Origin of the sequence: Methylocapsa palsarum (assembly GCF_900114285.1) — a bacterium.
Lineage (GTDB): Bacteria > Pseudomonadota > Alphaproteobacteria > Rhizobiales > Beijerinckiaceae > Methylocapsa > Methylocapsa palsarum.
On the sequence record NZ_FOSN01000020.1, the window covers coordinates 1 to 46,206 of the forward strand.

General features: G+C 62.7%; 39 protein-coding genes. 11 read left to right on the forward strand and 28 right to left on the reverse strand.

What is annotated here, in order from left to right; translation table 11 throughout:
• From BM177_RS20175 to BM177_RS16600, 10 genes are all read right to left on the reverse strand, one after another.
• A partial coding sequence (locus tag BM177_RS20175; RefSeq protein WP_175492661.1) for a hypothetical protein occupies positions 1-698 on the reverse strand: 698 nt, incomplete at its 3' end.
• 491 nt (positions 699-1,189) lie between these two features.
• Positions 1,190-1,762, reverse strand: a complete 573-nt coding sequence (gspM, locus tag BM177_RS16560) for a type II secretion system protein GspM (protein WP_091685823.1) — start codon at positions 1,760-1,762, stop codon at positions 1,190-1,192.
• 6 nt (positions 1,763-1,768) lie between these two features.
• Positions 1,769-2,857 (reverse strand): PilN domain-containing protein, encoded by a 1,089-nt coding sequence (locus tag BM177_RS16565; protein WP_091685826.1) that lies wholly within the window; start codon positions 2,855-2,857, stop codon positions 1,769-1,771.
• Between the two features lie 46 nt (positions 2,858-2,903).
• Entirely contained in the window at positions 2,904-3,401 is a 498-nt protein-coding gene (locus BM177_RS16570) for a type IV pilus modification PilV family protein (RefSeq protein ID WP_139223687.1), read from the reverse strand.
• 40 nt (positions 3,402-3,441) lie between these two features.
• Positions 3,442-3,900 carry a prepilin-type N-terminal cleavage/methylation domain-containing protein gene (locus BM177_RS16575; protein ID WP_091685832.1) on the reverse strand — a complete coding sequence of 153 codons (459 nt, stop codon included), beginning with the start codon at positions 3,898-3,900 and terminating at the stop codon, positions 3,442-3,444.
• Positions 3,897-4,400 carry a type II secretion system major pseudopilin GspG gene (gene gspG / locus BM177_RS16580; RefSeq protein WP_091685834.1) on the reverse strand — a complete coding sequence of 168 codons (504 nt, stop codon included), beginning with the start codon at positions 4,398-4,400 and terminating at the stop codon, positions 3,897-3,899. The genes BM177_RS16575 and gspG overlap by 4 nt, the downstream gene beginning before the upstream one ends.
• Before the next feature lie 184 nt (positions 4,401-4,584).
• Positions 4,585-5,799 (reverse strand): type II secretion system F family protein, encoded by a 1,215-nt coding sequence (locus BM177_RS16585; protein ID WP_091685837.1) that lies wholly within the window; start codon positions 5,797-5,799, stop codon positions 4,585-4,587.
• A gap of 3 nt (positions 5,800-5,802) precedes the next feature.
• Positions 5,803-7,470, reverse strand: a complete 1,668-nt coding sequence (locus BM177_RS16590) for a GspE/PulE family protein (protein WP_091685840.1) — start codon at positions 7,468-7,470, stop codon at positions 5,803-5,805.
• Positions 7,471-7,859: 389 nt separating this feature from the next.
• Positions 7,860-8,159, reverse strand: coding sequence for an HdeA/HdeB family chaperone (locus tag BM177_RS16595; RefSeq protein ID WP_091685843.1), 300 nt, complete (start codon positions 8,157-8,159; stop codon positions 7,860-7,862).
• A gap of 29 nt (positions 8,160-8,188) precedes the next feature.
• Positions 8,189-8,488, reverse strand: a complete 300-nt coding sequence (locus tag BM177_RS16600) for an HdeA/HdeB family chaperone (protein ID WP_091685846.1) — start codon at positions 8,486-8,488, stop codon at positions 8,189-8,191.
• A gap of 288 nt (positions 8,489-8,776) precedes the next feature.
• On the opposite strand from BM177_RS16600, the gene BM177_RS16605 reads away from it, so the two are divergent.
• Positions 8,777-10,087, forward strand: coding sequence for a replication-associated recombination protein A (locus BM177_RS16605; protein ID WP_091685900.1), 1,311 nt, complete (start codon positions 8,777-8,779; stop codon positions 10,085-10,087).
• A gap of 13 nt (positions 10,088-10,100) precedes the next feature.
• Here the strand turns inward: BM177_RS16605 and BM177_RS16610 are convergent, their stop codons facing one another.
• Positions 10,101-12,527, reverse strand: coding sequence for an autotransporter domain-containing protein (locus tag BM177_RS16610; protein WP_175492662.1), 2,427 nt, complete (start codon positions 12,525-12,527; stop codon positions 10,101-10,103).
• 375 nt (positions 12,528-12,902) lie between these two features.
• On the reverse strand, positions 12,903-14,525 hold the full coding sequence (locus tag BM177_RS16615) for a B12-binding domain-containing radical SAM protein (protein WP_244532399.1): 1,623 nt from the start codon (positions 14,523-14,525) through the stop codon (positions 12,903-12,905).
• A 308-nt stretch (positions 14,526-14,833) separates the two neighbouring features.
• Between BM177_RS16615 and BM177_RS16620 the strand changes: the two genes are divergently transcribed.
• The 3 genes from BM177_RS16620 to BM177_RS16630 all read left to right on the forward strand — a co-directional run bounded on the left by BM177_RS16620 (position 14,834) and on the right by BM177_RS16630 (position 20,708).
• The gene (locus tag BM177_RS16620; protein ID WP_175492663.1) at positions 14,834-16,429 is read left to right on the forward strand and encodes an SUMF1/EgtB/PvdO family nonheme iron enzyme; all 1,596 of its coding nucleotides are present in this window, start codon (positions 14,834-14,836) and stop codon (positions 16,427-16,429) included.
• Between the two features lie 167 nt (positions 16,430-16,596).
• The gene (locus BM177_RS16625) at positions 16,597-17,580 is read left to right on the forward strand and encodes an efflux RND transporter periplasmic adaptor subunit (protein ID WP_091685853.1); all 984 of its coding nucleotides are present in this window, start codon (positions 16,597-16,599) and stop codon (positions 17,578-17,580) included.
• Positions 17,580-20,708 carry an efflux RND transporter permease subunit gene (locus tag BM177_RS16630; RefSeq protein WP_091685855.1) on the forward strand — a complete coding sequence of 1,043 codons (3,129 nt, stop codon included), beginning with the start codon at positions 17,580-17,582 and terminating at the stop codon, positions 20,706-20,708. The genes BM177_RS16625 and BM177_RS16630 overlap by 1 nt, the downstream gene beginning before the upstream one ends.
• Positions 20,709-20,778: 70 nt before the next feature.
• Here the strand turns inward: BM177_RS16630 and BM177_RS16635 are convergent, their stop codons facing one another.
• Positions 20,779-21,216, reverse strand: coding sequence for a hypothetical protein (locus BM177_RS16635; RefSeq protein WP_091685857.1), 438 nt, complete (start codon positions 21,214-21,216; stop codon positions 20,779-20,781).
• Positions 21,217-21,400: 184 nt separating this feature from the next.
• Here BM177_RS16635 and BM177_RS16640 point away from each other — a divergent pair, with 184 nt between their 5' ends.
• Positions 21,401-21,640, forward strand: coding sequence for an HP1242/YdcH family protein (locus BM177_RS16640; protein ID WP_091685859.1), 240 nt, complete (start codon positions 21,401-21,403; stop codon positions 21,638-21,640).
• 146 nt (positions 21,641-21,786) lie between these two features.
• Here the strand turns inward: BM177_RS16640 and BM177_RS16645 are convergent, their stop codons facing one another.
• Genes BM177_RS16645 through BM177_RS16655 form a run of 3 tightly spaced genes read right to left on the reverse strand, consistent with a single transcriptional unit; the run spans position 21,787 to position 25,786 of the window.
• On the reverse strand, positions 21,787-22,941 hold the full coding sequence (locus BM177_RS16645) for a response regulator (protein ID WP_091685861.1): 1,155 nt from the start codon (positions 22,939-22,941) through the stop codon (positions 21,787-21,789).
• Positions 22,942-22,946: 5 nt separating this feature from the next.
• Positions 22,947-23,321 carry a response regulator gene (locus BM177_RS16650; RefSeq protein WP_091685863.1) on the reverse strand — a complete coding sequence of 125 codons (375 nt, stop codon included), beginning with the start codon at positions 23,319-23,321 and terminating at the stop codon, positions 22,947-22,949.
• Positions 23,318-25,786: a sensor histidine kinase gene (locus tag BM177_RS16655; RefSeq protein ID WP_244532397.1), complete on the reverse strand. Its 2,469-nt coding sequence runs from the start codon at positions 25,784-25,786 to the stop codon at positions 23,318-23,320. The genes BM177_RS16650 and BM177_RS16655 overlap by 4 nt, the downstream gene beginning before the upstream one ends.
• Positions 25,787-25,933: 147 nt before the next feature.
• On the opposite strand from BM177_RS16655, the gene rocD reads away from it, so the two are divergent.
• The gene (gene rocD / locus BM177_RS16660) at positions 25,934-27,196 is read left to right on the forward strand and encodes an ornithine--oxo-acid transaminase (RefSeq protein ID WP_091685865.1); all 1,263 of its coding nucleotides are present in this window, start codon (positions 25,934-25,936) and stop codon (positions 27,194-27,196) included.
• A 35-nt stretch (positions 27,197-27,231) separates the two neighbouring features.
• A complete protein-coding gene (gene putA / locus BM177_RS16665; RefSeq protein ID WP_091685905.1) occupies positions 27,232-30,333 on the forward strand; it encodes a bifunctional proline dehydrogenase/L-glutamate gamma-semialdehyde dehydrogenase PutA in 3,102 nt (1,033 codons plus the stop codon).
• A gap of 64 nt (positions 30,334-30,397) precedes the next feature.
• Here the strand turns inward: putA and fliI are convergent, their stop codons facing one another.
• From fliI to BM177_RS16680, 3 genes are read right to left on the reverse strand one after another with little or no spacing between them, the layout of a single operon-like run.
• Complete coding sequence (fliI, locus tag BM177_RS16670) at positions 30,398-31,729, reverse strand: flagellar protein export ATPase FliI (protein ID WP_091685867.1); 1,332 nt, start codon at positions 31,727-31,729, stop codon at positions 30,398-30,400.
• The gene (flgF, locus tag BM177_RS16675; protein WP_091685870.1) at positions 31,726-32,451 is read right to left on the reverse strand and encodes a flagellar basal-body rod protein FlgF; all 726 of its coding nucleotides are present in this window, start codon (positions 32,449-32,451) and stop codon (positions 31,726-31,728) included. Before flgF ends, fliI begins: the two co-directional genes overlap by 4 nt.
• Positions 32,452-33,231, reverse strand: coding sequence for a DUF1217 domain-containing protein (locus BM177_RS16680; protein ID WP_091685873.1), 780 nt, complete (start codon positions 33,229-33,231; stop codon positions 32,452-32,454).
• Between the two features lie 366 nt (positions 33,232-33,597).
• Between BM177_RS16680 and BM177_RS16685 the strand changes: the two genes are divergently transcribed.
• Positions 33,598-36,327, forward strand: a complete 2,730-nt coding sequence (locus BM177_RS16685; protein WP_175492664.1) for an amino acid adenylation domain-containing protein — start codon at positions 33,598-33,600, stop codon at positions 36,325-36,327.
• A gap of 191 nt (positions 36,328-36,518) precedes the next feature.
• Here BM177_RS16685 and ruvB read toward each other — a convergent pair whose 3' ends face one another.
• From ruvB to BM177_RS16700, 3 genes are all read right to left on the reverse strand, one after another.
• On the reverse strand, positions 36,519-37,511 hold the full coding sequence (gene ruvB / locus BM177_RS16690; RefSeq protein WP_425284426.1) for a Holliday junction branch migration DNA helicase RuvB: 993 nt from the start codon (positions 37,509-37,511) through the stop codon (positions 36,519-36,521).
• A gap of 272 nt (positions 37,512-37,783) precedes the next feature.
• A complete protein-coding gene (locus BM177_RS16695; RefSeq protein WP_091685878.1) occupies positions 37,784-38,464 on the reverse strand; it encodes a 2OG-Fe(II) oxygenase in 681 nt (226 codons plus the stop codon).
• Positions 38,464-38,703, reverse strand: a complete 240-nt coding sequence (locus tag BM177_RS16700) for a hypothetical protein (protein WP_091685879.1) — start codon at positions 38,701-38,703, stop codon at positions 38,464-38,466. The genes BM177_RS16695 and BM177_RS16700 overlap by 1 nt, the downstream gene beginning before the upstream one ends.
• A gap of 67 nt (positions 38,704-38,770) precedes the next feature.
• On the opposite strand from BM177_RS16700, the gene BM177_RS16705 reads away from it, so the two are divergent.
• On the forward strand, positions 38,771-38,959 hold the full coding sequence (locus BM177_RS16705) for a hypothetical protein (RefSeq protein WP_091685882.1): 189 nt from the start codon (positions 38,771-38,773) through the stop codon (positions 38,957-38,959).
• Positions 38,960-38,986: 27 nt separating this feature from the next.
• Here BM177_RS16705 and BM177_RS16710 read toward each other — a convergent pair whose 3' ends face one another.
• Together BM177_RS16710 and BM177_RS16715 are read right to left on the reverse strand one after the other, a co-directional pair.
• Positions 38,987-39,214 carry a hypothetical protein gene (locus BM177_RS16710; protein WP_091685884.1) on the reverse strand — a complete coding sequence of 76 codons (228 nt, stop codon included), beginning with the start codon at positions 39,212-39,214 and terminating at the stop codon, positions 38,987-38,989.
• A 42-nt stretch (positions 39,215-39,256) separates the two neighbouring features.
• Positions 39,257-41,065, reverse strand: a complete 1,809-nt coding sequence (locus BM177_RS16715) for a chloride channel protein (RefSeq protein ID WP_244532398.1) — start codon at positions 41,063-41,065, stop codon at positions 39,257-39,259.
• A gap of 216 nt (positions 41,066-41,281) precedes the next feature.
• On the opposite strand from BM177_RS16715, the gene BM177_RS16720 reads away from it, so the two are divergent.
• The gene (locus BM177_RS16720; RefSeq protein ID WP_091685887.1) at positions 41,282-41,968 is read left to right on the forward strand and encodes a 50S ribosomal protein L25/general stress protein Ctc; all 687 of its coding nucleotides are present in this window, start codon (positions 41,282-41,284) and stop codon (positions 41,966-41,968) included.
• An 83-nt stretch (positions 41,969-42,051) separates the two neighbouring features.
• Positions 42,052-42,645, forward strand: a complete 594-nt coding sequence (gene pth / locus BM177_RS16725) for an aminoacyl-tRNA hydrolase (protein WP_091685890.1) — start codon at positions 42,052-42,054, stop codon at positions 42,643-42,645.
• Between the two features lie 81 nt (positions 42,646-42,726).
• On the opposite strand, the gene BM177_RS16730 is transcribed toward pth, so the two are convergent.
• The 4 genes from BM177_RS16730 to BM177_RS16745 all read right to left on the reverse strand — a co-directional run bounded on the left by BM177_RS16730 (position 42,727) and on the right by BM177_RS16745 (position 46,110).
• Complete coding sequence (locus tag BM177_RS16730) at positions 42,727-43,137, reverse strand: hypothetical protein (RefSeq protein ID WP_091685892.1); 411 nt, start codon at positions 43,135-43,137, stop codon at positions 42,727-42,729.
• A 589-nt stretch (positions 43,138-43,726) separates the two neighbouring features.
• Entirely contained in the window at positions 43,727-44,017 is a 291-nt protein-coding gene (locus tag BM177_RS16735) for a hypothetical protein (protein WP_139223688.1), read from the reverse strand.
• 171 nt (positions 44,018-44,188) lie between these two features.
• The gene (locus tag BM177_RS16740) at positions 44,189-44,950 is read right to left on the reverse strand and encodes an amino acid ABC transporter ATP-binding protein (RefSeq protein WP_091685896.1); all 762 of its coding nucleotides are present in this window, start codon (positions 44,948-44,950) and stop codon (positions 44,189-44,191) included.
• Between the two features lie 2 nt (positions 44,951-44,952).
• Positions 44,953-46,110 (reverse strand): amino acid ABC transporter permease, encoded by a 1,158-nt coding sequence (locus tag BM177_RS16745; RefSeq protein ID WP_091685898.1) that lies wholly within the window; start codon positions 46,108-46,110, stop codon positions 44,953-44,955.
• Between the last annotated feature and the right edge of the window lie 96 nt (positions 46,111-46,206).

Below are 46,206 nucleotides of genomic sequence, written 5' to 3' on the forward strand. Positions count from 1 at the left end.
TCGCCCTTGGCGCGGAGCGTCAGGGCCGTGCTGGTCTTGACGTCGTATTTGTTTGCGGAGAGCGGCGCGAAATCGGCGGCCCAGGGCGCGCCAAGGCCGAAGGGATCGGCGCCGCCGGCGCGGGCGGTGATGGTCTGTTCGGCGACGGCGGAGCCAAATCCGTTGGAAACGACGACATTGTAGCTTTTGCCGGCGACGAGGCCGGCAGGCGCGCTGATGCTCAGGCAATAGGCGCTGCTCCCGCTCACATTGACCTTGGCCGAGAGCGAGGCCTTGGTCTGCGGATCGACAAAGGACACGGTCGGGGTTCCGAGGCCGAGAGAGAGATTGCGGGCGAAAATGCGCAGCGGGCCAGAACTTGCGACCTGCGGAAAATCGAAATGCATGGCGCGGGGCGCGTTGATATACACATGTGGGGACGATGAGGTCTGGTCGCTGGACACCCAAATTTCATATTGAGCGAAAGGCGTCGTCTTCGGCAGTTGGAAGTCGATGGTCTTGTCCTTGCCGTTGACTCCCTTGATTTCAATCGCCGCCTGCGTCGACGTCTTCAGGAACACGCGTGGAGCAGGACCAAAGCCGGTTCCGGTCAGACTGACGAAATCGCCGGGTAGCGCGCTGAACGGCTGGTTGAATATAACCGGGCTCGCCATCGCGGCCTGCGCAAGCATCGCTCCCAGCAAAGCGGTGCATGTCAATAAAGGGACGCGCCGCGCCTTTGAAAGCGCGAAGGGTCGCGATCGTGGGTACGGGCAAAAGGGCGCACGCATGGCATTGATCCTCTTCGATTAATTTGATGTATTACTTGGCGCCTTGCCTTCTCAATACGCCGGCCTGAGCCATATATGTGTTTTTACTCAAATGTATAATACATCACGGAGCTTACTATATTTGCTATAGCGCCCATGTAGTTTGATTTATATGGTTGCGTCAAACGCTCGTAAACACATATTAAAGCTTTATGTTTATACTTGTTCAGTAATTTTATTGATTTCGCCAGCAGACAATCATTTATATTTACGCCGCTCTGTGAGAAGGCGATTGTCTGGAGAGTTTGATACAAAATATCCAGTTTGCGCGACGCAAAAGCTGAACTGCGGCGCAACTCAAGCCAAGACTTCTCGTCTCGACCGTAGTGTTGAATGATCTTTGATGGCGACCGAAAGCGGCGCGACGTTGAAGGGCGCCGCTATTTCACGGCCTGCCATTGCCCGGACACGTCGATCTGGACTTTCAGACGCGCGCCTTGTTGATCGGCGCCCGAGCCTTCGGTGACCGAAGGCGCCTGAACCTGAACCTGATCGATGAACAGATAGGGCATGCCCGATTCGAGATCATAGAGGAGCTGTTGCAACATGGCTTGATCCACCTCGCAACTGGCCGTCAAGCTGATGTAGCCAGGTTTGGCGTCCGGAGCCTGCAATTCGATCTGCGACGACAACACGCTCCCGCCGACTTCTTTCACCGCGGCCGCGACTCTTTGTTGAAGCGCCGCGCCGGCGACTGTCAGCGTTGGGCCTTCGAGAAACGGCGAACCAGACGAACCGGAGGCGGCGCCGGATTCGTTGAGCTTCCTGTGACTCTCGATACGTTCGAGCATATCCGCTGTCGCCACATAATCCCTGTAGTCATTTACAAGACCAGCCAGCGCCAGCCACGCAATAATCATGAGGCCGACGAACGCTGCGACGTAGGCCAGGACAGGGAGGGCCTGCGCTCTGGTCAGAAGCTTTGTGATCGGATGGCCGGCAAGGATTTTCATGGCGGGCTAAAAGTTGGAAGGGGGACGCGGCTCAGCCGGCGTATCGACGTTGGGCTGGATGTGCGCCTCGATGAAAAAATGTTCGAGCGATTCATTGGGCGAGCGCGTCGTCGGCGCGAAAAAGGTCGCCTTCGTGAAGCGCGGCGACTTCTCGATGAGGCGCACCAATGAAGGAGCGTCGGTGGTGACGCCGATCAATTGCACCTTGTCGCCGACGATCCTCATTTCCGTGAGATACGTGTCGTCAGGCAAAATTTGTGAGACGTTTTCGTAGACGATCACGCTCGACGGGGTTTCATGTTTGCGGCGCTCCAGTTCCACAGCGGCGGCGCTCGTCCGGTCACGCCCCGGCATCTGCGCGCGGGCGGCCGCTATACTGCTTGTCAGGCTATCGCGCCTGTTCTGCAGGTCGCCGCCAACGACCCCGCTCACCGCGACAGCTACGCCGCAGAGCGCCCCGGCCCCGGCGAGCGCGCCCACCAGAACGCGGCGCACCCGATGCGTTTCAAGCGCCTTCATGGCGCTGTGTTCGAACACCTTGATCATCGAGCCGTCGTCAGGCGAGGGCGCAAATACGATCACGGATTTCGCCCCAAGGCCCAAGAGCGCGTCGACAAAAGGCGTGATCACGGATTTCGCGGTCGCCGCGATCGTGACGACCATGCGGTCGTTGCCCGCCTCGGCCGATGGACGCCAGCCGAAGGCCGCATCCCTGCCGCTCCATGGCGTCAAACGATCAATCTGCGCTCGCACAATTCCTTCGATGAAATCAGAGGCGCGGCTTGGCAAGGCGAGCGGCCGGAACATGAACCGGTCGGAGCGCAGACAAAGGTCAACCCGGGTGCCGCGAAATTTTTCAGCCAGCTCGGAAGTAAGAGGCGCGGCGAGCTGCTCGGGGAGGATGCTAATCGGCTCTGGAGCGGCGGCGGCCGCTTCTCCCGCCGCGCTCCATTCGCAATCGAAGGCGCCGTCAGGCCGCTCGGTCAGCCGGGCGACCCGCTCGGCGCGAAACAATGCTAGGCCGTTCAGGTATGTCGCCGCGACGCCGTCGATCCAGCGGTCGAAGATTTCAAGACCCTTTTGATAGACGTTCATGCCATTTCCGGTTTTCTGCGGAACGCAGAATCATGATCGGATCGCTTCATGGCTCGTTCCTCCGGCGCAGGCGCACGGTCTCCAGTTCGACGACGGCCCCGGACGGCGACCGCACATTGATGACCACTTTCTGAGGCGTCCAGATTTCCCCGGGACGCGGGTTGCCGAAGCGAGCGTCGAAAGACGAAACGTCAATGGACCAAAGGCGGCCCGCTTTCTCGCCCGAGAGGCTTCCATTCGCAAGCTTGGCGCGATCCGGCAGTTCAGCATGTATTTCCCGCAGGGCCTCGATAAGTTCGAGGTGCTGGCCGATGCGTCCGGAGCCACGAATGTTCGTCGCCATCAGCGATGCGATCGAGGTCAGGACGACCGCCGTGATCGCAAGCGCCATCAACGCTTCGATCAAGGTAAATCCGCCACACTCGCGGGCGTTCGCGGCGCTGTAGGACATGCGGGCGGACCCGAACCGGCCCGCAGACAGACAGGAGCGTGCGAACCAGCGCCTGGCGGCCTCGACTGCACCCCAGTCGTCAGGTCTCGCCAAATCTTCAGATCTTGCTAAATTTTCTGGTCTTGCGAAATCGTCAGGTCTTGGCGGGAACAACGTCGATGCCTCCGGTCAGCCAGTTGACGTGGATCTCGAAGGTCGCGCCAAGGCGTGAAAGCGAGATTGATCCCCCGCAAGACATTCCCGTCGGAAAAAAGTCGATCGTCGTTCCGGCGGCGTACCTCCCGCATCGCTCCGCAAGCGTCGCCTTGAAGCCCACATCGTTGGGAAATCGCAGCACGCGTCCGCCCGCGCCCGAGCGGATCGTCTTGCCGGCCGCGTCGAGTTCGGTCGCGACGTGGGCGCCTCTGCGCAGCGCGGCGTTGCGGTCGCCCTTGAGCAAGGCCGCCGTTTCAATCGCGAATCCCTCGAGTCTCGCGCGCGACGACGCGCGCGGAAACGCGGGAAAGGCGATGGCGGCGAGCATCGCGACGATCGACAGCACGCAAACGATTTCGAGCAATGTGAAACCGTCTTCGCGCTCCGGCGCCGTCATCGTCGCTCCCAACTCTTGATGTCAGCCGCGGTCCCGCTCCCGCCAGGCTGCCCATCCGAACCGAGCGACATGATTTCGTAAGGTCCATGTTCGCTCGGAGAATGATAGATATAGGCGTTCCCCCAGGGATCGTTGGGAACGGCGCCGCCTTTCAAATAAGGCCCGTTCCAGGCCGCCGCGCCGCCGGGCTTCTGGATCAAGGCCGCGAGACCCTGCGCACTTGTCGGATACCGTCCGAGATCGAGGTAATAGAGGTCAAGCGCGCCGGAAAGGCTCTGCATCTGGATGGTCGCCGCCTTCACGCGGGACTCGCTCAGATAATTCAGAACCCTCGGACCGACGAGACCCATGATCAGGCCGATGATCGTGATCACGACAAGCATTTCAACGAGCGTGAACCCGCCTTCGCCCCGCCGGCCGGCCGGCGTCGCATCGCGCGTTTCGTCAAAAGCTTTGGTCGACCTCCGGCGCGGGGTCTCGCAATAGTCATCCGCATTCATTCCGCATCGCAACCAGTTCATACCGTCCACCAAGGTTGTATCGCCATGTTCATTGCCGCATGTCTTCGCCCTAGAGCATATTCCGATCGGATTGAATCACTCCAATCGACAAGAATATGCTCAATCCCTTGATTCTGGAGCGATTTCTGATCGATCGCATGACTGCATGCGATCGGAAAGCACTCTAGCCGACCACCTGACTGACCGACATCAGCGCAGTCATCACCGAGACGATCAAGCCGCCGACGACAACGCTGATGCCGATGATCGCGACCGGCCCGACGAGTCCTACGACGCGATCGAGGCTGCGCTGCAGCTTCGCCTCGTAGAACTCGGCGACCCGTTCGGCCAACATCGGCAATTGACCCGATTCCTCTCCAAGCCGGAGCGTACGAATCGCCATTGAAGGCAAAGCCTTGTTTTCGGCCAGCGCGTCGGACAGCCGGCCGCCGCGGCGGACGAAATCGACCACCTTGCTCCAGACATCCGAACGGCCCGTCGTCGACATCATGTCGGCAAGGACGCGCAGCGTCGTCGCGAGGGGAACGCCGCTCGCTAGCAGCACGCCAAGATTGCGGCAAAACACCGACGCCCGGTGAAAATTCAGGACCCGCGCGACAAACGGAAGATGCGCGAGAGCGTCGAGAATGGCGCCGCGAACCTCGGGACGGCGCAGAAAATACCAGCCCGCGCCCGCGATCGTGACAAGTGTTACGGCGAGCGCTGTCACATGCGCGCTCAAGAAATCCGACGCCCCTAAAAACCCGACCAGCACGGGATCAAGTTTCGCATTGAAATCCCGTAGAACTGCGCCAAACTGCGGCAGCACGAATGTGAGAAAGAAAAGAAGCACCGCGCAAGCGGCGCCGAGCACGAAGACCGGATATCGCAAGGCGTCGGCGACGCGGGAGCGCAGCGCCTCGGAGCGCACCCGCTCCGCTCCGAGCATCTCCAGAATATTGACGAGGTTGCCCGAGGCCTCGCCGACCCGCGCGAGCGCGACATACATCGGCGAAAACAATGTCGGATGGCGCGCCAGCGCATCCGCGAAACTCTCGCCCGCGACGATAGCGGCCCTGATTTCGGCGACGACCGGGCGCAGTCGATCAAGGTCCGAGTCCGATGAAAAAAGCTCCAGCGCGTCGTTGATGCGGGCGCCCGTCTTGAGGAGAAGCGCAAGATCGCCGGTAAATATGGTCACGTCGGCAGGCCGGGGCCGCGCGGCGAATGAAAAATTCCAGCTGGAGCCGGACTGTTGGCCCCGATCGCGGACGGTCTCGATGGGAATGAGGCCAAGATATTCGATGCGCTCGATGACCTCGCTCTCGGTCAGCCCTGCGATCAGTCCGCTGACTACCTCTCCGTTCGCGGTCAAGGCGCGATAGTGAAAGTTAGTCATGACTCATCGCACCGTCGTGACGCGAAGGACTTCGGCGGGAGACGTCAGGCCTGCGCGGACCTTGCGGACCGCATCCTCGATCATGGTCGTCATCCCGCCGCGCCGCGCCGCGGCGTCGATGGCGCGCGCGTCGGCGTGAGGTCCGACGAGTTCATACACCTCGTCTGTGCTCTCGAGCAGCTCGAAAATTCCCTGCCGCCCGCGGTACCCGGCGCCGCCGCAACGCTCGCAGCCGACCGGCTCGCAGATGAATTCGCCGGCCTTGAGGCCGACCGCGGCGTAGCGGTGGTCGGCGGAAAGATCGGCGGGTTCGAGAAGGCGCCGGCGCTTGCAACGGTCGCAAAGGATCCGCACCAGCCGTTGAGCGATGACCGCGCGCAAGGTCGATTTCAAAAGAAACCCCTCGACGCCAAGGTCGAGCAGGCGCGGGACCGCGGCGGCCGCCGTTTCGGTATGCAGCGTCGTCAGCACAAGATGGCCGGTCAGAGCGGCGTGGATGGCGATGCTGGCGGTTTCGGCGTCGCGCACCTCGCCGACCATGATGACGTCCGGATCCTGACGCACGAAGGCCCTGAGCGCGCTGGCGAAAGTCAGACCGATCGAGGCCTTGACCTGGGATTGATTGACGCCCTGGATTTCATATTCGACCGGGTCTTCGATGGTCAGAATTTTTCTCGACGGCTCGTTGAGGATCGAAAGCATTGTCGCGAGCGTCGTCGTCTTGCCGCTGCCGGTCGGGCCGGTGACGGCGATCAGTCCGTGCGGCATCGCCAGCAGACGGCTGAGGAGTTTATCGTCCGCCGGCGATAATCCCAGCTTGGCGACGTCGAGAAGACCGCGGTCGCGCGGCAAAATCCGGATCACCGCCGATTCGCCGTGCTGGGTCGGCATCGTCGCGACGCGAATGTCGATTTCGGTATGCCCGACGCGCTGCCGCGCGGCGCCATCCTGCGGAAGACGCCGTTCCGCGATATTGAGGCCGGCGAGAATTTTAATCCTCGAGATCAGAGCCTGGGGCGGAGCGTCGGAGGGCGCGGCGACGGCGCGAAGCAGGCCGTCGACCCGCATGCGCAAGGTCAGCCCCTCACGAAACGGCTCGATATGGATATCGCTCGCCCGCAGCTCCATGGCTTTTTCGAGCATGTCGTTGACCGCCCGCACGACCGGGGCGCCGCTCGCCAGATCCCGCAGGCTCTCGATGTCGTCCTCGAGGCGCGCGAAATTGGCTTCGGACTCCCTGGCCGTTTCCTCGGCGCCGATCCTCTCGCCAAGAATTGTCGCAATATCTTCGAACGAAGCGATCTCGACGCGGACCGGTCCGCCGAGCACGATTTCCGCGGCGCGAACGCAGGCGCCCGCGGTCGGATCGGCGACCGCAAGCTTGAACCCTTCGGGCGATTCGAACGGAAAGACCGCCGACTCTCGCAGGAAACGGGGCGTGAATTTCGCGGTCAGCGCGGGCGCGGCGACGAGCTGAGGCAAACTAAGCCGGTCCAGCTCATAGAACTGGGCGACCTCGTCGGCGAAGCCGTGGGCGGAAAGTTCGGTCGATTCCCAAAGCTTGCGGAAAGATTTCTCGGTCCCCGCGAGCGCCGGCGCGTCGAGCGGCGACTCGGAAAGCAAATGGTTCCTCGCCGACAAATGGTCGACGAATTCCTCGAATGTTTTCATTCGGCTCGTTTCGTCTCCTCGCGACAAGGTCCTCGCGCTCCGGTTTGCCGCGATCAGCCGCGCTGATCTTCATACCTCAAGGTAGTCCAATCCCTAAGTTACGGCAAAATTTTGCGCCTTTTGACCGCGCGGTCCTGCGTTGAAAGCGGATTTCGAGGATGCGCGGAGTCCCTGGGCCAATTCGGGGCGAAGCCGGCCTCACACAAAGAAGCGTCCGAAGATCCCTCGCCGGCTCCCGCAGCAGCCCTTGCTTCCACGAGAACGGGCGGGACGGCGACCTTCCCGTGCGGCCAGAAGATAGATTTGGCCTGGTCCGAGGCTTGGTCTAGTCAGAGATTTGGCCTGGTCCGAGGCCGGTAAATCTGGCGCCCGAAGGCGCCAGTTTCAATTCAGCGCGCGTTTTTCTGGATCGCGCTCATCAGCGTTTCATCGCGATGAGAACTGCAATATTTGGTCACTTTTTCAGTGTTCCGCTTGGTGTAGCGCAGGTCGATGGTCGAAAGGTTCTTGCTGGCGCTGAAATATCCGGCCATCCAGGAGGCGACCAGGAGCGCCTTGTCCGGATCGCTCTTCAAAAAGCTCTGGTATTGCTGGCACGTGATCAGCGACATATCGACCACGACCTGCGCCTGCGCGGGCATGGCCGCGCCGGACATCGCCAGCGCTGCGAATAGTGCGAGTTTACGCATATCGATTATTCCCTCTCTCCGGCTTAGGTTTACTGCGGCTTGGCGACGGCGCGCGTCAGGCCGGCCATCACGGTTTCCTTGGGGTTCGACTGGCACCAGGATTTCACGTTCGCGACGTTTTGGGCGTAGCGGTCGAGATCAACGGCCGTCGAGCCCGTCTTCTGGTTGAACCAGCCGCTCAACCATGCCGAAAAGACCTTCGAGTCTTCCGGCGGCATCGCCAGATAATCGGCGCAGGTGATGCGGGTCGTGTCGATCATGACCTGCGCATGGCTGGTCGCCGGCAGGAGCAGCCCCGCCAAAACGAAACCAACTGCGAATTTCTTCACGGCGTATCCTCCTCTAGTGTTCGAGCGTTATGCAGCGTGACGCCGCATCAGCCGATTCCCCATAAGCCGAAGCCGAGGTTCGGGCAAGCGCCGCCCGCGGGAGATTCTTGGTATGACGAAATGTGGGCGGACCGCGCAAACGACATTGGGAGAGACTCGGCCGCTCCCGGCTCGAAAATTGAAGCGCTTTGAAATGAATGACTTACAAAGATCGGCCCCACTTTGTTCTCACTCGCGCCTGGCGATGATATATCCTGGCGTATCCATGGACGAACCGTTGATCGCGCAATGACCGACCTTTTCGCCGCCGCCGGTCTTGAAAAAGACGCGCCGCGCCCGCTCGCCGACAGGCTGCGGCCGCATAACCTCGCCGACGTGGCGGGCCAGGATCATCTCACCGGACCCGAGGGCGCGCTGACCCGCCGGCTCGCCTCGGGCTCGCTGGGCAGCTTGATTTTCTGGGGACCGCCCGGAACCGGCAAGACGACGGTCGCGCGGCTGCTTGCGCACGAAACCAAATTCACGTTCGTGCAGATTTCGGCGATTTTCTCCGGCGTCGCCGACCTCAAGAAGATTTTCGAGGAGGCGAGGGCGCGGCGCGCGACCGGCCAGGGCACGCTGCTCTTCGTCGATGAGGTCCACCGCTTCAACCGGGCGCAGCAGGACGGTTTCCTGCCCGTCATGGAAGACGGATCCATCACCTTGATCGGCGCGACGACCGAAAATCCGAGCTTCGAACTGAACGCTGCGCTGCTGTCGCGGGCGAGCGTGTTGATTTTCCGCGCCCTCGACGCGCCTGCGCTCGAACAAATGCTCGCGCGCGCCGAGGCGACGGAACATAAACCGCTGCCGCTCGATCCTGACGCACGCGCCGCGCTGGTGCGGATGGCCGACGGGGACGGACGCGCGGCGCTCACTCTCGCCGAAGAAGTCTGGCGCGCCGCCAAACCCGGCGAGGTCTTCGACGCCGCGGCGCTGAGTGATATCGTGCAGCGCCGCGCGCCCCTCTACGACAAGGCGCAGGAGGGCCATTACAATCTCATCAGCGCATTGCACAAGACCGTGCGAGGCTCCGATCCCGACGCCGCTCTTTACTATCTCGCGCGGATGCTCGACGCGGGCGAGGATCCTTTGTTCATCGCCCGGCGCGTGGTGCGGATGGCGGTCGAGGATATCGGGCTCGCCGACCCGCAGGCGCTGGTGGTCGCCAATGCGGCGAAGGACGCCTACGATTTCCTCGGCTCGCCAGAGGGCGAACTCGCGCTCGCCAACGCCGTGATCTATGTCGCGACCGCGCCCAAGTCCAACGCGGCCTATACCGCCTACAAAGCGGCGATGCGGCTCGCCAGGGAACATGGCTCGCTGATGCCGCCCAAGGTCATCCTGAACGCGCCGACCAAGCTGATGAAATCCGAGGGCTACGGCGCGGCCTACGCTTACGACCACGACCAGCCCGACGCGTTTTCAGGCCAGGATTACTGGCCGTCCGCCTTGGGCCGGCAAAAGCTCTACTCGCCAACAGGCCGCGGGTTCGAGCAAAAACTCGCAGAGCGGCTCGAACATTGGGCGCGTCTGAGGGCGGACAAGGACCGCCGGTAACGCAACGCGTAGGTCAGAACTGGTAGCGCAATCCGCCGACGACCGCGTAACCGCTGAGGTTTTCGCCAAAGCGCCAATCGCCGCGGACGAAGCCAAGGAATCCGGTCTGGAGAACCTGACCGGAGACGCCAAGCCCGAGCTGGCCGAAGGTTCCGATCCGGGTCACGGCCAAAGGCACAATCGTCGATCCCGAGACGAAATTCGTGTGGGTGTCGCCCTCGAATTCATGCCAGACGCTCGCCGTTCCGAACGGCTGCAGCGCGAGTTCGAACTTGTCGAGCACATAGGTCGTCCCGACCCGGAATCCCAGCCGGCCGAGCAGGCTGTTGAACGGCGTGAAATTCAAAGACCCCGTCGAGTCCCCCGAAGGGTCTAGCTTAACTGTGAGCGTATCCGTGTGAAGCTGCGAATACAGCAGCGCTCCGGAGGGTTCGATGAACCATGACTGCGGCAATTCCCAGCGGTACCCGGCCGAGACATTGGCGGCGAACGCCTTGCCGTTGAGGTTTTCGTCACTGAGATTGGCCGCCGGATTGGTCAGCTTCAGGTCATAAAAGTCCTCGCGCACCTGAAAGTCGGCGAAAAATCCGTGCCCCGTGAGGGCTCCGTAGATTCCGATAAACGGCACCTGCGAGGCGCTGTTGACGCCGCCCAAAAGAAGATCGTTTGTGTTCAACAGAACCTGACCGGCGGTGACGCCAAGATGGGTGTTCCAGCCGGTATTTTCGACGTTGGCGACGCCAAGATCGATTCCGGTCTGAAAGCCGTTGAAATTGGTGCGGACCTTCGAGGGCGCGAAGGCCGTCCCGCCTGGATTTTGCGCCGACGTCGTCGCGCTGACGTCGTTCTGGCCGCCGGAAAACCTGACCCAGGGGCCGCCGTTCCACTGGTTGGGCGCGGGATGCGGCGGTTCGGCGATGAAGGCGCTGGCGTTTTGGAAAAACCCTGTGTTCAGCGAGGTCAGGATCGCGTCGATCCCCGCGGGCGTCGCCGATGCTGTGCTTGTGTTGACCGACGAGGTGAGGCTGAAGGTGTTGCCGGACTGTTGGACGCTGTAGTTGATCAAGCTTGGGCCATTGTCCGCGGTCACGGTCGCCCCCGAGGAAGCCGTGGCCACCAGCACCGGAATCGGCGAGGAAATGAGTCCGCCGCCGATATTATGCGCCTGGATCACCGTATTGCCGCTCAGCGTCGTCACGGTGAGCCGGTCGGCAGTTCCGCCAGCGGCGTTGACGTCGATAGCCAGTCTTCCGCCAAGTCCGTTAAGCGTCGTGGTGTTCCACACGGTGTTCGACGTTGCGCCGTTGATGAAATTCAATGTGCCGGCGTTGTTGACGATGGACGTTCCGTTCAGGCTCAACGGGCCCGACGAGCCGGAAATGACGCTGGCCGCGCCCACGTTGATCGTTGCATTTCCGATGGTGGCGATGCCGAAACCGCTCGTTCCGGTCACATTGCCTGTTGTGTTGATCAGGATCCCTCCGGGACCTGTCGCGGCGATGCCCGTACTGCCTATTACCGAGCCTGCCGGGGCAATCGTAATCGGACCGCTTGCAGCGTCCGCTTCAATCGCGATGGCGCCCGCCGTGACATTGCCGACCCCTGTGATCGCTATCGATCCGCCGCCTAAATTGCTCGCCTTTATCCCGTTCTGACCTGATCCGCCGTTAACGGCGCCTGTTCGGTTGATCGTTATCGAGCCCAAGCTCGCAGGATTTGAGATCATCGCGTGAATGAGGCCATTGGAGACGACGCCTTGTTCATCGAAATTGGTCGAACCGCTTCCGCCGATGGCGATTGATCCCGTTCCGGACGCGTCGGCGGCGACGCCGCTCGAAAAATTCCCGGACCCTCCGATCACTATATTGCCCGTGCCGGTGGACAGAGCCTGGACGCTATATTTATTAGCGAAAAGCGGAAGGACAGAGGTTGTGCCGTTCACGATGATGGTCGCATTGCCGTTTTGCACTTGCGCGTCGATCGCCTGGGCTCCCGTGCCGGTTACAGTCGTTCCCGCCGCCGTCATGATCGAGATGTTTCCGCCCAAAAGCGCGCTGGCGAAAATACCGCGGCCGTTCTGGCCGATCACGTTCGCGTTGAGGCCCGCCCCGCCGATGGAATGTTGCCCGATTTCAATATCTGCGCCGCCGGTGGTCTGAAAGCTGGCGCCGTTGGTGAAGCCTGTTATGGAGCTGGGCGCTCCGGCATTTCCTGTATCAAGGCGAATAAAATTCGGCGCCCCGCCGGTCGCTGTCAGATCGACCGCGTTCGAGGTCGTGTTCGTGATGGAGGCGGCATTGCCGTCGCTCCCCAAGATGAGCGCGCCGCTGGTTTGGGGGACAGGCGGGGCGACGCTGGGCAAAGTGGTGATCGGCAGCGCGCCAGTTGTGGCGCCGGTGCAGCCGATCGTAATGAGCGTCGGCGTCGTGCCGATAGTCAAGCATGCGGCATGTGCGTCGGATCCGGGGAAGACAACGGTCAAGGCGGTCCCGCCCAGCAGCGCCGCCGCAAATAACTTTTGACCGGACAACGACCTGTGACCGGAAAACGACCTGCCCATAGCACCCCCCATCCACGGACCTACTGACAACGTGTAGCTTAACGGGCCGGAGCGAGGCAATGCCGCGGGCGGTCGATTCGGCGTCGTTCGAAGCGCGGGCGCCGCTCGAAGCAACACAATTTAAGCGTTGTTTTGAAACAATAATATCTTGCAAACGACACGCGAACATGGGTGTTCGCCATCACCGTTCAGCGCGCCGGAAATGCCGGATTTTGGCGCTCTGTTGCGCCGCAGCCACAGGCGCGGCCGCGCCGGTCACTCCGCCGGAGCTTCCAATTGCAGCTTCCGGGTCTTGGCCGAATAATGCGATGCGTTGCCGTTCCCTGAACAGGCGTCGCGGGCGAACATGATGAGGTGATGAGCGACGAGGCCGACGCTCAGGATCGGCTCGATCTGGCCGCGGACCAGCCGGGGCAGGACGAAAGCCCAGAAAACGCGCCTGTAATCGCCCCGGACGCCGACTTTCCAGAACAGCTTGCCGACGATCGTGGCGGCCTTTTTGATGTTGCTCGGCGAAAGACGCTGGCGGCTCCTTGGCCGCGGCGCCCTGTTGGGCCGCGTCTCCCGCATCTGGTATTCGTAACGGGCGAACAACGCTTCGGGCTGGTAGGCCTTGCTCATGCAGGCTTTCCACATCGCGAGAACGTCGTCGTAAGGAAGAATAAAATCAACGTTCGATTCCCTTTCGGGGTCGTCGTCGCGCAACCGATTTTCCAGCGCGAGCCGATCCCAAAGCGGCGTGCGCGGAAGCGCCTGCAAAAGGTTGATCGTCGCCATCGGAATGTTGGACTGATCGAGAAAATCGAGGATGCGGCCGCCTGTGTCGATGGAATCGGTGTCAAGTCCCAGGATGACGCCGGACACCACCTCCATGCCGTGACGGTTGATGAGGCGGACCGCGTCGAGAATCGGCAAGGTGATATTCTGCGATTTGCCCATGGCTTTCAGGGCGTCGTGCTCGGGCGTTTCAATGCCGCAGAAGATCGTGTCGAACGCCGCCTCGCGCATAAGCTCCAGGATGTCCGGCCAACGCGCGATATTGAGCGTCGCCTCGCAGGACAGGCTGACGGCGTAGCCGTTGCGTTTCTGCCATTCGACAAGATGGGGCAGGAGTTCGCGCAACGCGCGGCGGTTGCCGACGAAATTGTCGTCGACGAAATAGACCGAGCCGTTGACCCCGCAGGCGAGCAGCTTGTCGAGTTCCGCGACGACCTGGGCCGGACTCTTCAGCCGGGGGACCCGCCCATAAAGTCCGGGAATGTCGCAGAACTCGCACGTGTAGGGACAGCCGCTCGAAAACTGCACGCTGCCAAGAAAATAGCGGTCGATCTGGGCGAGTTCGTAGGCGGGCACCGGAAAATCGGACAGCGCCCGGCGCTCCTTCGTCGCCAGAACGACCTGACCAGGCGGCCGCGAGACGTCGCGCGCGAGGATCGCGATCAGCGCGTCAGTCGCATCGCCAAGTTCGCCGATGTGCAGATAATCGAAATGAGGATAATGTTCCGGACAAGCAGACACCGACGGGCCGCCGAGGGCGACCACTTTGCCGAGCGCGTGGGCGCGTGCGCGAATGTCGTCCATCTGCCGCCGCTGGATATGCATTCCGCTGACGAAAACCGCGTCCGCCCAGGCGAAATCCTCCGCGCTCGCGGGATTCATGTTTTCGTCGATGAAGCGGACGTCCCAGGACTTCGGCAAAACCGAGGCGATGACGAGCAGCCCCTGCGGCGGCATGAACGCGCGCACGCCTCCGGTAAGCGGATAGGCGTATTCGAACGTGCCGAACGAGGGAACATAGCGGGGAAAGACGCAGAGAATGCGGCGCGTCCGCGCGCCGGCGGCGGCCGGGGACTGTCCGACGCTGGGGGAAGGTTCGATTACGGCCGGAGCCAATGCAGGACCTCCCATTCGATCTTCAGGTCCAAAATACGGACCAGCCATTCGCACGTTCGGGCGATTCACCCTCAAGTTAAAATGGAGCCTCGACAAAGGAAAGTGGAAGATTGAGCCGTTTGTTGGACGAGGCCGGACGGCGGCGTTTTTATAATATCGGCTGCCGAAAAGTCGTTATGGACTAACGTTCGACGGCGATGTTAAGCATCGATGAAAGGCGGCTCGAACCGCGACCGTCTGCCGTGTTCCGCGATCCAGCGGAATATCTTACTGGACCAGCGGGATCTGCGGTCATGCGCGTCGTCCTCCTTCGCCTTCTGGGCGGTGTCGCCAGCCTCATCTTGAGCCTGAACATCGCCGGCGCCCAGCACACCGAAGGATCGCCCGATTCGGGACCGCGGCTGGCGCTTGTCATCGGAAACTCCGCCTACGCCGCGGCCGGGGCGCCTTTGGCGACGCCCATAAAGAACGCGCGCATGATCGCGGAGGAGCTCCGCCACGACGGATTTTCCGTGGATCTGCGGGAAAACCTTGGCGAGGAGGCGATGCGCAACGCCATTGCTTCGCTTTCGGCGAAAATCAAACCCGCCGCAACGGCGCTGTTCTTTTTCAGCGGCTATGGCGTCGCGGTGAAGGGAAGATCCTACCTCATTCCCGTCGACGCGGAAATCTGGAATGAGGCCGATGTGGAGACCCGCGGCGTCGGCGTTGAGCAAATTCTGGGCGGAATGGAGAGCGCTGGCGCGAAGGTCGAGATCCTGGTGCTCGACGCCTCGAGGCGCAATCCGTTCGAACGCCGTTTCCGCACTTTCTCCTCCGGCCTCGGAGGCCTCGCAGGCCCACCCGGCAGCCTGATCATCGCCGCGGCCGAAACAGGCAAGGTCATCAAAGACCCCGAAGGCGACGGCGGCGTCTTTATCGGCGAGCTCGTCAAAGAAATGCGAACGCCGGGTTTGAGCGCGGAAGACGTCTTCCGGCAGACCCGGATCGGCGTTTTGCGGGCGACCAGGAACGAACAGGCGCCCTACGTGTGGTCATCGTTGAAGGCAGACTTTTCCTTCGACGCGCCGAACGGGAAATCCGCCAAGGCGGGCCAGGCGACCGGAATGATTTCGCCGCAGAGAGCCGAAGTCCCGGTCGGCCCTCCTCCGGACGACCTGAAGCCCGGAAGCGTTTTTCGCGACTGCGCCGCCTGCCCCGAAGTCGTCATCGCGCCGGCGGGCGAATTCAACATGGGTTCGGAGGAATTCGGGGCCGAACAGCCGGTCCATTTGGTCGTCATTCCAAAACCTTTCGCGATTGGCCGCGAGGAGGTCACTTACGCGCAATGGGACGCTTGCGTCGACGACGGCGGCTGCGGCGGTTGGCGGCCGGACGACCACGGCCGCGACAGGACGAACTTGCAAACGAACTTGCCAGTGAGCGAAGTGAGCTGGACCGACGCGCGCGCGTATCTCGAGTGGCTCAGCGGAAAGTCCGGGCGCGCCTACCGGCTGCCGAGCGAGGCGGAATGGGAATACGCCGCACGCGCCGGATCCGCGACCGCCTATTGGTGGGGCGACGCGACGGGAACGGGCCACGCCAATTGCCGGGGATGCGGCGGCGACGGGCGCGTCTCGCCGGTCGATTCTTATCAGCCGAACGGCTTTGGCCTTTATGACGTCGCGGGAAACGTGGCCGAATGGGTCGAGGATTGCTGGAACGACTCCTACGCGGACGCCCCGCGCGACGGCGCCGCCTATGAGACGGGTTCTTGCAAGCAACGGGTCGTGCGCGGAGGCTCGTTCGATACGGGTCCGCGTTATGTCCGTTCCGCGTCGCGCTTTCTCACAGAGGCGGGACTTCGCTATTACACAAATGGCTTTCGCGTCGTGCGCGATCTTCCTTGAGCCCCCGCGAAAAGCCGCTAGGCTGACGCATCAGCGATGTTCCATCGAGGCTTGCGCGATCCTCTCTCAGGGTCTGTGCAATCCTCTCTCCAGGGCTTCAATGGCAAGAATTTCCGTCCGAGACGTCAAATGACCGACCCGCAAGCCCGGAGCCCAGAAGCCTCCCCATGACCCCCTCGCCTCCTTTCAACAGCCGTCTGATTTTGATTTTCATGAGCGCCGCGATCTCGATGTCCGCCATCGCCGCCCGCGGCGACGCGGCCGAGGAGCCGGAGCCGGAGGGGACGCAAGCCGGCGCCGGAAAGACGGCCGGCACACCGGTCATTGTCTTTCAAGCGGGATCATTTTGTTTTTCCGACGCCGTCCGGGTGACGGGATTTCTCGCCCCGCGGGCCGATGCGGTCGTGACGCTGACGCTCGACAATTATCAGGTTGCGGACGTTCTCGCCGCCGATAACGACGTCGTCGCCGAAGGTCAGGCGCTCGCGCGGCTCGCGCGAATCGGAGCCGAGCCGGGTCGCCCGGGCCAGGCCAGCGCGGCCGCAGCCTTGCCCGCCTCGATCGTCCTTCGCGCGCCTGCGGCCGGCAAGATCATTCAGTCCACAGCCATTGCGGGCGCTGTCAGTTCGTCGCGTGGCGAACCCCTGTTCCGGCTGGCGATCGACGGCCTGATCGAGGTCGACGCCGAAGTCTCCAGCATCTACCTATCCGAAATCAAGCCGGAGCAATCCGCACGGGTCGAGATCGAACCGGGCCGGGAGGTCGACGGCCGGGTGCGCAAGGTCGCCGCGCAAGTCGATCCGGTCACGCAAATGGGGCATGTCCGGATCGCGATCGATCGCGACGCCGCCGAGCGCCCCGGGCGGTTCGTGCGCGCGACGATCAACGCCCGCCAGAGTTGCGGCGTCGCCGTGCCGCGATCGGCGGTCCTCTACACGAAGGACGGCACCAGCGTCCAGGTCGTGCGCGGCCACCATATCGAGACGCTCCGCGTCCGGGTCGGCTTGCGTTCCGATCATGACGCGGAAATCAAGGAAGGCCTGCGCGTCGGCGAGCTTGTCGTCGCGCACGCCGGCGGCTCGCTCCGGGACGGCGATCAGGTCTCTCCCGTTTTCTCCGATGATCCCGCCCAACGTCTGGAGCGTCCCTGATGGCGATCAATGTCTCCGCCTGGTCGATCCGGCGCCCGCTTCCCGCCATCGTCTTCGCCCTCGTGATCCTCGCGCTCGGCGCGGCAAGTTTCAAGAGGCTTCCGATCACGCTGCTCCCCAACGTGGACCAGCCCATCATCACCGTGGTGATCACCCAGTTCGGCGCGTCTCCGGCCGAGCTCGAAACCCAGGTGACGAAACCGGTCGAGGACGCCGTTTCCGGCGTCGAAGGCGTGCGCCACATCATGTCGCAGGTGACGGACGGCGTCTCGGCGACGACGATCACGCTCGCCCTCGACGCCTCCGTCGACCGCGGCCTCAACGACGTCAAGGACGCCATCACGCGCATTCGCGGCACGCTCTCGCGCAGCATCAACGAGCCGCTGATCCGGCAGGTCGGAGTCGTCGGCTCCAGCATTGTGACCTACGCCGCGATCGCGCCCGGCAAGACTCCGGAACAGCTTTCCAATTTCGTCGATGACGTCGTCAAACGCGATCTGCTCGAGATTCGCGGCGTCGGCAATGTCGAACGCGTCGGCGGCGTCGACCGCGAAATCCTGGTGTCGCTCGACCCATCCCGCCTCGACGCCTTCGGCCTCACCGCCGCTGATGTGAGCCGGCGGCTTCGCGGCACCAATCTCGACCTGACCGGCGGCCGCGCCGAACTCGGCGGCCAGGATCAGTCGATCCGCACCCTTGCGGGAGCCCGCACGCTCGACGAGCTCGCCGGAACCATGATTGCGCTCGCGCGCGGCGGTGAAGTTCGCCTCGACGATCTCGGCGTCGTCACCGACACGATCGCCGAACCAAGGACGTTCGCGAGGCTCGACGGCGAGCCGATCGTGGCGTTCAGCATTCAACGCTCGAAGGGCGCGAGCGACGTCGCCGTCGCCGCCGAAGTCGCCAACCGCGTCGAGGCCCTGGAAAAGCGTCATCCCGACGTTTCCCTCAAGCTGATCGACACCTCGGTCGCCTACACGCTCGGCAATTATCATTCGGCGATGAGCACCCTATTCGAGGGCGCGGCTCTCGCGGTGATCGTCGTTTTCGTGTTTCTGCGCGACTTCCGGGCGACGGTGATCGCGGCGATCGCGCTGCCCCTGTCGATCCTGCCCGCGTTTTTCGTCATGGACGCGCTCGGCTTCTCGCTCAACCTCGTCAGCCTCCTGGCGATTACCCTCGCGACCGGCATCCTCGTCGACGACGCCATCGTCGAGATCGAGAATATCGTGCGCCACATCCGGATGGGGAAATCCGCCTATCAGGCCGCCATCGACGCGGCCGACGAAATCGGCCTGGCGGTGATCGCGATCAGCCTCACGATCGTCGCCGTTTTCGTCCCCGTGAGCTTCATGAACAACATCGCGGGACAATATTTCAAGCAATTCGGTTTGACCGTGTCCGCCGAAGTTCTGTTCTCGCTGCTCGCCGCCCGCCTCATCACGCCGATGCTCGCCGCCTATTTCCTGCGCGCCGAAGGGCACGAAGAGGCCGTCGAGGGACCGCTCACGCAACGCTACGGGCGGCTCGTCGGATGGTCCGTCGAGCACCGCTACCGCACCGTCGCGATCGGACTCGTTCTTTTTGTCCTCTCGATCTTGAGCACAAGGCTGCTCGGCACCGATTTCCAGCCGACGCAGGACGCCGCGCGCTCGCATCTCGCGATCGAACTGCCGTCGGGCGCGGAACTCGCCGAGACCCAGAAAGTGACGGAAGCGATTTCGCAGCGGCTGCGCAAGCGCCCGGAAATCACTCATGTCTTCATCGACGGCGGCCACATTCCTCCCTCGACCAGCGATGTCCGCAAGGCGTCGCTCATTCTGAACTACGCGCCGCGCTCGGAGCGCAAGGCGAGCGTGCATGAACTCGAACTCGCAATCGGCGAGGAACTCGCCGACGTTCCTGACATCCATGCCTGGTTCGTCGACGATTACGGTCAGCGGCCGGTGTCCTATGTCGTGACCGGCCCCGATTCGCTCACCGTTTCGAATTTCGCGGCGGAGCTCGCGAACCAGATGAAAAAAATCCCGCTGCTCGTGAACGTGGTCGCGTCGACCTCGCTCGAGCGGCCTGAGCTTCTGGTCAAGCCCCATCGCGATCTCGCCGCCCGGCTTGGCGTCTCGACCGAGGGCCTCTCTGAGACCCTGCGCATCGCGACGATCGGCGACGTCGGTCCAGCGCTGGCGAAATTCGACACCGGCGGGCGCCTCGTGCCGATCCGGGCGCAGCTCGACGCCAAGGCGCGCACCAACAGGCAGGTGCTCGAGAACATCAAGGTGCCGACCGGCGCCGGGGGCGCGGTCACCCTGCGCACCATCGCCGACATCGAGCTTGGTCAGGGGATCGCCAGCATCAACCGCTTCGATCGCGAGCGCGAGGCGACCTTGCAGGCGGCGCTGTCCTCGGGCGCGACGCTGAGCGAGGCGGAGACGGCGATCTATGATCTGCCGCTGATGAAATCGCCGCCGAAGGGGATCAAGGTCGGGAAGTCCGGCGACGCCGAGGCCATGGCGGAACTGTTCGGAGGTTTCGCCGAGGCGATGCGCAGCGGTCTGATGATGGTCTACGCCGTGCTCGTCATCCTGTTCGCCAGTTTCCTGCAGCCGGTCACGATCCTGTTTTCCCTCCCGCTCTCGATCGGCGGCGCGATCCTTGGCCTTCTCTTGACCGGGCGGCCAATGAGCATGCCGGTCATTATCGGCATCCTGATGCTGATGGGCATCGTGACCAAAAACGCGATCATGCTGGTCGATTTTTCGATCGAGGCGATGGCGAGCGGCATGGACCGGACGCTGGCCATCGTCGAGGCCGGCAAGAAACGCGCAAGACCTATCGTCATGACGACGGTGGCGATGGTCGCCGGCATGCTGCCGAGCGCCTTCGCGATCGGCGCCGGCGGCGAGTTCCGCTCCCCGATGGCGATCGCCGTGATCGGCGGCCTCATCGTCTCGACGCTCCTGTCGCTTTTGTTCGTCCCGGCCTTCTTCGCCATGATGGACGACGCGGGCGGCGGCATCGGCGGCCTCTGGCGGCGCTTCACCGCGGGCGCGCTGCGCGCCGCTCCGGCCGCGCAGCAGAAGAAGAAGGCTGCGTCCGGCTCCGGCGCCGCTGAGCGCCCGGCGGAGTGATCATTTGGCGCCGATGGCGGTTTGGCCGAAGCCGTTCAGCGTCGCTTTGAATTCACACCGCAGGCGCGGCCTACTTGAACCCGATGAGGACGCCGTCCGCGCCAAGCGAGAGCTGCAGGCCCTCGCGCCGCGTCTTCAGGAGCATGGTGACGCCCTTCTCGTTGCGCAGCCAGAGCGTGCCCTTGCCCTGATCGCCGAGCGCCCACCCCGAGCGGATCTGCACATAGGCGCCGGCGAAATCCTCGCGCCTCGACAGACCGTAAACCGACCCCTGCGCCGTCAGGCGGGATGCGCCGAACCCGCCGACGCCCAAGCCGCCGACGGTGATGGGGTAGGACCGGCCATTGAACTTCAGGGTTCCACCGCCGATCGCTCCCGAGCCGATGAAGGCGACCTGGACCTGATTGATGACGACGCTCGCGGCCGGAGGGCCGCTGGGTTTTTCCTGGGCCAGCGCGGGCGTGGCGGCGGACAGGCATATTGCGGCGACGGCGGCTTTCAAATTCATGGAAATATCCCGAAACAAAACGAGGCCACGTACGATCGAAGCCGACTTATCCCGAGGGGTTCAATCTTGGCAATATCGCGAGCCCAAAGTCGAGCGAAAACCTCGGCCGGGCGCGCTTATACATTGATCCCCGCGTCAAAGGGATTAGGGTCCGCGGACGCTGTAACCGTCACGGGAGAAACAGGTGAGCCACGTTCCGCATGAGTTGCATGAAGAATTTCCGCAGCAGATCGAGACGATCCATTCCCTCAAGGGGTCGAACGCCCATTTCGCGCGGATCGCGGACGCCTACCACGAGCTCAATCGCGCCATTCACAGGATCGAGACCGACGTCGAGCCGGCCGACGACGAGACGCTTGAAACCATGAAGAAGAAGCGCCTCTCGCTCAAGGACGAGATCGCTCAATTCCTGGCTGCGGCTTAGAGCGCTTTCCGATCGCATGAAGTCATGCGATCGATCAGAAATCGCTCCAGCATCAAAGGCTTGAGCATAGTCTTGTCGATTGATTCAATCCGATCGGAATATGCTCGAGCCGTCAGGCCAAATATCCCGCCAGCGGAAGCCTGTTTTCACGCCGTCTCAATCGCCGCGCTGGCCCGAATGATCTCGTACGCGTCGACCGGGCGGCGAAATCCTTTCAGGGTCATCGGCGGCAGCGCGCGCGTCTCGAATTTGTCTTCCACCGCGTTCAGCACGCGGGTCTCGACAAGGATCTGCCCCGATCTGGCTTCGTCGCACAGGCGCGACGCCAGATTGGTCACGCTGCCGACGGCGGAATAGTCGAACCTGCGTTCGAAGCCGATCCGGCCAAGGGTCGCATAGCCGAGCGCGACGCCGATCCCGAAGCCGAGTTCGTGCCCCCGTTTGCGCCAGATGACCGCGAGTTCGCCGACGCTGGCCCGCATGTCAAGCGCCATGCGGACCGCCCGTTCGGCATGGTCTGGACACGGCAAAGGGTCGTTGAACAGGGTGAGCATTCCATCGCCGGCGAACCGCTCAAGCGTTCCTTCATAGCGGTCGATGTGACTGCCAAGAGCGCGATGATATTCGTTCAGGACCTTCATCACCTCCTCGGGCTCGGCGAGTTCGGTGAAGGCCGTAAAGCCGCGCAGATCGCAAAACAGGACCGTCACCTCGCGGCGGTGACTTTCCAGAAGGCTTTGCGCTTCGCCGCTGGCGGCGACGACATCGGCGATCTGCGGAGAAAGGAACCGCTTCAGGCGACTGATCCGCTCGATCTCGCCGACCTGCCGCGCGACCCTCTCTTCGAGCGTCGAATTCCAGGCCGCCAGCTCCTTGGTCTGCTTTTCCAGCTGGCGCGCCTGATCCTGAACGAGATCATGCAGCGCCTTGATGCGCAGCATCGAGCGCACGCGCGCGACGAGCGCTCCCTGATCGAAAGGTTTTGTCAGATAATCGTCGCCGCCGGCGTCGAGACCCGCGACGATGTCGGTCCGGTCAGACTTGGCGGTCAGGAGAATCACCGGAATAAAGTCGAGGCTCTTGTCGCCCTTCAGCTCTTTCAGGACGGCGATCCCGTCAAGCTTCGGCATCATGATGTCGAGCAGGATCAGATCGGGCTTCAGGGCCCGCGCCTTTTCGAGCCCTTCCTCGCCGTCGGCCGCTGTGACGACCTCATAGCCATGCGCCGAAAGACGCATCGAGACGATCTCCAGATTTTCCGGAACATCGTCGACGGCGAGGATTCGCGGCGGATCGCGCACTCGTTCTATCCTTCGTTCGAGAGCAATTCGCGAACCCGCGCAAGCAGCGCGCGCGGGCTGAACGGCTTCGTCACATAGGCGGAAAAGCCCGCCTGAAGCGCTTTCGCGGCGTCGTCGGAGTTGGCGTGGGAACTGACGCCGATGACGGGAATGTCCTTTAGCTCCAGATCGCCTTTGATCTTGCCGATCGCGGCGAAGCCGTCGAGCCCCGGAAGCTGAATATCCATGAGAATGAGGTCCGGCCGGCATGTCGCCGCCATCTGAACCCCCTTTTCGCCGTCGACGGCTTCGAGAAACTCGAATCCGGCGCTGGTCAGGAGATCGCGCAGGATCTGACGATTGTCATAGGTGTCCTCGACGACGAGAATCCGCTGGGTCATGCCGCCGCCTTCTGACGCTCGACCCGGATCGGAACGAGGATCGTGAAGGTTGATCCTTGCCCGGGAATCGAAGCCACGGTGAGCGCGCCGCCGTGCATGTCGACGAACCGCTTGCTGATCGAGAGGCCGAGCCCCGTGCCCCCTTTCAGCCTCGTGCTCGTATTATCGCCCTGCTGAAACGCTTCAAAAATCCGCGCCTGATCTTCGGGAGCGATGCCGGGTCCCGTGTCTTCGACGAGGATTTCATAATTCTCGCCGCGCGCGCCGGCGCGGATCGCGACGCCGCCGGAGTCGGTGAATTTGATCGCGTTGCCGACGATGTTCAACAGCACCTGCGTCAGCCGCCGCTCGTCGCCGCGCCCGAGCGGCAGGGTTTCGGAAATCTCCTGTGAAATCGTCAGGCCTTTGGAGCGGGCAAGCGAATAAGCGGTGCTGACGACCTGCTCGATGACGTTGCGCATGGAATAATCGTCGAGCGAGAGCGAAAGCTCCCCCGCCTCGAGTTTCGAGAGATCGAGCACGTCGTTGATCAGCGCCAGAAGATGCGCGCCGTTGTTCTGAACGCTTTCGAGGACCTGTTTCGCGCGTTCGGGCAATTCTCCGTAAAGCCCATCCTGCAAAAGCTCGGTGTAGCCCAGAACCGCATTGAGCGGCGTTCGCAATTCGTGGCTCATATTGGCGAAAAATCTGGATTTATGCTCGCTTGCGAGAGCGAGCAGCTGACCTTTTTCCTCGACCTGCCGGAACAGCCGCGCGTTATGCATGGCGAGGACGGATTGATGCGCGAAGGTTTGCATCAGCCCGATCTTGCTCGCGGCGAACCGGCCGGGTTCGCGGCTCTCGACCAGCAGCGCGCCCAATACGCCGTCCGGCCCGACGAGAGGAACGACGAGGGCCGACCGGAAGCCCGCCGCCAGCGTCGCCGCCTTCAAGGGGAAGCCCTCGGCCTCGGCGATTTCCGGGATTTGCACCGCCCGTCCGTGTCTCGCCACCTCTCCCAGCAAACCGTCGAGGCGGGTCAGCTTGACCTCCCGCAGGGCGGCGACGAACGCGGGTTGAAGTCCATGCGCCCCGGCCAGATGAAAAGCCCGCCCCTCTCGATCGAACGCGTAGATGGCGCCGCCATCGGCTTTCGCGAGCTCCACGGCGCGGAGAAGAATCGTCGCGAGCACTTCCTTGAGTTCGAGCGAGGACGCCAGCGCCCGGCCGATCTCCTCCAGAGCCTTGAGTTCGCGCACCGATTGCGCGAGATCACGGGTGCGATCCTGGACCTTTTGTTCGAGGCGGGCGTAGAACTCGCGCAATTGCCCGGCCATTCTATTGAACTCGCTGGCGAGCATCTCGATCTCGTCGCCGGTATGGACGTCGATCTCCTGATTGAAATCGCCGGCGGCGAGCCGTGCGGCCCCGGCCTGGACCGCCTTGATCGGCACGGTCATGCGGCGGGCGAGGAGCATGCCGGCCCCGATGGAGAGCATCACTCCGAGGCCGAAGAGCCAGCCGAGCCGGACAAGGAGCGCATAAACAGGCGCGAGCGCCTGAGACAGGGGCTGCTCGACGAAAAGGCCCCAGTTCATGAGCGGGATCGTCGCCACCGCCGTGAGCACGGCCTGACCGTCGAGATTTTTTCCGACCTCGACTTCAGCCGCGGATTTCCTGAACGCCGCGACCTGCGGCAGGATCGACAGGTCGAGATCGCGCGACAAAAGACTGGTGTCCGTGTCGGCGATCAGCTTGCCCTCGATCGTCGTGATGAAAGCGGCGGAGGGGCCAGGACCCGCCTGCATCCCGTTCAGGATGTCCGACAGGAATTTCAATTCGACCTCGGCGACGGTGACGTCTGCTTCCTTGCCGGCGTGAGCCATGGCGATCTGCATGCGCGGACCCGAAGGCCCGAAGGCGACGGGGCCAAACCATGCGACGTCTGGCCTCGCTTCCCGGAAGGCCGCCGTCAGGGCCCAATCATCGCCGCCGCCGACTTTCACGCCTTGACGCGAAACGTTGATCAGCTCTTTTCCACGGGAGGAGATTTCGGAAATCTCGCCGATCGCGGGGGTGTGTTCGAGAATGAGAGCGTAGTCGGTCCGGCGCTGTTCGAGAGTCGCGGCGCTCGCGCGCGTCGCCCAGCTGATCTGCCGTTCGAGTTCGGCCATGAACTGCTCGACCCGCTGCGCCGCGGCCTCGGCCTTTTCGTTCTGGCCGCGCAAAAGGCTGGTCTTGGCGTCCTGGTAGGTGATCCAGGCGTCGACGACGCTGCTGATCGCGAGGACGAACGCGACCAGGCCGACGAAGGCGGCGACATATTTGTGGAATAGGCTGCGCCGGCGAAACAGATTCATCAAAGACCCAAAGGCCTGCTCCAGCAGCGCCGCGTCCTGTGCGGTCCGCCCCCGAAGCCTTGAGTTTTCCGGCGGCGAATGTAGGCGTTCGGGCGGCTTGCCGTAAAGCCGTTGCGTCAAGGCCACGCCTCCTCCGGGAATCGCCGCGCGCCGGTTTTGAAGCGCCGAGACCATCCCTCAAGGATTGATTCTGCTCCGCCGCCGCATCGCGCCCTTGCGGAAATCCAAAAATCGAACACTTTTTGATCAGACCATTTCGCCGGAGGCGGCCTGATGTCCCTGCAGCATATTATAGACATCGAGGATCATTTCGGGGCGAAAAACTATGCCGCGCTTCCCGTTGCGCTCGCCACCGGGCGAGGGGCTCATGTTTTCGATCTCGAAGGCAGGCGCTACATCGACATGATGAGCGCCTATTCGGCGGCGAGTTTCGGTCATCTCCACCCGCGCCTCGTCGAGGCCATGAAGCGCCAGCTTGACCGAATTGACGTCGTGTCGCGCGCGTTTCATTCCGACAATCTCGGATATTTTTGCGAAGCCCTCGCCAATCTGACCGGCCTCGAGGCGTGCCTGCCCATGAACACCGGCGCCGAGGCGGTGGAGACCGCGATCAAGGCCGCTCGCCGGTATGGCTACGAGCGGCTTTCGATCCCCGAAAACAGCGCGGAAATCATCGTCGCGGCGGATAATTTCCATGGCCGCACGACCACGATCGTCGGTTTTTCGACCGATCCCGCCGCGAGGCGCGGATTCGGTCCTTTCGCGCCCGGCTTCGTCGTCGCCCCTTACGGCGACGCGGAGGCGCTGGAAGCCTTGATCAGCCCGCGCACCGCCGCCATCCTGATCGAACCGATCCAGGGCGAGGCCGGAGTCATCGTTCCGCCCGAAGGCTACCTTTCGCAGCTGCGGCGGATTTGCGACGCTCATGGCGTTCTGCTGATTTTCGACGAAGTTCAGTCCGGCTTCGGCCGCACCGGCAAGAATTTCTGCTTCCAATACGAAAACGCCAGGCCTGACGGCTTGATCGTCGGGAAGGCGCTCGGCGGCGGACTGATCCCCGTCTCCGCCTTCCTCGCGCGCCGGAGCGTCATGGACGTTTTCGACGCGGGAAGCCACGGGTCCACCTTCGGCGGCAACCCGCTCGCCGCCGCGGTGGGCCGCGAGGCGATCCGGGTGCTCGAAGAGCAGGATCTGGCGCAAAGAAGCTTCGTCCTCGGCAAATCCCTGAAGGAGGCGATCCAGAGCAACGGCCATCCGGCGATCATCGAGGTTCGCGGCAAGGGCCTTTGGGTCGGCGTCGAACTCGACCATGACCGGGCGAAGGCGAAGGACGTCTGCCTCGCGATGCTGCGGCGCGGCGTCCTGACCAAGGAAACGCATGAGCGCGTCATTCGATTCGCGCCGCCGCTGGTTATCGAGGAGGGCGATCTTCTCCATGCGGTGGAGGTCTTCCATGACGCCCTCGACGAGGTCTGTCCGGCCGGCGGCAGGGCGCGAGGCGCGACGCCCGGGCCTATGTTCATCGATGAGTTTTGACCCTTCGCTCGCGTCACGTTTTTGAAGAAACCGCGATGACCTCCGACGCCGCCCTGTCCCCTTTCGCCGCGCCTTATGCGCCGCCCGACGAGCCTATCGCCGCCGCGCTGCTGGCCTTCGCGCCGCTCGATCCGGCGGCCGAGGCGCGCATTGACGAACTGGCGGGGCGATTGATCGCGGCGGTCCGCGCGAAGCCAGGCCGCATCGGCGGCGTCGAGGATCTCCTGCGCGAATATTCGCTCTCGTCGGAAGAAGGCCTCGCGCTGATGGTCCTCGCCGAAGCCCTCTTGCGCGTGCCGGACAATTTCACCGCCGACCGGCTGATCGACGACAAGCTCTCGAGCGCGCATTGGAACCTGAACGCGTCCGGCTCCGAGGCGCTTCTCGTATCGGCGGCCGCCTGGGCGCTGGGCGTTTCCGCGCGGGTCATCGAAAAAGGCAAGAATGCGCAGGGGGTCGCCGCAGAAATGGCGCGCCGTCTTGGCATGGGCGCGGTCAGGGCGGCGGCGCGCCAGGCGATCGGGCTCATGGGTTCGCATTTCGTCTTCGGCCAAACCATCGAGGACGCCCTGGACCGCGCGTCCTCGCGCGAGGGCCGCCTCTATCATTATTCATTCGACATGCTGGGCGAGGGCGCGCGCGCGCAGGCCGACGCCGACCGTTATTTCGCTTCCTACGCCCATGCGATCGACATGATCGCCCGCTCGGCAAGTCGTCATCATCGAGCCCCCGGAGAGATGGGCATTTCCGTCAAGCTCTCCGCGCTGCACCCGCGCTATGAGCCGCGATCGCGCGCCCGGGTTCTCGCCGAGCTGACGCCTCGCGTCGAGGAGCTCGCGACGATGGCCAAACGGCGCGGACTGAACTTCACCATCGACGCGGAGGAGGCCGATCGCCTCGAATTGTCGCTGGACGTCATCGACGCCCTGATCGAAAATCCGCTTCTTGAGGATTGGGCCGGTTTCGGCCTCGCCATCCAGGCCTACCAGAAGCGCGCCCTGGCCGTGATCGACCATGTCGCCGCGCAAGCGCGGACGCATCGGCGCCGGCTGACGGCGAGGCTCGTCAAAGGCGCCTATTGGGATACGGAGGTCAAGCGCGCGCAAGAGCGCGGCCTCGCCGGCTATCCGGTGTTCACCCGCAAGGCGATGACAGACCTGAACTACATCGCCTGCGCCCGCCGGCTGCTCGCCTTGCGGGATTGCATCTCTCCGCAGTTCGCGACCCATAATGCGTTGAGCATCGCGACCATCATCGAAGCTGCGGGCGGCGTCAAAGGCTATGAATTTCAGCGCCTTCACGGCATGGGCGAAGAGCTTTTCGCCGAGCTTCACGCCGCCTGCCCCCAACTTCCGCGCCGCATTTACGCGCCCGTCGGCCCACATGAAAATCTGCTCGCCTATCTCGTGCGCCGCCTGCTCGAAAATGGAGCCAATTCCTCGTTCGTCGCGCGCGTCAGCGATCCGCACGCGCCCATCGCCGAGCTGTTGACGCGTCCGCGGACCATCATCGGCAAAGCCGAGCGCGCGGGGGCCTTGAACCTGCCTCTGCCGCAGGATCTCCACGCGCCTTCCAGGCGGACCGCGAGGGGCGTCGAATTCGGCGACCGGCGCGACCTCGACGCCCTCATGTCGAACATCGCGGTGGCGGCGCCCGCGCACGAGGCGGCTCCGCTGATCGCCGGCGCGCGGCGCGACGGCGACCGGCGCGACCTCGTCTCTCCGATCGACGGCTCCCCCCTCGGCGCCGTCTATGAGACAAGACCCCTACTTTGTCTCGAGGCGCTGGAGGCGGCGCGCGCCGGTTTCGCGCTCTGGTCCCGCACACCGGCGGAAGCGCGCGCGGCCTGTCTCGAACGCGCGGCCCTCGCCCTCGAAAACGACGCGCCGCGCTGGCTGCGTCTGCTCCAGACCGAGGCCGGGAAAACCCTCGACGACGCAATTGGCGAATGGCGGGAGGCGATCGATTTCTGCCGCTATTATGCTTTCGAGGCGAAGCGGCGTTTCCAAAAGGCGATCGCGCTGCCCGGGCCGACCGGGGAAGACAACCGCCTCCTCTGTCACGGCCGGGGCGTCGTCATTTGCATCAGTCCGTGGAATTTTCCACTGTCGATCTTCATCGGTCAGGTCGCGGCGGCGCTCGCGGCGGGCAATAGCGTGATCGCCAAGCCCGCCGGACAGACGCCGCTGATCGCGGCGCAAGCCGTCGAGCTGCTGCATCGCGCCGGCGCGCCGGGCGCGGCGCTAAACCTGTTGCCTGGAGGCGGAGACATCGGGGCCGGACTGACGGCCCTCGAGGGTGTCGCCGGGGTCGCATTCACCGGCTCCATGCAGACCGCGACAAAAATCAACCGGGCCCTCGCCGCGAGGGATGGACCAATCGCGCCCCTGATCGCCGAAACGGGAGGGCTCAACGCGATGATCGTCGACGCGACGGCTCTGCCCGAGCAGGTCAGCGACGACGTCATCGCCTCCGCGTTCCGTTCGGCCGGACAACGATGTTCGGCGCTGCGCCTGCTTTGCGTCCAGGAGGACATCGCCGGCAAACTGCTCACGATGATCGCCGGCGCGGCGCGCGAACTCACTGTCGGCGATCCGCGGGATCTGGGCGTCGATGTGGGTCCGGTCATCGATTCCGCGGCGCAAGCGAGCCTCATCGCTCATATCGAGGTCATGAACCGGACCGCCCGCGCGCATTTCAAGGGCGCGGCGCCATCCGCGCCCGCCGGAGGATATTACGTCGCGCCTCACATTTTCGAAATCGCCAGCGTGAGCGACCTCGATCACGAAGTGTTCGGGCCCATCCTGCATGTAGTCCGCTACAGGGCGGACGAGCTCGACGCCCTGCTGGATGAAATTGCGGCGCTGAATTTCGGACTGACGCTTGGAATTCAATCCCGCATCGACGCCGTGATCGAACATATCGCCAGCCGGCGGCTTGCGGGAAACTGCTACGTCAACCGCAACATGATCGGCGCCGTCGTCGGAACCCAGCCGTTCGGAGGGTTTAACCTGTCGGGGACAGGGCCAAAGGCGGGGGGACCGCACTATCTCGACCGATTCTTTGTCGAACAAACAGTCTCGATTAACACCGCCGCCGTTGGCGGCAACGCCAGCCTCATCAACGACAGCCAGTGATGAGCGAAGCATGACTCCGGATTTTGAAAACCGGGGCCCGCGCGACCTCGGCTCTCATCCCTGTTTATGATTTTTGCATGATCTGCGCGAGCTCCCGGAAGGCGTCCTTGCTCGGCTCCGATTTCAACGACTGCATCATGGCCGCGTAAATCTTGGGAACGAGCGTCACGGCCTGATCGAGGTCCGCATCGGCGCCTTCCCTGTAGCCGCCCATCAGGCGGAGATCCCGGGTGTCCTCGTAACGCGCGATGAGCCCGCGCAACTTCAGGACGAGGCTATGCTGGTCGTCGGTCCATGCGCATTGCGCCAGCCGCGAGATCGAGGCGAGCACGTTCACAGCCGGGTAGCGCCCCTGCTCCGCCACGGCGCGATCAAGGACGATGTGCCCGTCGAGCGCGCCGCGAATCGCGTCGGCGACGGGATCATTGTGGTCGTCCCCGTCGACGAGAACCGAAAAGACGCCGGTGATCGACCCCGCGCCTTCCACGCCCGGACCTGCTCTCTCAAGCAGCTTCGGCAGATCGCTGAAGACGCTCGGCGCGTAGCCGCGCGCCACCGCCGGCTCTCCGGCGGCCAGGGCGATTTCGCGCGCGGCATGGGCGAACCGCGTCACCGAATCGACGATCAGCAGAACCGATTCGCCGAGGTCGCGGTAATATTCCGCGATTGCCATCGCCGTCTTTGGCGCAAGGCGCCGCATCGTCGGGCTCTCGTCCCCCGTCGCGACGACGGCGATCGCGCGGGAGCGATTCATCGCCATCGCGTCGTCGAGAAATTCGCGCACCTCGCGCCCGCGCTCGCCGACGAGCGCCACGACGACCGCGTCGAAATCGATCGAGGCGGCCAGCATCGCCAGAAGAGTGGATTTGCCAACGCCGGAGCCCGCGAAGATCCCGATCCTCTGGCCGGCGCAGAGCGGCGTGAAGAGATCGATGACGCGCACTCCCGTCTTGCGGGGCGTCGCGACGCGGGCGCGGCGCATCGCGGGCGGCGGAGGCGCGTCGATCGGAATCATCCTGTCGCCGCGCGTCAGTGCTCCCGCGCCGTCGATTGGCGCGCCAAGCGCGTTGATCACCCGCCCCTTCCAGTTTGGATCCGGGGCGAGACGCAACGGCCCGGCGCAACAGACCATATCGCCGAGCCGAGCGAAGTTCGACGCGTCAAACGATTTGATCGTGATGCTGTCGGTGTCGATGCGGACAACCTCGGCAAGGCGTTCCCCATCCGCGGACGCGAAGGAGACGCAGTCCCCGAGTTGAACAAATCGCGACAGTCCCAGAACGCCGGCGTGAGAGGGCGTCACTTCGGAAATAGCGCCGCGGACGCGAACGAGGGCCGTGGCGCCGCATGCCTCTTCCGCGACGGCCGCCAGGCGGTCGAGCGGGGTCGGCCTCACGTCGTGGAGCCAAGCGTCTTGATGGCGTCGGTCAAGGACGATTCAGATCCTTCGGTCGCCGACGCGATGTTTTGAAAGGTTCTCGAGATCGTGATCAGCTTCGCCATTTCCAGCATTGGATTGACATTCGCGCCTTCGACATAGCCCTGGGCGAAGCCATTGTTGGAGAAGTCGAGAATGGGAGACGCCGGCCGGTCGGGGATGACGCCCGAATTGTCGTAGCGCTGGAGCTTGGCGTCGGCGTCGAGGCTGAAAAGGCCGATCGCGCCGATCTGAGCGGAATTCTGCGTGATCATGCCGTCTTGCGCGATGGTCGGCGGTCCATCGTCCGGATTGAGAAGAATGGGCGCGTTTCCGGCGTCGAGCACAGGGTAGCCGGTCAAGCTTTCCAGTCCGCCTGCGGCGTTCATCCGCATCCGTCCATCCCGGGTGTAGACATTTCCGGTCGGGGTCTGAAGCGCGATCCATCCCTCGCCTTGCACGGAAACATCGAGCGGGTTGTCGGTCTTGATCGCGATGCCCTGACGGCGCGAGATGTAGGATTCTCCTGCTGAGGAAAAGGCCACCGGGCGATCTCCCGCGCGCGACAATAGCGCCTTGAATCGAACCTCCTCGGCCCGATAGCCGGGCGTGCTCTGATTGGCGACATTGGCCGCGATCGTCGCCAGCCGCCGGTCGATCGCGATTTGGGCTGAAAGAGTAACGTAGAGTCCGGACTGCATTCAGGGACCTCCAAGTTTCAAATTTGCGATGCTGAGAAGAAGATCCTGACTGATTCCAGGCGACGTCACGTCGAGGGCCGAGGTCGGACTCAACGAGGCGCCCGACGAATGCTGCGAATCGTAAGTCGCCGTGAGGCGCTCAAGGAACCGTTGCAGCTTGACGGGGCTTTGCAGATCGCTGATTTTCAAGCGCGCATTGATCATCTTCGCCTGCGAATCGATGTTTTGTTGCGACATCGACGCCGGCAATCCAAGCGCGGTCTCGACAACGTTCAGCAAGGTCTTGTCGCCAAGAATGCTGTAGGCGCTGGTGATTCCGGGAGCCATTCGCTGAAAGTAAAGCGCCATCTGCGCGCCGGTGTTCTGTTTGCCGACATTGGCTTCCAGCGATTGTTCGACGTATTGATTCACGACTCCCTGCCGGGCCGCCGTCGGGCTCGTCGCCGAAGCTCCGTCGCTGGCGAAATTCAAGGCGGTCGCGAGCGCCTTGTAACGAGGGTCATGCAATGTATTCGCGAGGCTTTTACTGTCGGCGACCCCGCCCTCCAGAACTTTGCGGATCAGCGCCTTGGCGTTCATCATGTCGCTCAGGCCGAACGCTTTCATCGCGAACGTGTAGAGCCGGTCGTTTTTCATGAAGGCGTCGACCGACTGAATCTTGCCGATGTTCGCCAGATAATATTTCGATTCGCGGGCGACCGCCGGGTCCGACGCGGCGCCCGTGAGGGTTTTCGCGTAGTCTTTTGTGACGACGTTGAAATATACAGTGGCGTTGAGCATGAAACCTTGCTCCGGAAGGGCCCGACGACATTTCCCCAACGAGCTTGCCCGTGCCTGATGCGGCCGCCGCCCGCCGGACCTAACGTTCAGTCTCGAGGCGTCTCCGCGATTTTGCCGAAAACGAATAGCGCGCGCCAATCGAGTCGGCGTCGCGTCTACCGAAGATCGAAGACGCAAAAGGTCAAACTGTAATCGTTCTGCACGTCCAAGATTAGATTTTTGAGTCAAAAGTGCCGACGTTCGCCACGAGCGTCAGCGAGCGTTCGGGATGATTGATCATCATCGATTTACGTGGATTAAGGCTTGGTCATGAGCAACAGCTTCGAGATAGCGCAGAGCCGTTCGTTGTCAGAAAGGCGCCCTTTTTTGCGATCCTCCGCGCTTCCGAGTTCCGTCCCGCGCCGCGCCTTGTTCGACTTTGCGTCGGGCGCCCCCGGCGTCGCGAAATACTCCAGATCGGCGAGCGTCCATTCGGTTTTTTCGGCGCAAGCGCAGGCGACCCCTGACGCGCCCGCTATTCTTGACGAAGAACAGCGGCTCACCTACCGCGAACTCGATCTCGACTCGAACCAGCTGGCGAAGCGTCTGCAGAGCCTTGGCGTCAAGCCGGGCGATTTCGTCGGCGTGCTTGCAGATCGTTCGGCGGAAACGATCGTGGCGTTGCTCGCGATCCTCAAGGCCGGAGCCGCTTACGCGCCCTTTGACCCAACCTACCCCCAAGACCTCCTCGATTTCATGCTCGACGATTGCCGTCCGGCGCTCGTCCTGACGCAGCGACCTTTGGGGTTGATGGAGACATTCGGCGCCGGAAAGTTCGACAACATCAGGTTTGTGGAACTGGAAAATGCTCTGGCGACGGCGGCCTACGAGAGCAGCTGCCCCCTCGACGTTGAACGAAACGCCGGCGACGTCGCCTACGTGATGTACACGTCGGGGTCTACCGGACGCCCCAAAGGCGTCCTGATTCCCCATCGCGGCATCGTGCGTCTCGTGCGGGAGCAGACCTACGCGAATTTCGGGCGGGACGAGGTTTTCCTTCATATGGCGCCGCTCGCCTTTGACGCCAGCACATTCGAAATCTGGGGAGCGTTGCTGAACGGCGGGAGCATCGCGATCGAGCGCGCGGCTCGCCCTTCGCTTCAACAGATCGGCGATACGATCAGACGTTTTGGCGTGACGACAGCGTGGTTCACCGCCGGACTGTTTCACCTTCTGGTCGATTATCAGCTGGCTGATCTGCGCCAGCTCCGCCGCATTCTCGCCGGCGGCGATGTTCTCTCTCCGCCGCATGTCGAGAAAGCGCTCGCCGCGCTGCCCGAAACGATTCTGGTCAATGGATACGGACCGACCGAAAACACAACGTTTAGCTGCTGCTATGAAATACCGCGCCACGGCTGGGGCGGCGGCTCGTTGCCGATAGGCCTGCCGATCGCTCACACCGAGGTCTTGATCCTCGGCGCCGATTTCAAACCCGTCGCGGACGGCGAAGTCGGGCAGCTGTGCGTGGCCGGAGACGGACTGGCGCTAGGTTATCTGAACCGGCCCGACCTGACGCAGGAAAAATTCATTCAGCGACCGTTCAAGAGGGCCCCCTCCGAGCGGCTCTATTTGACAGGCGATCAAGCGCGGCGGCGTTCCGATGGGCTGATCGAATTTCTGGGCCGGACGGACCGGCAGGTCAAGATCAACGGGAAACGCGTCGAACTTGACGAAATCGAGAACGCCCTGCGCGCCGACCGCCGTCTCTCCGATGCGCTCGTTACGCGTCTTCAGGAGCCGGAGACCACCCGCCTCGCCGCCTATCTCAAGCCGGTCAGGCCGGTTTACCCGACCGGAGAGGACGCGTTCGGCGCCGCCATCCTCGAGGCGTTGCGGACGAGACTGCCCGAACACATGGTTCCCGCCGCTTTCGTCGTCATGGATTCGTTTCCCCTGACGCCAAACGGCAAAGTCGATCGCCGACAGCTGCCGGCGCCGCGCCGCGCCGCCGCCTCGCACGCCGACTCCAGCCTGACGCCGGACGAAGACAAACTGGCCGAGATCTGGCGACAGGTTCTCGGCGTCTCCGAGATTGGCCCGGACTCGAATTTCTTCGATCTGGGCGGACACTCGTTGCTCGCCATGCGGCTCATCGCCCGCATCGCCAAAACCACAGGAGTCAAACTCGGCGTCGCGGCCCTTTTTCAGGCGCCTACCCTGCGCCAGTTCGCCCGCCTCCTGTCGGCCGTCGAGCCTCCCAAAGAGGACTCGTGCATCGTTCAAATTCAACCCTATGGCGCGAAGACGCCCATCATCGCCATACACAACACACTCATGTACCATAAACTTGCAGGGCGACTTGGAACTGACCGGCCGTTCATCGGCATCCGGCTGTTCAATCCCGATGATCCTCGCCCCGACCCGACAGCTTCCCTGGAAGAAATAGCGGCCGATTACGTGCGTTTGATCCGCCAGGCGCGACCACACGGTCCCTATGTTCTGCTGAGCCTCTGCGTCGCCGGAGCCATCGCCTATGAAGCGGCACGCCAGCTCCGCGAGGCCGGCGAGTCAACGCCCGTCATTATAATGGCCGACACTTGGGCGCCAGGATATGAGCAACGCCTGCCGCCGCTGAACAGGTTCGTCGCCAAGGCCATCTATCGGGCGCACGTTCTTCGCCACCGGATCTCGCTTTTGGTTCACAGGAAAGCCTCGCTGGCTGAAGTGCTCTCTTACTTCACGCTTGTCAGGAAATGCAGAATTCTGGAGTTCGCAGCATGGCTCGGGGTCATCGATCCCTCGCAGACAGGCAAGGACGACCGGGAGACATGGCTTTTCCTGCTGGCGCTGGCGGCGGCGGAAAGCCGCTATCGCGCGTCTCCTTCGCCTGCCGATCTCGTGCTGTTGCAGAGTGACGAAATCATCACACGCTTCGCTGATCCTGACATGGGCTGGACCAGCGCCGGCCACGGCAAAATCTTGAGAAAGCGTATTCCCGGCTGGCATGAAGATGTTTTTCTCGGCGACGGCGCGGCCTTGATCGCTGATTATCTCCGGCCGCTGCTTGAGCAGGTGGACGCCGAAGACGCGGCGTCGGCCGTCGGCGCTCCCGTCTAGCGCGCTTTCCGGCCGAATGTGATCATCGGTCGATCAGAAATCGCTCCGGATTCAAAAAGCTCGAGCATAGTCTTGTCGATTGGATCGATTGGATTCCAATCGGAAGATGCTCCGCAGACGTTTATCGGAGGTTGGGTCGTCGGGAACGCGGCGGTCCCGAGCAAAATTCCGAGATGGGATGGAGCATTCGCTCAGCTCAGGTCGGCGTCCTCCGTTTCCGTAAACAAGCCGGGCTGATTGAGATCGCGGGCAGGCGCGTGCAACCCCAGATGCGCGAACGCATGTTGGGTCAAAAGCCGGCCGCGCGGCGTCCGTTGCACGAAGCCGCACTGGATCAAAAAAGGCTCGATAATGTCTTCGATCGCATCGCGCGGCTCGGACAGCGCGGCGGCGATGGTTTCGACCCCGACAGGACCGCCGCCAAAAGAAACCGCAATCAGATCGAGATAACGGCGATCCATCTGATCGAGCCCGGCGGGATCGACTTCGAGCAGACGCAACGCCCTGTCGGCGACGCTCCGCGTGATTGCTTGCGCGTCCTCGACCGCGGCGAAATCGCGCACCCGGCGAAGCAGGCGGCCGGCAATGCGCGGGGTTCCGCGCGCTCGCTTGGCAATTTCATTGGCGCCGTCTTCCGACATCGCGATGCGAAGAACCTTCGCCCCGCGCCGCACGATGAGTTCGAGATCCGCGACCCCGTAGAACGACAACCGGATCGGAATTCCGAAACGATCGCGCAAAGGCGTCGTGAGCAGTCCTGCTCTCGTTGTCGCGCCGATGAGGGTAAACTTTGCAAGGTCAAGTTTGACCGACCGCGCTCCCGGCCCCTCGCCGATCATGAAATCAAGCTGGAAATCCTCCATCGCAGGGTAGAGAATTTCCTCGACAGCCGGGTTCAGGCGGTGAATTTCATCGATAAACAGGACGTCTCTGTCCTCGAGCGCAGTGAGCTGGGCGGCGAGATCGCCCGCCTTTGCAATCACCGGCCCCGACGTCGAACGGAAATTGACGCCAAGCTCCCGCGCGACGATCTGCGCGAGGGTGGTCTTGCCAAGTCCTGGAGGTCCCCAGAAAAGGACATGATCGAGGGCCTCGCGACGCGACTTCGCCGCCTCGATGAATACTTTCAGATTGGCGCGCGCGGGCCCCTGGCCGGTGAAATCGTCGAGGCTCAAAGGCCGCAATGGCGGATCTTGATCGTCGGGACGGCTCGTCGCCTCGACAAGGCGGCTTTCGGATCCAGCAAGACCTGGGGCGATCGGCAAGGCGGCGGCCTCTTGTTTTGCGGACAATGCGCGGACGGCGTCAGGCCCGCGGCTTTCCCGGAGCCGTCCGGCGCTATCGCAGGCGCGAATCACACTAGAGCATATCCCGATGGTAGTGAATCCATCGGAAAGCGCTCTGCGCAACCGCCTCGGTATAAGCCGCGCCTTGGCGCGGCCCGGGAGGCCGATCATCAGCGGCGGCGGAGCATCGCCTTCAGCTTTCGTCCTGCGTCGAACACTACCGGCGGCAGCAAATATTTTGCCGCATTGACCGCCCTGTCCCGTTGCGAAAGCTTGATCGACACAGGAAACAAAGTCGTGTGAAACTCGGAACTGTCCTCGTCCGCCCGGCCGTTTGTGTAAAAATACGCGGCGGCGGAGCGGCGCGTCCTGCCGTTTGGCGTGTTGACCGGCTTTGGATGACCGTGCAGGCTTCTGGAGGATTGATAGAAAAGAACCGTTCGGCCGAACGTCGGCTCGACTGCGACTTTGCAGGTTTGCTCGTCGACATCCCATAATTCGAGCGCCCCGCCATAAGACGGCGCCCAATCCTTGTTGAGGTAGGTGATCAGCACAAATCGATTGGCAAGCTTTGTGATGGGATGCTGGTTGAAATCGATATGCATGCCGAATTTCCCGCCGGCGGGGATGTCGTGCAATCCGCCTCCATGGAATTCGGGGTCAGTGACGAGTCCTTTGACGCCGGTCATTTCCGTCAAAAACTTCAGAAAAACGCCGGAATAAATCGTATTGAAATAAAGCTGGGTCGCGCTTCCAAAGCGCGTATTGGGCATGGACCCCCGCTTCAATTCATTCGCATTATCGTAATGGCGCCAATTCGTCCATTTCAGCGAGTCGAAATCATCGTGCATCAACTCCAGAAGCTTCGGAGAGAACAGGTTTTCAAAGACCAGTGCGGAAAGGGCGAGTTATTACTGAAGGTTTCGCCCAATTCTCTGATTTTTTTCGGAGCCAGAAACTCTTCATTGATGATTTCATCAAGACGCAACTTTACGCCGCCGATGGAAATATAATCCTCGTTCTCCGGCGCGGTTTCCGATGGGGACTCCGTCTGACGTGTCGATTGATCCTGCGTAAGCGCGTCGCTCATTTATTTCACCGATCCATCCAGCTAGAGCATATTCCGGTCGGAGTGAATCAATCCAATCGAAAAGAATATGCTCAAACCACTGATTCTGGAGCGATTTCTGATCGATCGCATGACGTCATGCGATCGGAAAGCGCTCGAGCCGCCGCTTCAGGCTTTCGCCGCAGGCGCGGAAGTCAGTTTCGCCCGCGCCGGCCTTGTTCGCAACGCCGCGCCATCGCTGAAATTTCTTTGTCACGGAGACGCGATGGAATCATGAAGGGCGGCTGGCTTAATCTACCGACATCTACCAACGACCACACTCTAAAGCATTACGTATTGACTTGATGTTACGAATGTAAAGCAAAGCATTATGAATATAGCGGTTTTGCGCGATCACCGTCAAGGCTGCAGGCTCTTGCAGGTTCTTGCAGGCGGCGCCGGCCGCGCCGGCTCGGTTGTCCTTGAGCGCTTTCCGATCGCATGACGTCATGCGATCGATCAGAAATCGCTCAAGAGTCAAAAGCTTGAGCATATTCTTGTCGATTGGATTGGTTCAATCCAATCGGAATATGCTTTAGGGGCTGACTGTCCAGACCTCGCCCGACAGCTCGCGATGCGCCCGGTCGAGCTCTTCGGTATACCGGCGAAGCAGATGCGACTCCGTCAGCAGGCCGACGACGCGGCGGTCGCCGCCGTCGCTCACCACGACAAGGCATTCGCTCTCCGCCTCTTCGAAAATCTGCGCCGCATCCTTGATGTTCATCGACGGAACCAAGACCACGTCGCGGTTGACCGCCAATGTTTCGAGACTGTTCTGACTCGCCTGCGGGTCCGCGTTCGCGATCAGGGCGTCAGGAATGAAAACCAGACCGGCGTAGCGGCCGGCGGCGTCGGAAAGGGCGATCCATTGCGCCGTTTCGAACGGATGTTCGCGCACGAATTCACTGATCGGAAGCGTCGCGAGGACCGGGCCTGCGTCCTTCCGCATCAGATGAGCGACGGTCAGGGCGCGAATCCAGCCGACGTCCTGGGCGCTGCGAATCGATTCGCCGCGCAAATGAAGGCGCCACGTCGCAAACGAATAGCCGAAAGCGCGCCGGACGATCACCGAAACGACGGCGGAGACGGCGAGCATGACGAGGCTCAAAGGAAAGTCTCCGGTCGTCTCGAGCGCCAGAAAGCTCATCGTCAAGGGTCCGCCCACAATCGCGACGCCCATGGCGGCCATCCCGACGATGGTGAAGACAAAGACGTCCGCCGCAGGCAGCCACGCGGCCGAGACGACGGCGGCGGCGAAGACCTTGCCCATCATGCCGCCAAGAAAAAGCGAAGCGAAAAAAAGCCCGCCGCGGAAACCGGAGCCGATCGAAACCGAGGACGCCAGAGCCTTGAGCAACAAAATGGCGGCGATTGTGGAGATCGGCGGGCCGCCCGCCGAAAAAAGATTGAACAGAGCCCGATGTCCCGAAGCCAGAACCTGCGGCGTCAGCAAAGCAAGGCCGCCCACGATGAGGCCGCCACAGCATGGCTGAAGCGCGCGGGGAACGCCGCTGCGGGCGAAAACGCTCTCGACCAGCGAGACAGCGCGCATGATGGCGATCCCGAAGCCGGCGCAGAGGACGCCCAGCAGCATCAAAAGCGCCAGATCCAGGTTCGATATGAGCGAGGCCGCCTCCGCCGGACGCACGAATTCGACGCCCGTCCCGAGCAGGCGGCAGACCAGGACGCCGCCGATCGCGGCCGCGCCGACCGGAGCAAGGCCGAACGGGGTGTAGGCCCCGAGGATAAGCTCGAAGGCGTAGAAGGCGCCTGTCAGGGGCGCGCCGAACGCTCCGCCGATCGCTCCCGCCGAACCGCAGGCGACGAGGGTGCGCATATCGGCCCGCCGGAGGTGGAACAGGCCGCCGAGCCAGGATCCGAAGCCCGACCCCAATTGTGTGAACGCGGCCTCGAGACCGACCGAAGCGCCAAATCCGTTCGACGTTATCGTCTGCGCCGTGATGACAAGGCTGTCCTTAAGCGACATCCTGCCGCCGCGCAGGGCGTTGGCCTCGATCGGATCGACCGGCCGGAGCGGGCGACGTTTGCGAACATATATCCCGGAAAGCCCGATCAGAACTCCGCCCAAGACCGGAACCAGCGCTATCAGCGGCGTCTCGAGCCTGAAGAGGCCGCTGAGATGCGGGGCGCCGAAGAAATTCAGATGCAGGAGGTTCGCGGCTGCGGTTATCGCGGCGACGAAGAGGCCTGCGGCCGCGCCGACCGTGAACGCTAAGCCGATGACGCCGAGCTCGTCGCGCCGGATCAGCGCGCGCAGACGGGAGTGAACCGCGCGGGAGGCCGCGCCCTCATTTGCCGTCTCATCGTCACGGGTCATCATCATGGGTCATTTTCCGGGAAGGCCCCATCTCAGCGATTTTGCGATGACGGCTCCGGCCAGGGTTCGGGGCGGTCCCCCGCAGCGGCTACGCCGACATTGCGCCTTCGCCGCCGCGACGTTATAAGCCCGATCGCGTCCCTTCCGACACCCCTGGAGGCGAGGGCGCGTCATTATTTCCGCTTCGATGACCGAGGCGAACATCCAAGGACGAGAGACATTATGGCCGAGATCAGGACTCTGACGGCCACTGCGCGCGCTGGGACAGGCAAGGGGGCCGCCCGCAGCGTACGCCGTGAAGGCCGCATACCGGGCGTTATCTATGGCGGCGGCGACGCCGCCGAACCGATCACGCTGGATTACCGCGAACTGAACAAGCTCATCTATGCGGGGCATTTTCTGACGACGATTTACGAAATCGACGTCGGCGGCGCCAAGCAGCGCGTGATCCCGCGCGATTACCAGCTGGATCCGGTCAAGGACCAGCCGCTTCACGTCGACTTTCTTCGGCTGAAGCCTGGCGGAACATTGCGGGTTCAGGTTCCGGTGCATTTCATCAATCATGAAACCTGCCCCGGCATCAAGAAAGGCGGCGCTCTCAATATCGTTCTCCACGCGGTGGAGATGCGCGCGCCCGCCGACGCCATTCCCGAGGCGATCGTCGCCGATTTGGCGACGCTCGACATCAATGATTCGCTCCACATTTCGGCCATCGCCCTTCCGGACGGCTGCAAGCCGACCGTCCGCGATCGCGACTTCACGATAGCGACGATCACGCCGCCCCTCGTCGTCGCGGAAGATCCGGCAGCCGCCGCAGCCGCAGCCGCCGCGGGCGCCAAAGGAGGCAAAGCTGCTCCGAAAGCCGCGGCCGCAGCCCCGGCCGAGAAGGCCGCGCCGAAGAAAAAATAACCTTCCTGAAAACCCGCCCTCCGGTCAGCCAGAGGGCGGGTTTTTGATTCGCGCGTCTGACGCGCCTGTCGTGAGCCGGCGCCATGCTTCTGTTTGTCGGCCTCGGAAACGCCGGGAAAGCCTATTCCGGCAACCGCCACAACATAGGCTTCAAAGCGATCGACGCCGTCGCGGTGAAGCATGGGGCGCCTTCGTTTCGCGCGCGCTTCCAGGGCCACGCGAGCGAAATCACGCTTGCCGGCGAGCGCGTTACGCTGCTCAAGCCCGGAACATTCATGAATCTGTCCGGTCAATCGGTGGGGGAGGCGGCGCGATTTTACAAGATCGCTCTCTCCGACATCGTCGTGTTTCACGACGAACTCGACTTGCCGGCAGGCAAAGTGCGGGTCAAGACAGGCGGCGGCAACGCCGGCCACAACGGGCTGAGATCCGTGACCGAACACGTCGGCAACGACTACCGCCGCGTGCGAATTGGCATCGGACATCCGGGCGACAAGGCGCTCGTGCACAATTATGTGCTGGGAGATTTCGCCAAGGCGGAAGCGCAGTGGGTTGACGGCGTCTGTGCCGCCGCCGCGGATTACGCCGGATTGTTGGCCAAGGGCGAGGACGAAGGGTTTCAGAACAAAGTCCACCTCGCCGTCGACGCGATCCTTCGGCGGGATGAAAAAGGCTAGCTTCCAGCCTTTTTCAGACCAAGGCGCCGGTCTTTCCGTGAACAGGCGGAACGTCGCCAGAAGACGCCGCCGCGAGCCATTTTACTCCGCTCGGCTGGCGCGAGCCTTGGCGAGCAACCACTTGCCCTCGGCGCTCTTGACAAGACCGCGCTTTTTCAACGCCTGAAGCGTGAAGGAGATCGCGCGCCGGTCAATCGCTCTTCCAGCCGCCTGGATGTGTTCGGCGATCTCGGCGACTTGCGACGCGCCATGCTTGCCTAACACGTCCGTCACGGCCGTTCCGATCGTCTGGCGCGGTTCGCCCGCCGCTTTCGCCGACGCTTTACGTTTTTGCTTCACAACAGGCGCGGGTTTGGTCGTGCGGGGTTTGCGCTTCGCGGCCGAAGCGGGCTTTTCGAGCGTCTCGATCTCTCGCTCGGTAATGCGAAGATCGGCGATTTTCGCTTCCAGGTCGGTGATTTTCGCACGGATGCGTTCGAGTACAGTTTCCATGACGCCTTTGCTTATCCAAAGAGTTGCCCGCAAATCGCTTGAACACGACTCACGATGATTCTCGTTGTTGGCACAAATTTCGTTTCGAATCTATAGTGGGCACAACACCAGAAATTGTTGTTCGCAGATAATTTTCAGCCGACGCGACGGTCAATTGTTCCAACGGCGTATATTTCGCGCCGGCCCGCTGCAATTGAATCGGAAAGATCGCCCGGTTCGCCACACACCCACTGAGGATTAACACACGTAGGCGTCTTGGGCCGAGCGTTGGGCCAATCATTGGGTCGAGCGGCCGATCACAGGCGTCAGCGTAATCTGTTTCGCATCTTAAGCGTGCATTAACGCGCACGGATCTACGGCGGCGGCATATTTTATGATGAGGCTCCCTTTATGATGACGCTCCGCCAGCGATCGCCAAGCGGTGCGCCGGCGCCTTATCCGATCAGTCAGAGGTTGGCTTCAACCTCAACTCTCCGATCGGACCACACCAATAGCGTAACGGCGCTCAAGAAAAGCCCCGGCGCGGGAGGCGCCTTGGCTCGATCAACGTGCAGGGCAGCATTGCGTCAGCCTTGCCGACGGGACGCCGTCACCAATAATGACGGTAGTAACCGCCCCAACCGTAGTGGCGACGCCATGGCCGGTAGAAGCCATAGGGGCCCCATGGACGCGGCGGGCCCCAATAGCGCCAGCCCGGCGCCCAACGGCACCCGCCATAGGGCCCGCAGATCCAGCGCACATCCTGAACAGACGTCGCGGCTCCGTCAGTCCTGAGTGGGGGCGCGAGCCCGCTCATCGGCAACGCCGAAGCCGCCTCTCCCTCGAGGCCAAGAGCGCCGAGGCTGAGCGCGGCGGCCAACGCAAATTTCGAAATGTTCATGTTGTCTCCCTCCTTCGCCATCGAAGCGGTCGGGCCGGAACTTGCAGCCCGGAGCGACTGTAAGGTTGAGAAGCCTTGCATGTCGGTGCTGAAGCTCACATGAGCGTCCGATTCACCGCTCGTTCAGCTCCAGGGCGAAAACGTGTTCGGCTCACCCTGGCTCCAGGGCGCCTATTTCAGGATCTTGTCCAGAAAACGCCTGGTTCGCTGATGCTTTGGGGCGTCGAAGAATTCCGCCGGACGACTGACTTCGACGATCGCGCCCGCGTCCATGAAAATGATGCGGTCGGCGGCCCGCCGCGCAAAACCCATCTCGTGGGTCACGCAGATCATGGTCATGCCTTCGCGGGCGAGTTCCGCCATGACGTCGAGGACCTCCTTGACCATTTCGGGGTCGAGCGACGACGTCGGCTCGTCGAACAGCATGATCTTGGGATTCATGCAGAGCGCGCGCGCGATCGCGACGCGTTGTTGCTGGCCGCCGGACAATTGGCCGGGATATTTGTCCGCCTGCTCGGGAATATGGACCTTCGAGAGGTAATGCAGCGCGATCGACCGGGCCTTTTCCGGCGCCAGCTTGAGCACGCGAACCGGCGCCAGAACACAGTTTTCGAGAATCGTCAGGTGAGGAAACAGGTTGAAATGCTGGAACACCATGCCGACGTCGCGGCGAATCCTTTCGACCCGGCGAAGGTCGCTCGTCAGTTCCTTTCCTTCAACAAAGATCTTGCCGCCTTGATGGGTCTCCAACCGGTTGACGCATCTGATGAGAGTGGATTTGCCCGAGCCGGACGGACCGCAGATCACGATCTTTTCGCCATTGGCCACGGTCAGGTCGATGTCGCGGAGGGCGTGAAACGCGCCAAACCATTTGTTGACGGCGACCATTTCGATCGCGGCGACATTCGGATCAGGGGAGCGGGCGATCGTCATGTCTATCGGGCCCGGCTTCGCGCGAGCCTGCGCTCGACGGAAAGCGCGTAGCGCGACATTCCAAAGCAGAATGCAAAATAAAACAGCGCGGCGAACGCATAACCGGTCACGGAAATCGTTGGACCGGACCAGACCGGATCGAGCCGGGCCGAGTCGATCGTGCGCAGAAAGTCGAACACGCCCACAATCGCGACAAGCGTCGTGTCCTTGAAAAGGCCGATGAACGTATTCACGATGCCCGGAATGACATGACCCAAGGCCTGCGGTAGTACGATGACGCGCAGTGCCGGCCAAGGCCGGAGCCCGAGCGCCTGAGCGGCTTCGTATTGTCCGGCCGGAACCGCCTGGAGGCCGCCACGCACCACCTCCGCCATGTAGGCCGATGCAAACAGCGCAACGCCGATCAAAGGGCGAATGAGCCGGTCGGGGGCAAGATCCTCCGGGACAAACAACGGCAGCATCGTATTGGCCATGAACAGCACCGTGATCATGGGCACGCCGCGCATGATTTCGATAAACCCGACGCATACGGCGCTGAGGGCCGGCAGCGTCGAACGGCGTCCAAGCGCGAGCAGAATGCCCAACGGCAACGAGAAGACGATGCCGACCGTCGCGACGAGAAGGCTGACGAAGACGCCTCCCCACAAGTCGGTGTCCACCCGGGCGAGGCCGAGCGCGGGCGAGCCGTGAAGCAGCACAAACCCGACGATCGGATAGAGCAGAAAAAACAGGAGCGCGGCCGTCCTGCGCGCGGGCGCGCCGAGCCAAAGCTGCCAGCCGATCAGCGCTCCGCCCAAAATCATCGTCAGGTCGACCCGCCAGCGCTCTGCAGGCGGATAAGACCCGTAAGTGAAATAAGGCAATTTTCGCCAGATGAACGCCCAGCACGCCCCTGCCCCGGGCGCCCGGCAGAGTTCCCCGTCAGGAGCCGACCAGACCGCGTCAAGAACCATGAATTTGAGCGCGGGCGGCAGCAAAAAAACGATCAGCAGCAGACCGCAAAGGGTTAGAACGCCTGCGCCAAAGCTCCCGAACAGGCTCTCCCGAAGCATTGACGCACGGGATTGCGCTGGCGGCGGCGGCCGGCGGGGCGGGTCCGACGCACGCCCCTGAACGGGGCCGGGTTTATCATGAAGGCCGCCGGTTCTTGCGTTCGCCATGCTAGTGTAGTGTCTCACGCAACGCTTTGCAATTAGCTGGTCCGCTGCAGCTGTTGCATTTTCAGCGCCGATCTGCCGCGATTGACTTTGTGGATT

Coding starts and splice junctions, on each gene's coding strand:
- BM177_RS16565 (WP_091685826.1), bottom strand. CDS start 2,857: ATGAACGTCTATCAAAAGGGTCTTGAAATCTTCGACCGCTGGATCGAC.
- gspM (WP_091685823.1), bottom strand. CDS start 1,762: ATGAAAATCCTTGCCGGCCATCCGATCACAAAGCTTCTGACCAGAGCG.
- BM177_RS16575 (WP_091685832.1), bottom strand. CDS start 3,900: ATGACGGCGCCGGAGCGCGAAGACGGTTTCACATTGCTCGAAATCGTT.
- BM177_RS16710 (WP_091685884.1), bottom strand. CDS start 39,214: ATGCTCAAGCTTTTGACTCTTGAGCGATTTCTGATCGATCGCATGACG.
- BM177_RS16585 (WP_091685837.1), bottom strand. CDS start 5,799: ATGACTAACTTTCACTATCGCGCCTTGACCGCGAACGGAGAGGTAGTC.
- flgF (WP_091685870.1), bottom strand. CDS start 32,451: ATGCAGTCCGGACTCTACGTTACTCTTTCAGCCCAAATCGCGATCGAC.
- BM177_RS16715 (WP_244532398.1), bottom strand. CDS start 41,065: ATGATGATGACCCGTGACGATGAGACGGCAAATGAGGGCGCGGCCTCC.
- pth (WP_091685890.1), top strand. CDS start 42,052: ATGCTTCTGTTTGTCGGCCTCGGAAACGCCGGGAAAGCCTATTCCGGC.
- BM177_RS16735 (WP_139223688.1), bottom strand. CDS start 44,017: ATGAACATTTCGAAATTTGCGTTGGCCGCCGCGCTCAGCCTCGGCGCT.
- BM177_RS16740 (WP_091685896.1), bottom strand. CDS start 44,950: ATGACGATCGCCCGCTCCCCTGATCCGAATGTCGCCGCGATCGAAATG.
- gspG (WP_091685834.1), bottom strand. CDS start 4,400: ATGAATGCGGATGACTATTGCGAGACCCCGCGCCGGAGGTCGACCAAA.
- BM177_RS16620 (WP_175492663.1), top strand. CDS start 14,834: ATGCGCGTCGTCCTCCTTCGCCTTCTGGGCGGTGTCGCCAGCCTCATC.
- BM177_RS16695 (WP_091685878.1), bottom strand. CDS start 38,464: ATGCACGATGATTTCGACTCGCTGAAATGGACGAATTGGCGCCATTAC.
- BM177_RS16745 (WP_091685898.1), bottom strand. CDS start 46,110: ATGGCGAACGCAAGAACCGGCGGCCTTCATGATAAACCCGGCCCCGTT.
- rocD (WP_091685865.1), top strand. CDS start 25,934: ATGTCCCTGCAGCATATTATAGACATCGAGGATCATTTCGGGGCGAAA.
- BM177_RS16635 (WP_091685857.1), bottom strand. CDS start 21,216: ATGAATTTGAAAGCCGCCGTCGCCGCAATATGCCTGTCCGCCGCCACG.
- BM177_RS16730 (WP_091685892.1), bottom strand. CDS start 43,137: ATGGAAACTGTACTCGAACGCATCCGTGCGAAAATCACCGACCTGGAA.
- BM177_RS16680 (WP_091685873.1), bottom strand. CDS start 33,231: ATGCTCAACGCCACTGTATATTTCAACGTCGTCACAAAAGACTACGCG.
- BM177_RS16650 (WP_091685863.1), bottom strand. CDS start 23,321: ATGACCCAGCGGATTCTCGTCGTCGAGGACACCTATGACAATCGTCAG.
- BM177_RS16630 (WP_091685855.1), top strand. CDS start 17,580: ATGGCGATCAATGTCTCCGCCTGGTCGATCCGGCGCCCGCTTCCCGCC.
- BM177_RS16590 (WP_091685840.1), bottom strand. CDS start 7,470: ATGAAAACATTCGAGGAATTCGTCGACCATTTGTCGGCGAGGAACCAT.
- BM177_RS16700 (WP_091685879.1), bottom strand. CDS start 38,703: ATGAGCGACGCGCTTACGCAGGATCAATCGACACGTCAGACGGAGTCC.
- BM177_RS16605 (WP_091685900.1), top strand. CDS start 8,777: ATGACCGACCTTTTCGCCGCCGCCGGTCTTGAAAAAGACGCGCCGCGC.
- BM177_RS16705 (WP_091685882.1), top strand. CDS start 38,771: ATGCTCAAACCACTGATTCTGGAGCGATTTCTGATCGATCGCATGACG.
- putA (WP_091685905.1), top strand. CDS start 27,232: ATGACCTCCGACGCCGCCCTGTCCCCTTTCGCCGCGCCTTATGCGCCG.
- BM177_RS16595 (WP_091685843.1), bottom strand. CDS start 8,159: ATGCGTAAACTCGCACTATTCGCAGCGCTGGCGATGTCCGGCGCGGCC.
- BM177_RS16625 (WP_091685853.1), top strand. CDS start 16,597: ATGACCCCCTCGCCTCCTTTCAACAGCCGTCTGATTTTGATTTTCATG.
- BM177_RS16720 (WP_091685887.1), top strand. CDS start 41,282: ATGGCCGAGATCAGGACTCTGACGGCCACTGCGCGCGCTGGGACAGGC.